48 protein-coding genes (1 of these 48 cut by a window edge) are annotated in these 50,084 nt (G+C 61.9%); 28 read left to right on the top strand and 20 right to left on the bottom strand.

What is annotated here, in order from left to right; translation table 11 throughout:
* Positions 1-261: 261 nt before the first annotated feature.
* Together AC07OT_RS21520 and aptA are read right to left on the bottom strand one after the other, a co-directional pair.
* On the bottom strand, positions 262-1,755 hold the full coding sequence (locus tag AC07OT_RS21520; protein WP_065940977.1) for a CoA-acylating methylmalonate-semialdehyde dehydrogenase: 1,494 nt from the start codon (positions 1,753-1,755) through the stop codon (positions 262-264).
* Positions 1,756-1,794: 39 nt separating this feature from the next.
* Positions 1,795-3,144 carry an omega-aminotransferase AptA gene (aptA, locus tag AC07OT_RS21515; protein WP_003188272.1) on the bottom strand — a complete coding sequence of 450 codons (1,350 nt, stop codon included), beginning with the start codon at positions 3,142-3,144 and terminating at the stop codon, positions 1,795-1,797.
* A gap of 126 nt (positions 3,145-3,270) precedes the next feature.
* Between aptA and AC07OT_RS21510 the strand changes: the two genes are divergently transcribed.
* From AC07OT_RS21510 to AC07OT_RS21485, 6 genes are all read left to right on the top strand, one after another.
* Positions 3,271-4,191, top strand: a complete 921-nt coding sequence (locus AC07OT_RS21510) for a LysR family transcriptional regulator (RefSeq protein WP_053134765.1) — start codon at positions 3,271-3,273, stop codon at positions 4,189-4,191.
* An 88-nt stretch (positions 4,192-4,279) separates the two neighbouring features.
* On the top strand, positions 4,280-5,674 hold the full coding sequence (locus tag AC07OT_RS21505; RefSeq protein WP_495108998.1) for a uracil-xanthine permease family protein: 1,395 nt from the start codon (positions 4,280-4,282) through the stop codon (positions 5,672-5,674).
* An 87-nt stretch (positions 5,675-5,761) separates the two neighbouring features.
* On the top strand, positions 5,762-6,421 hold the full coding sequence (locus AC07OT_RS21500; RefSeq protein WP_495102693.1) for a TetR/AcrR family transcriptional regulator: 660 nt from the start codon (positions 5,762-5,764) through the stop codon (positions 6,419-6,421).
* A gap of 12 nt (positions 6,422-6,433) precedes the next feature.
* On the top strand, positions 6,434-7,015 hold the full coding sequence (locus AC07OT_RS21495) for an IMPACT family protein (RefSeq protein ID WP_495102692.1): 582 nt from the start codon (positions 6,434-6,436) through the stop codon (positions 7,013-7,015).
* A 56-nt stretch (positions 7,016-7,071) separates the two neighbouring features.
* Positions 7,072-7,758, top strand: coding sequence for an SDR family oxidoreductase (locus tag AC07OT_RS21490; protein ID WP_495108997.1), 687 nt, complete (start codon positions 7,072-7,074; stop codon positions 7,756-7,758).
* Positions 7,759-7,904: 146 nt separating this feature from the next.
* Positions 7,905-9,263, top strand: coding sequence for an 8-oxoguanine deaminase (locus AC07OT_RS21485; RefSeq protein WP_495108996.1), 1,359 nt, complete (start codon positions 7,905-7,907; stop codon positions 9,261-9,263).
* Between the two features lie 58 nt (positions 9,264-9,321).
* Here AC07OT_RS21485 and AC07OT_RS21480 read toward each other — a convergent pair whose 3' ends face one another.
* Entirely contained in the window at positions 9,322-10,413 is a 1,092-nt protein-coding gene (locus AC07OT_RS21480) for a calcium:cation antiporter (RefSeq protein WP_146478243.1), read from the bottom strand.
* A gap of 194 nt (positions 10,414-10,607) precedes the next feature.
* Here AC07OT_RS21480 and AC07OT_RS21475 point away from each other — a divergent pair, with 194 nt between their 5' ends.
* Positions 10,608-11,561 (top strand): adenosine deaminase, encoded by a 954-nt coding sequence (locus AC07OT_RS21475; RefSeq protein WP_043051475.1) that lies wholly within the window; start codon positions 10,608-10,610, stop codon positions 11,559-11,561.
* A 73-nt stretch (positions 11,562-11,634) separates the two neighbouring features.
* Here the strand turns inward: AC07OT_RS21475 and AC07OT_RS21470 are convergent, their stop codons facing one another.
* Together AC07OT_RS21470 and vimR are read right to left on the bottom strand one after the other, a co-directional pair.
* Complete coding sequence (locus tag AC07OT_RS21470; RefSeq protein WP_495108995.1) at positions 11,635-12,330, bottom strand: ArsR/SmtB family transcription factor; 696 nt, start codon at positions 12,328-12,330, stop codon at positions 11,635-11,637.
* Positions 12,331-12,464: 134 nt separating this feature from the next.
* Positions 12,465-13,394: a transcription regulator VimR gene (gene vimR / locus AC07OT_RS21465; RefSeq protein WP_495108994.1), complete on the bottom strand. Its 930-nt coding sequence runs from the start codon at positions 13,392-13,394 to the stop codon at positions 12,465-12,467.
* A gap of 115 nt (positions 13,395-13,509) precedes the next feature.
* Here vimR and AC07OT_RS21460 point away from each other — a divergent pair, with 115 nt between their 5' ends.
* The 3 genes from AC07OT_RS21460 (at position 13,510) to AC07OT_RS21450 (ending at position 15,171) form a co-directional block, all read left to right on the top strand.
* Complete coding sequence (locus AC07OT_RS21460) at positions 13,510-13,803, top strand: putative quinol monooxygenase (RefSeq protein ID WP_065925529.1); 294 nt, start codon at positions 13,510-13,512, stop codon at positions 13,801-13,803.
* A gap of 24 nt (positions 13,804-13,827) precedes the next feature.
* Positions 13,828-14,841 carry a zinc-binding alcohol dehydrogenase family protein gene (locus AC07OT_RS21455; RefSeq protein WP_495108993.1) on the top strand — a complete coding sequence of 338 codons (1,014 nt, stop codon included), beginning with the start codon at positions 13,828-13,830 and terminating at the stop codon, positions 14,839-14,841.
* Positions 14,842-14,988: 147 nt separating this feature from the next.
* Positions 14,989-15,171: a hypothetical protein gene (locus AC07OT_RS21450; protein WP_065940968.1), complete on the top strand. Its 183-nt coding sequence runs from the start codon at positions 14,989-14,991 to the stop codon at positions 15,169-15,171.
* A gap of 8 nt (positions 15,172-15,179) precedes the next feature.
* On the opposite strand, the gene AC07OT_RS21445 is transcribed toward AC07OT_RS21450, so the two are convergent.
* Both AC07OT_RS21445 and AC07OT_RS21440 read right to left on the bottom strand, forming a co-directional pair.
* Complete coding sequence (locus AC07OT_RS21445) at positions 15,180-16,373, bottom strand: multidrug effflux MFS transporter (RefSeq protein WP_027607956.1); 1,194 nt, start codon at positions 16,371-16,373, stop codon at positions 15,180-15,182.
* An 85-nt stretch (positions 16,374-16,458) separates the two neighbouring features.
* Complete coding sequence (locus AC07OT_RS21440; protein ID WP_027607957.1) at positions 16,459-16,656, bottom strand: heavy-metal-associated domain-containing protein; 198 nt, start codon at positions 16,654-16,656, stop codon at positions 16,459-16,461.
* Positions 16,657-16,803: 147 nt separating this feature from the next.
* Between AC07OT_RS21440 and AC07OT_RS21435 the strand changes: the two genes are divergently transcribed.
* The 3 genes from AC07OT_RS21435 to cueR all read left to right on the top strand — a co-directional run bounded on the left by AC07OT_RS21435 (position 16,804) and on the right by cueR (position 19,849).
* On the top strand, positions 16,804-17,184 hold the full coding sequence (locus AC07OT_RS21435) for a hypothetical protein (RefSeq protein ID WP_027607958.1): 381 nt from the start codon (positions 16,804-16,806) through the stop codon (positions 17,182-17,184).
* A gap of 65 nt (positions 17,185-17,249) precedes the next feature.
* Positions 17,250-19,451: a heavy metal translocating P-type ATPase gene (locus AC07OT_RS21430; protein WP_495108992.1), complete on the top strand. Its 2,202-nt coding sequence runs from the start codon at positions 17,250-17,252 to the stop codon at positions 19,449-19,451.
* A complete protein-coding gene (gene cueR / locus AC07OT_RS21425) occupies positions 19,448-19,849 on the top strand; it encodes a Cu(I)-responsive transcriptional regulator (RefSeq protein ID WP_065925533.1) in 402 nt (133 codons plus the stop codon). The genes AC07OT_RS21430 and cueR overlap by 4 nt, the downstream gene beginning before the upstream one ends.
* Before the next feature lie 83 nt (positions 19,850-19,932).
* On the opposite strand, the gene AC07OT_RS21420 is transcribed toward cueR, so the two are convergent.
* Positions 19,933-20,832 carry a PA4780 family RIO1-like protein kinase gene (locus AC07OT_RS21420; protein WP_027607961.1) on the bottom strand — a complete coding sequence of 300 codons (900 nt, stop codon included), beginning with the start codon at positions 20,830-20,832 and terminating at the stop codon, positions 19,933-19,935.
* A gap of 133 nt (positions 20,833-20,965) precedes the next feature.
* Entirely contained in the window at positions 20,966-22,243 is a 1,278-nt protein-coding gene (locus AC07OT_RS21415; RefSeq protein WP_141605439.1) for an acetyl-CoA C-acetyltransferase, read from the bottom strand.
* 103 nt (positions 22,244-22,346) lie between these two features.
* On the opposite strand from AC07OT_RS21415, the gene AC07OT_RS21410 reads away from it, so the two are divergent.
* From AC07OT_RS21410 to AC07OT_RS21395, 4 genes are all read left to right on the top strand, one after another.
* Positions 22,347-23,690, top strand: coding sequence for a 3-oxoacyl-ACP reductase (locus tag AC07OT_RS21410; RefSeq protein ID WP_495108991.1), 1,344 nt, complete (start codon positions 22,347-22,349; stop codon positions 23,688-23,690).
* A gap of 2 nt (positions 23,691-23,692) precedes the next feature.
* On the top strand, positions 23,693-24,547 hold the full coding sequence (locus AC07OT_RS21405; protein WP_495108990.1) for a MaoC family dehydratase: 855 nt from the start codon (positions 23,693-23,695) through the stop codon (positions 24,545-24,547).
* A 301-nt stretch (positions 24,548-24,848) separates the two neighbouring features.
* Positions 24,849-26,420 carry a collagen-like triple helix repeat-containing protein gene (locus tag AC07OT_RS21400; RefSeq protein ID WP_495108989.1) on the top strand — a complete coding sequence of 524 codons (1,572 nt, stop codon included), beginning with the start codon at positions 24,849-24,851 and terminating at the stop codon, positions 26,418-26,420.
* A 184-nt stretch (positions 26,421-26,604) separates the two neighbouring features.
* Entirely contained in the window at positions 26,605-28,287 is a 1,683-nt protein-coding gene (locus AC07OT_RS21395) for a ShlB/FhaC/HecB family hemolysin secretion/activation protein (RefSeq protein ID WP_495108988.1), read from the top strand.
* Positions 28,288-28,320: 33 nt separating this feature from the next.
* Here the strand turns inward: AC07OT_RS21395 and AC07OT_RS21390 are convergent, their stop codons facing one another.
* Together AC07OT_RS21390 and AC07OT_RS21385 are read right to left on the bottom strand one after the other, a co-directional pair.
* The gene (locus AC07OT_RS21390; protein WP_065940961.1) at positions 28,321-28,725 is read right to left on the bottom strand and encodes a response regulator; all 405 of its coding nucleotides are present in this window, start codon (positions 28,723-28,725) and stop codon (positions 28,321-28,323) included.
* A gap of 54 nt (positions 28,726-28,779) precedes the next feature.
* Positions 28,780-28,971: a Flp family type IVb pilin gene (locus tag AC07OT_RS21385; protein WP_065940960.1), complete on the bottom strand. Its 192-nt coding sequence runs from the start codon at positions 28,969-28,971 to the stop codon at positions 28,780-28,782.
* Positions 28,972-29,288: 317 nt separating this feature from the next.
* Here AC07OT_RS21385 and cpaB point away from each other — a divergent pair, with 317 nt between their 5' ends.
* Genes cpaB through AC07OT_RS21345 form a run of 8 tightly spaced genes read left to right on the top strand, consistent with a single transcriptional unit; the run spans position 29,289 to position 36,724 of the window.
* Positions 29,289-30,233 carry a Flp pilus assembly protein CpaB gene (gene cpaB / locus AC07OT_RS21380; protein WP_495108987.1) on the top strand — a complete coding sequence of 315 codons (945 nt, stop codon included), beginning with the start codon at positions 29,289-29,291 and terminating at the stop codon, positions 30,231-30,233.
* Positions 30,234-30,253: 20 nt separating this feature from the next.
* Positions 30,254-31,468: a type II and III secretion system protein family protein gene (locus AC07OT_RS21375; protein WP_495108986.1), complete on the top strand. Its 1,215-nt coding sequence runs from the start codon at positions 30,254-30,256 to the stop codon at positions 31,466-31,468.
* Positions 31,465-32,652 carry a CpaE/TadZ family protein gene (locus AC07OT_RS21370; RefSeq protein ID WP_065940957.1) on the top strand — a complete coding sequence of 396 codons (1,188 nt, stop codon included), beginning with the start codon at positions 31,465-31,467 and terminating at the stop codon, positions 32,650-32,652. The genes AC07OT_RS21375 and AC07OT_RS21370 overlap by 4 nt, the downstream gene beginning before the upstream one ends.
* On the top strand, positions 32,649-33,920 hold the full coding sequence (locus tag AC07OT_RS21365) for a TadA family conjugal transfer-associated ATPase (RefSeq protein WP_495108985.1): 1,272 nt from the start codon (positions 32,649-32,651) through the stop codon (positions 33,918-33,920). The genes AC07OT_RS21370 and AC07OT_RS21365 overlap by 4 nt, the downstream gene beginning before the upstream one ends.
* A gap of 10 nt (positions 33,921-33,930) precedes the next feature.
* Complete coding sequence (locus tag AC07OT_RS21360) at positions 33,931-34,815, top strand: type II secretion system F family protein (protein WP_495108984.1); 885 nt, start codon at positions 33,931-33,933, stop codon at positions 34,813-34,815.
* A 1-nt stretch (position 34,816) separates the two neighbouring features.
* Positions 34,817-35,701 (top strand): type II secretion system F family protein, encoded by an 885-nt coding sequence (locus AC07OT_RS21355; RefSeq protein WP_065940954.1) that lies wholly within the window; start codon positions 34,817-34,819, stop codon positions 35,699-35,701.
* Between the two features lie 11 nt (positions 35,702-35,712).
* Positions 35,713-36,429, top strand: coding sequence for a tetratricopeptide repeat protein (locus tag AC07OT_RS21350; RefSeq protein WP_495108983.1), 717 nt, complete (start codon positions 35,713-35,715; stop codon positions 36,427-36,429).
* Positions 36,430-36,448: 19 nt separating this feature from the next.
* Positions 36,449-36,724, top strand: a complete 276-nt coding sequence (locus tag AC07OT_RS21345) for a DUF3613 domain-containing protein (protein ID WP_115486335.1) — start codon at positions 36,449-36,451, stop codon at positions 36,722-36,724.
* On the opposite strand, the gene AC07OT_RS21340 is transcribed toward AC07OT_RS21345, so the two are convergent.
* Both AC07OT_RS21340 and AC07OT_RS21335 read right to left on the bottom strand, forming a co-directional pair.
* On the bottom strand, positions 36,725-37,507 hold the full coding sequence (locus AC07OT_RS21340; RefSeq protein WP_141156650.1) for a response regulator transcription factor: 783 nt from the start codon (positions 37,505-37,507) through the stop codon (positions 36,725-36,727).
* Between the two features lie 128 nt (positions 37,508-37,635).
* Positions 37,636-38,109 (bottom strand): prepilin peptidase, encoded by a 474-nt coding sequence (locus AC07OT_RS21335; protein WP_115486336.1) that lies wholly within the window; start codon positions 38,107-38,109, stop codon positions 37,636-37,638.
* A gap of 72 nt (positions 38,110-38,181) precedes the next feature.
* On the opposite strand from AC07OT_RS21335, the gene AC07OT_RS21330 reads away from it, so the two are divergent.
* Positions 38,182-38,622, top strand: a complete 441-nt coding sequence (locus AC07OT_RS21330) for a TadE/TadG family type IV pilus assembly protein (protein WP_065940950.1) — start codon at positions 38,182-38,184, stop codon at positions 38,620-38,622.
* Between the two features lie 74 nt (positions 38,623-38,696).
* Entirely contained in the window at positions 38,697-41,360 is a 2,664-nt protein-coding gene (locus AC07OT_RS21325) for a PAS domain-containing sensor histidine kinase (RefSeq protein WP_495108982.1), read from the top strand.
* Here the strand turns inward: AC07OT_RS21325 and AC07OT_RS21320 are convergent.
* The 6 genes from AC07OT_RS21320 to pbpC form a co-directional block, all read right to left on the bottom strand.
* Positions 41,357-43,369 (bottom strand): pilus assembly protein TadG-related protein, encoded by a 2,013-nt coding sequence (locus AC07OT_RS21320; protein WP_495108981.1) that lies wholly within the window; start codon positions 43,367-43,369, stop codon positions 41,357-41,359. The genes AC07OT_RS21325 and AC07OT_RS21320 overlap by 4 nt on opposite strands.
* A gap of 143 nt (positions 43,370-43,512) precedes the next feature.
* On the bottom strand, positions 43,513-44,070 hold the full coding sequence (locus AC07OT_RS21315) for a DUF4136 domain-containing protein (protein ID WP_027607982.1): 558 nt from the start codon (positions 44,068-44,070) through the stop codon (positions 43,513-43,515).
* Positions 44,071-44,114: 44 nt separating this feature from the next.
* Positions 44,115-44,717, bottom strand: coding sequence for a DUF4136 domain-containing protein (locus AC07OT_RS21310; RefSeq protein ID WP_495108980.1), 603 nt, complete (start codon positions 44,715-44,717; stop codon positions 44,115-44,117).
* A 24-nt stretch (positions 44,718-44,741) separates the two neighbouring features.
* On the bottom strand, positions 44,742-45,491 hold the full coding sequence (locus AC07OT_RS21305) for a methyltransferase (RefSeq protein WP_027607984.1): 750 nt from the start codon (positions 45,489-45,491) through the stop codon (positions 44,742-44,744).
* Positions 45,484-45,792: a MazG-like family protein gene (locus AC07OT_RS21300; protein WP_115486342.1), complete on the bottom strand. Its 309-nt coding sequence runs from the start codon at positions 45,790-45,792 to the stop codon at positions 45,484-45,486. Before AC07OT_RS21300 ends, AC07OT_RS21305 begins: the two co-directional genes overlap by 8 nt.
* A 98-nt stretch (positions 45,793-45,890) precedes the next feature.
* Positions 45,891-48,221 (bottom strand): peptidoglycan glycosyltransferase PbpC, encoded by a 2,331-nt coding sequence (gene pbpC, locus AC07OT_RS21295; protein ID WP_495108979.1) that lies wholly within the window; start codon positions 48,219-48,221, stop codon positions 45,891-45,893.
* Between the two features lie 99 nt (positions 48,222-48,320).
* On the opposite strand from pbpC, the gene AC07OT_RS21290 reads away from it, so the two are divergent.
* The gene (locus AC07OT_RS21290) at positions 48,321-48,611 is read left to right on the top strand and encodes a hypothetical protein (RefSeq protein ID WP_115486344.1); all 291 of its coding nucleotides are present in this window, start codon (positions 48,321-48,323) and stop codon (positions 48,609-48,611) included.
* Between the two features lie 96 nt (positions 48,612-48,707).
* On the opposite strand, the gene AC07OT_RS21285 is transcribed toward AC07OT_RS21290, so the two are convergent.
* Positions 48,708-50,084: the 3' end of an alpha-2-macroglobulin gene (locus AC07OT_RS21285; protein ID WP_495108978.1), read on the bottom strand. 3,519 nt of this gene lie beyond the right edge of the window; the window shows 1,377 of its 4,896 coding nt (coding positions 3,520-4,896); the start codon falls outside the window, past its right edge; its stop codon occupies positions 48,708-48,710.

The raw sequence follows: 50,084 nt of genomic DNA, 5'->3' as shown, positions 1-50,084 counted from the left end.
TCGAATCGTTAATAGTGTCAAACAACACGACTCTACCAACTTCTTCTGGGCTTCGATGAACTGAAGCAATCCGCTGCTTTATTCTGCATAACTCATTGTTTATCAAGGAGTTTTACGTTTCGACTGCGCCGGAAGTGGGGCGAATTATAGACGTCCAGGATCTGCCGTCAACCTTCTTTTTCATCTTTCTGTCATATAAGTCAAAAAAGCCCAAAAACGCAAAAGCCGGCCCCAAGGGGCCGGCTTTCTGCTTGCTGAGCCTTACAGGCTAGGGAACGCGAATTGCGACGCTTCATGGCTGGCCCGCTGCGGCCAACGCTGGGTGATCGCCTTGCGACGGGTGTAGAAACGCACCCCATCCGGACCATAGGCGTGCAAGTCGCCGAACAGCGAGCGCTTCCAGCCACCAAAGCTGTGATAAGCCACTGGCACAGGCAATGGAACATTCACACCGACCATCCCCACTTCAATTTCGTCACAGAACAGACGCGCCGCTTCCCCGTCACGGGTGAAGATGCACGTACCGTTGCCATACTCGTGATCGTTGATCAGCTGCATCGCCGCTTCCAGGCTGCTCACCCGAACCACGCACAATACGGGCCCGAAGATCTCTTCCTTATAGATGCGCATTTCAGGCGTCACACGGTCAAACAGACTGCCCCCCAGGAAAAAGCCGTCTTCATTCCCGGCAATACTCAGTCCACGACCATCAACCACCAACTCCGCACCAGACGCAACACCGTCTTCTATATAGCCGCTGACCTTATCCCGCGCCTGGCCCGTCACCAGTGGCCCCATATCCAGCCCACAGGTAGTGCCCGCACCGATCTTCAGCGCCTTGATCTGCGGCACCAGCTTGGCGATCAACGCATCCGCCACCTGGTCACCGACACACACCGCCACCGAGATCGCCATGCAGCGTTCGCCGCAGGAACCATAGGCCGCGCCCATCAAAGCACTGACCGCGTTATCCAGGTCAGCATCCGGCATCAGCACCGCATGGTTCTTCGCCCCACCCAACGCCTGTACGCGCTTACCGCGCTTGGTCGCTTCGGAATAGATGTACTCGGCAATCGGCGTCGACCCCACAAAACTCAGGGCCTTGACTTCCGGCGCCTCGATCAACGCATCCACCGCGCCCTTGTCGCCGTGCACAACACTCAGCACACCTTTGGGAAGACCGGCTTCCTGTAGCAGTTGCGCGATCAGCAACGTCGAACTCGGATCACGCTCCGAAGGCTTGAGGATGAAACAGTTACCGCAAACAATCGCCAGCGGATACATCCACAGCGGCACCATCGCCGGGAAGTTGAATGGGGTAATACCCGCCACCACGCCCAACGGCTGGAAGTCCGACCAGGCATCGATATTCGGCCCAACATTACGGCTGTACTCGCCCTTGAGAATCTCCGGCGCCGAGCACGCATACTCCACGTTCTCGATCCCGCGCTTGAGTTCGCCGGCGGCGTCTTCCAGCGTCTTGCCGTGCTCTTCACTGATCAGCTGCGAGATGCGCGCTTCGTTCTGCTCCAGCAATTGCTTGAACCGGAACATGACCTGGGCGCGCTTGGCCGCCGGTGTGTTACGCCAAGCCGGAAAGGCCGCCTTGGCCGAGTCGATAGCATGTTGAATGGTTTCGCGGCTGGCCAGTGGCACTTGGTGAATCACCTGGCCGGTGGACGGGTTATACACATCGGCAGTACGGCCGGACTCACTGACCAACTCACCGTTGATCAAATGCTGGATAAGGCTCATGCAGGGCTCCTGAAAAGTTGTTCTATATAGAAGGAGAAATCAGTCGATCTTGTTCAGCACTTCGCCGACCGCATCGAACAGACGATCCAGGTCCTGCGGTTTGCTGTTGAAGGTTGGCCCGAACTGCAGCGTGTCACCACCAAAGCGCACATAGAAGCCGGCTTTCCACAGAGCCATGCCGGCCTCGAATGGACGCACGATGGCATCACCGTCACGTGGGGCGATCTGGATCGCACCGGCCAGGCCGTAGTTACGGATGTCGATCACATTCTTGCTGCCCTTCAAGCCGTGCAGCGCATTCTCAAAGTGCGGCGCGACTTCGGCCACGCTCTGCACCAGGTTTTCCTTCTGCAGCAGGTCCAACGCCGCCAGGCCGGCCGCGCAGGCAACCGGGTGCGCCGAGTAGGTGTAGCCGTGGGGGAATTCCACAGCGTACTCAGGCGTCGCCTGATTCATGAAGGTCTGATAGATCTCGCTGCTGGCAATCACCGCCCCCATGGGGATCGCACCGTTGGTGACTTGCTTGGCGATGCACATCAGGTCCGGGGTCACGCCGAAGCTGTCAGCGCCGAACATCGAACCGGTACGACCAAAGCCCGTGATCACTTCGTCGAACACCAACAGAATGTTGTGCTGGTCGCAGATCTCACGCAGGCGCTTGAGGTAACCCTGTGGCGGCACCAGCACGCCAGCGGAGCCGGCCATTGGCTCGACAAACACCGCGGCGATGTTCGACGCGTCGTGCAGTTCGATCAGTTTGAGCAACTCATCGGCCAAGGCGATACCGCCCTGCTCCGGCATGCCCCGGGAGAACGCATTGCTCGCCAGCAGGGTATGCGGAAGATGATCAACATCCATCATCGCCTGACCAAACAGCTTACGGTTGCCATTGACGCCGCCCAGGCTGGTACCGGCGATGTTCACACCGTGATAACCACGGGCGCGGCCAATCATCTTGGTCTTGGTGGCCTGGCCCTTCAGGCGCCAGTAGGCACGCACCATCTTCACCGCGGTATCGGCGCACTCGGAACCGGAGTCGGTGAAGAACACGTGGTTGAGGTTGCCGGGGGTCAGATCGGTGATCTTTTCCGCCAGCTGGAAGGACAGTGGATGGCCGTACTGGAAGCCTGGAGAGTAATCCAGCGTGCCCAGTTGCTTGGCGACCGCCTCCTGGATTTCCTTGCGCGTATGCCCGGCGCCACAGGTCCACAGGCCCGACAACGAGTCGTAGACCTTGCGCCCCTTGTCATCGGTCAACCAGCTGCCTTCGGCGGCCACGATCAGGCGCGGGTCACGCTGAAAGTTACGGTTGGCGGTGTAAGGCATCCAGTGCGCGTCCAACTTCAGTTGGCTGGCCAGGGACGATGGGGCGTTTTCGGGCATGTTCATCAGCAAAACCTCGCAGGGCAACAGGCAGCGTCGGGATTGAAAAAGCGTTGTTGCAGCTAAATTGCCACGGGGATAAAGTCGGTGAAATCCAACTCTTCTAACCTTCAGTCAGGCCTTCACTAAACTATGAGCAGCCGTCGACCCGATCCCCTGGCCCAAGTCAGCGACTTCGATATTCGCCTGCTGCGCATCTTTCGCAGCGTCGTGGAGTGCGGCGGCTTCTCGGCGGCGGAAACCGTGCTCGGCATCGGCCGTTCCGCCATCAGCCAGCAAATGAGCGACCTTGAGCAGCGGCTCGGATTAAGACTTTGCCAACGCGGCCGTGCCGGTTTCTCGCTGACCGAAGAAGGCCGCGAGGTCTACCAATCGGCCCTGCAACTATTAAGCGCCCTGGAAAGTTTCCGCACCGAGGTCAACGGCCTGCACCAGCACTTGCGCGGCGAGTTGATCATCGGCCTCACCGACAACCTGGTCACGCTGCCCCACATGCGCATCACCCACGCCCTGGCACAGTTGAAGGAACGCGGACCGGACGTACAAATCCAGATCCGCATGATCGCGCCCAACGAAGTGGAACAGGGCGTACTCGACGGCCGCCTGCATGTCGGTGTGGTGCCCCAGGCCAGCGCGCTCTCTGGCCTGGAATACCAGCCGCTGTACAGCGAACGTTCGCTGCTCTATTGCGCGGTCGGCCACCCACTGTTTTACGCCGACGACAAGCAGTTGGACGACGAGCGCATCGACAGCCAGGACGCCATCGCCCCCACCTTCCGTTTGCCCGCCGATATCCAGGCCCATTACCAGGCCCTCAACTGCACAGCCAGCGCCTCCGACCGCGAAGGCATGGCATTCCTGATCCTCACCGGCCGCTATATCGGCTACCTACCCGACCATTACGCCAGCCTCTGGGTGCAACAAGGCCGACTGCGTGCGCTGAAACCGGCTACGCGTTTTTACGATTTAAGCCTCGCATCGGTCACGCGCAAAGGCCGTCGCCCTCATTTGGTGCTGGAAAGCTTTCTCGACAGCCTGGCGACAACGCGCTAACTCGGGCCTTACGCCAAAAGCTGAGCAGATGGACAGCTTTTTGCAAGAACCCCAGGACCTTGAACCGTCCGCCTTGAGTTAACCCGCCATGCCACCAGAATCCTCCAGCCCCAGCGACCTGATCTACGGTCTCAATGACCGCCCCAAACCCGCCCCTGCCTTGCTCGCTGCACTGCAACATGTGCTGGCCGCCTTTGTCGGCATCATCACGCCACCGCTGATCATCGGCTCCACCTTGGGCCTGACCGCACACTTGCCCTACCTGATCAGCATGGCGTTGATGGTGTCCGGTGTCGGCACATTCATTCAGGCCCGTAGGCCATTTGGGATCGGCGCCGGGATGATCTGCCTGCAAGGCACCAGCTTTGCGTTTCTCGGCGCGGTGCTGTCGGCTGGCTTTCTGGTCAAGCAACGCGGCGGCAGCCCGGAAGACATCATGGCGATGATCTTCGGCGTGTGCTTTTTCGGCGCTGCCGTGCAGATCATTCTCAGCCGCTTTATTGGTCAGCTGCGCCGAGTGATCACCCCGCTGGTGACCGGGATTGTCATTACCCTGATCGGCATCAGCCTGATCAAGGTCGGTATCACCGACCTGGGCGGCGGTTTCAACGCACCGGACTTCGGCGCACCGGCCAACCTTGCGTTGGGCCTGTTCGTGGTGCTGACCATCATCTTGCTCAATCGCTCCAACACACCCTGGGTGCGCCTCTCGGCGATCATCATCGGCCTGGCCCTCGGCAGCCTCGCCGCCTGGTTCAGCGGCAAGCTGGTGCCCCAGGCCCTAGGCGACTTGCCTTTGGTCAGCCTGCCGATCCCGTTTCGATTCGGTTTCAACTTCGACTGGAGCGCCTTCCTGCCGATCGCGCTGATTTATCTGATCAGCAGCATTGAAACCGTCGGCGATCTCACCGCCAACTGCATGATCGCGCGCCAGCCCATCAGCGGCCCTTCTTATATAAGCCGGCTCAAAGGCGGCGTCCTCGGCGATGGCGTCAGTTGCATGATCGCCGCCACGTTCAGCGCCTTTCCCAACACCACCTTTGCCCAGAACAACGGCGTGATCCAACTGACCGGTGTGGCCAGCCGTTACGTCGGTCTGTACATCGGCGTCGTGCTGTTCTTCCTGGGTTTGTTCCCGCTGATCGGTGCCGTGCTGCAACAAATCCCCAAGCCCGTATTGGGCGGCGCAACCCTGGTGATGTTCGGCAGTGTGGCCGCCGCCGGCGTACGCATCCTCGCCCAGGCACCACTGGACCGTCGCAGCATGCTGATCATCGCCACCTCGTTCGGCGTCGGCCTGGGCATCGCCGCTCAACCGAACCTGCTGCACCTGATGCCGACCCTGGTGCAGAACCTGTTCGACTCGGCCATCACCAGCGGCGGCCTGACCGCCATCGTGTTGTGCCTGTTGCTGCCGGAATCCAAGGTGCCCGCTCCTGCCGCAAACCACGCGCAGGAAAGCGACACCCTGGAACCGCTTTGACGGTTTTATTGCATCGGGACTTGTCTGAGGCTTGAGGGTGGGTTATCTGTGCACACGTCGTCTCTATCGATCAGCACGGAAACCTCCATGAGCCTCGAAGTTCCTGCCCACAGCAACCACGCCGGTAAGCCCGCCAGCCGCATTCGGCAAAAGAACGAACAAGCGATTCTCCAGGCTGCTGAAGATGAGTTCGCGCGCCATGGCTACAAGGGCACCAGCATGAACACCATCGCTGCCAGCGCCGGGCTGCCCAAGGCCAACTTGCACTACTACTTCACCAACAAGCTGGGCCTGTATATCGCGGTGCTCAGCAATATCCTCGAACTGTGGGACAGCACCTTCAACACGCTGACCGCCGAGGACGACCCGGCCGTGGCCCTCTCCCGCTACATCCGCACCAAGATGGAGTTTTCGCGGCGCCAGCCCCAGGCCTCGCGGATCTTCGCCATGGAGATCATCAGCGGCGGCGAATGCCTGACCGAATATTTCAGCCAGGATTACCGAGCCTGGTTCAGTGGACGGGCGGCGGTGTTCCAGGCCTGGATCGACGCCGGCAAGATGGACCCCGTCGACCCCGTGCACCTGATCTTCCTGTTGTGGGGCAGCACTCAGCATTACGCCGACTTCGCCACCCAGATCTGCCGCGTCACCGGTCGCACCAAGCTGACCAAGCAGGATATGGAAGACGCCGGCACCAACCTGATCCACATCATTCTCAAGGGCTGCGGCATCAAGCCGGCCCTCTAGACGAAGCCACTTATGTCTTTCACGCTCACCGGCCTTTGCGAGTTCCGCGAAGAAATTCGCAAAAGCCGCTTCATTACCCTGGCCGCACCGATCACCAGCCCGCAAGAAGCCCAGGCATTTTTCGAGCAGCACAGCGACCTTAACGCCACACACAACTGCTGGGCCTGGAAGCTGGCCGATCAATACCGCAGCAGTGACGACGGCGAACCCGGCGGCACCGCAGGGCGGCCCATCCTGGCGGCCATCGAGGCCCAAGGCTTCGATCAGGTCGCGGTGCTGGTGATTCGCTGGTATGGCGGCATACAACTCGGTACCGGCGGCCTGGCCCGCGCCTATGGCGGCGGTGCGAACAAGTGCCTGCAAAATGCCGACCGCATCGAACTGATCAGCCGCGTGCCGCTGAGTTGCGCCTGCGGATTCTCCGAGCTGAACCTGGTCAAATTGCGCGTCGCCGAGTTGGGCGGGCTGGTGCTGGAAGAAACCTTCACCGCCAATGGCGTGGAGTTACAACTGGCCCTGGGCGAAGCCCACATCGACACCCTGCAAACCCAGCTCGCCGACCTGAGCCGTGGGCGCATCCTGCTGCAACGCTGAAACTGCTAATGTTGTTCGCTGAACACCCTGAACCGCGACTTTTAAAGGAAGCCTTCATGTCTACGCCAAAAACCGCACTGATCATCGGCGCCTCACGCGGCCTGGGCCTCGGCCTGGTCAAGCAATTGCTCCAGGACGGCTGGGACGTGACCGCCACCGTGCGTGACCCGAACAAGGCCGATGCCCTGAAAGCCGTGGGCCCGGTGCAGATCGAGAAACTCGACATGGACGATCAGCAAGCCGTGATCGCCCTGAACCAGCGCCTCAAGGACCGCACCTTCGACCTGTTGTTCGTCAACGCAGGCGTCAAGGGCCCCGCCAATCAAGAACCTGGCCATGCCACCCTGGCGGAAGTCGGCCAGCTGTTCTTCACCAACGCCGTGGCGCCGATCAACCTGGCCCAGCGCTTCGTCGGGCAGATCCGCAAGGACAGCGGCGTGCTGGCGTTCATGAGTTCAGTACTGGGCAGCGTGACCACTCCCGACGGCTCGGACCTGGCGTTGTACAAGGCCAGCAAGGCCGCACTCAACTCCATGACCAACAGCTTCATTACCCAACTGGGCGATCACAAACTTACCGTGCTGTCGCTGCACCCGGGCTGGGTGAAGACCGACATGGGCGGCGAAAACGCGCACATCGATGTCGACACCAGCGTGCGCGGCCTGGTAGACCAGGTGAACGCCTACACCGGCAAGGGCGGCCATCACTTCGTGGACTACAAAGGCGACACCATCGCCTGGTAAGCCGCACAGGGTCGTTATCGAGCGATTGCCGTCGATAACGATCCGCGCGTAGACTGCCCACCTCGCCCTCCCCGGCGACCCTGGATCAGCAGACAGGGCATCACTGAGCTGGCAAACCTGAACCCATCATTCAGAGGAGCCGGCCAATGCCTGCGACCCGTATCTGGTTAAAAAACCCCCTCGCGATTTTCACCGCCAACGGCCTCGACGCCCGTGGCGGCCTGGTGCTGCAAGACGGTGTGATCGCCGAAGTGCTGGCACAGGGTCAGGAACCCGCACAGCCCTGCGCCCAAGTGTTCGATGCGCGTGAGCATGTTGTCCTGCCCGGGCTGATCAACACCCACCATCACTTCTATCAGACCCTGACCCGCGCCTGGGCGCCGGTGGTCAATCAGCCCTTGTTTCCCTGGCTGAAAACCCTGTACCCGGTCTGGGCACGACTGACTCCGGAAAAACTCGCCCTGGCGTCGAAGGTGGCACTCGCGGAGTTACTGCTCTCGGGCTGCACCACGGCGGCAGACCATCACTATCTGTTCCCCGACGGCCTGGAAAACGCCATCGATGTGCAAGTCGACAGCGTGCGCGAACTGGGCATGCGCGCCATGCTCACCCGCGGCTCCATGAGCCTGGGCGAAGCCGACGGCGGCCTGCCACCGCAACAGACCGTGCAACAGGGCGAGGTCATCCTCGACGACAGCCAGCGCCTGATCCGCGAATACCATCAACGCGGCGACGGCGCGTACATCCAGATTGCCCTGGCGCCCTGCTCACCGTTTTCCGTCACCCCGCAAATCATGCAAGCCAGCGCCGAACTGGCCAACAGCCTGGATGTGCGCCTGCACACCCACCTGGCCGAAACCCTCGACGAAGAAGATTTCTGCCTGCAGCGCTTCGGCCTGCGCACGGTGGATTACCTGGACAGCGTCGGCTGGCTCGGCCCGCGCACCTGGCTGGCCCATGGCATTCACTTCAACCCGGATGAAATTGCCCGCCTTGGCGCCGCCGGTACGGGCATCTGCCATTGCCCAAGCTCAAATATGCGCCTGGCCTCCGGCATCTGCCCGACCCTGGACCTGATCGCTGCCGGCGCGCCCATCGGCCTGGGTGTGGACGGCTCTGCCTCCAACGATGCGTCGAACATGATCCTCGAAACCCGCCAGGCCCTGTACATCCAGCGCCTGCGTTACGGCGCCGAAAAGATCACCCCCGAAGGCGTGCTGGGTTGGGCGACCAAGGGGTCGGCGCAGCTACTGGGGCGTACGGATATCGGTGAACTGGCCGTAGGCAAACAGGCCGACCTGGCGCTGTTCAAACTGGATGAGCTGCGTTTTTCCGGCAGCCACGATCCGATCTCCGCACTGCTGCTGTGCGGCGCGGATCGGGCGGACCGGGTGATGATCGGCGGCAAATGGCGGGTTATCGACGGACAGGTGGAAGGCCTGGACCTGAAAGGCTTGATCGCCGATCACAGCCAGGCGGCACGGCGGCTAATCGCCGGAACCTAAACCAGACACCGCTCGACATGTGGGAGGGCAAGCGCCCTCCCACTTGGAGTGCACGTGCTTACAAGCCCAACAGCGACAACATGATAAAGGTCGCAAACAACACAAAATGGGTCATCCCTTCGATGGCATTGGTTTCGCCATCGTTGAGGTTGATCGCACTGACGATCAGCGTGATAAACACCATCACCGTTTGCACCGGCGTCATCGCCATCTGGAACGGCTGGCCGGTATAGAGTGCCATGGCCTCCATCACCGGCACCGTCAGGATCACCGTCGACAACGACGCGCCCAGCGCGATGTTCACCACCGACTGCATGCGGTTGGCCAATGCGGCGCGCAAGGCCGTCAAAATCTCCGGTGCCGCCGAAATAGCCGCCACCACAATCGCCGTGATCACCGGCGGTGCGCCCGTGCCTTCCAGGCCCAGGTCGAGGGTCTTGGACATCACCTCGGCCAGCGCACCGATCACAATCACGCCAAACACCAGGGTACCGATGGAGAACGCCAGGTTCACCGGCGGCGACTCTTGTTCCTCCGGCAGCTTCTTGCGGCGCTTTTCCGGGTAGCTGTAGCTGAAGAAATAACTGTGGGGCCCTACCTGCATGCGCAGGAACAAGGTGTAGAGCACCACCATCGCGCCGATGGTGAAGGCCGAGTAAATTTTCCAGTCGGCTTCGGGGATAAATTCCGGCACCACCATCGACACGCCCATGGCGGTCAGGATCATTACACTGTAGGTCCGCGCCGAATCATCATTGTAGGACTGTTCGCCATGCTTGATGCCGCCCATCAACGCTGCCAAACCGAGGATGCCGTTGATATCGAGCATCACCGCCGAATAGATGGTGTCGCGCACCAGAGTGGGTGACGGCTCATTGCTCATCATGATCGCCAGGATCACCACCTCCACCAGCACTGCGGCGAGGGTCAGGATCATGGTGCCGTAGGGATCGCCGACTTTTTCCGCCAGTTGCTCGGCGTGGTGGGCCACGCGCATCGACGCCACGACGATAAAACCGATCAACACCACGCCGGCCAACAGTGCCACCATTTGCCCGCTGTGCAGCATCCAGTGCTCCAGCGGGTAGGCGGCGATGGCGGCAATCAGCGCCAGCAGCATGAATTTTTCTTGCTTGAGGGATGTGAGCATTCCGGGCCTTTTAGTGCGGCAAATCAGTCATTGATGGGGTACAGACTGCGCCAAGCCGCTAACGTTTCGTTACACCTTAGTTCACACAGCCCTTGCGTGAACAAATCGAATACTCTCCTGCTGGTCAGGTTTTGCCGATTATTTCAGCCATGGCCTGTAGAATGCCGCCATTGCACCTGATGAGAATTTAGAAAATGTACGATTGGCTCAACGCCCTGCCCAAGGCTGAATTGCACCTGCACCTGGAGGGCTCGCTGGAGCCTGAGCTGCTGTTCGCCCTGGCCGAGCGCAACAAGATCGCGCTGCCGTGGAACGACGTGGAAACCCTGCGCAAGGCCTATGCCTTCAACAACCTGCAAGAGTTTCTCGACCTGTATTACAAGGGCGCCGACGTGCTGCGCACCTCCCAGGATTTCTACGACTTGACCTGGGCTTACCTGCTGCGCTGCAAAGCCCAGAACGTGATCCACACCGAGCCCTTCTTCGACCCGCAAACCCACACCGACCGTGGCGTGCCGTTCGAAGTGGTGCTCAACGGCATCGCCGCGGCGCTCAAAGACGGCGAACAGCAACTGGGCATCACCAGCGGTTTGATCCTCAGTTTCCTGCGCCACCTGAGCGAAGCAGAAGCCGAGAAAACCCTCGACCAGGCGCTGCCGTTCCGCGATGCGTTTGTGGCCGTGGGCCTGGACAGTTCGGAAATGGGTCATCCGCCGAGCAAGTTCCAGCGTGTGTTCGACCGCGCCCGCCACGAAGGCTTCCTCACCGTCGCCCACGCCGGTGAAGAAGGCCCGCCCGAGTACATCTGGGAAGCGATCGACCTGCTGAAAATCCAGCGTATCGACCATGGCGTACGCGCCATCGAAGACGAGCGCCTGATGCAGCGCATCATCGACGAGCAGATCCCGTTGACCGTCTGCCCGCTGTCCAACACCAAGCTCTGTGTGTTCGACGACATGGCCCAGCACAACATCCTCGACATGCTCGAGCGTGGCGTGAAGGTCACGGTGAACTCGGATGACCCGGCGTACTTCGGCGGCTATGTCACCGAGAACTTCCACGCGTTGTACACCTCGCTGGGCATGACCCAGGACCAGGCCAAACGCCTGGCGCAGAACAGCCTGGATGCGCGCCTGGTAAAACCCTGACTGGACGGAAAGTCATCATCGCCCGGCCCATGGAATCAAAAAGGGCCAGGGCGAGGATGGCAAACCCTCAAAGCTAAGGTTGTTCGGACATGGCCAATCGGGTGATTTCTGCCAGCCCGTTGTCGTTGAGCTGCACCGCCTGGGACTCGTTGACCAGGCTGATCCAGTTCGATTGCAGGAACAACTGCAACAGCCCCGCACCCAGCGCGCCGCCCAGGTGCGGTCGCCGCTGGCTCCAATCGAAGCAGTCGCACACCAGTGGTGACGCCAGCGCCTGGGTGTAAATACCCAGGCCCGCCAGGTGCTGCGCGCCCTTGATCGTCACTTCAATGCGTTGTTCATGACGCTCGATCCACCCCGCCACCAACATCCGCTCATGCAGATCCGCCGCCACTTCGCCGCCGAGGTGGCCCTGGCACAGCCGCGCATGTCGCAACAATGGCGGCGCCACCAACACCGGCGATGAAGCATGCGGCGCACTACGTGTGGCGCTGGCCAGGGTCGTACTGGCCAAGGCATCGATGGCGACGCTGACATCGGCCGCCGCCATGCGAAACAGCCGCTTGCCACGCCGGCCCTCGGTACGCAGCAAGCCACTCCCCGTCAGCCGTGCCAAATGGGCATTCGCCGAGGCGGGTGACAACCCGGCAAGCAGCGCCAGCTCCTCCGAGGACTTGGCCGAGCCGTCCATCAGGGACCAGAGCATGGCGGTGCGTTTGGGTTCGGCGAGCAAGCTGGCGATCTGACTGATGCATGGTGCTTCTTCCATCGATTCACTCCCTGTCGAATTATTTTTCTGCTGTGGTGGGCGCCAAAGTATAGGTGCGTAAACCAGCGGTTCCGCGGCGTCTGACAGCATGAATAGGGACATGAGCTGAGTGAAATTTCCTTGTGTGATGGAGGCTAATACGTCGTACCCAATCGCTCCGGCAATTGAGCGGTCAATGTCGCACAGCGCGACACGAGCATTTCCCGCAGCAGGTTGATGGGTTTGCTCAACTGGGCCCGATGGGCGCACAGCAAGTTGAGCGGTGTGCGCTCGCCACGCAATTCAGGCAAGACCAGGCGCAAGCGCCCGGCCAGCACATCGGTGCTCACATCCAGCCAGGATTTGTAGGCAATGCCCACGCCCGCCACCGCCCAGCGGCGCACCACATCGGCATCGTCGCTGAAGCGATCACCACTGACCGTGAGGCTGATTTCGCGTTTGCCATCGTGGAAGGTCCAGTGGTCATGCACTCGGCTGCCAAGCATGTAAAGCAAGCAATTGTGCTGGGCCAACTGCTCCAGCTGTCGCGGCTCGCCATAACGCGCGAGATAGCTGGGGGCTGCGCACAACACCCGAACATTGTGCGGCGCGACGGGCAGGGCGATCAGGCTGGAGTCTTCGGGCTCGCCATAGCGCAGGGCAATATCCACCGGCTGGCGGAACAGGTCGGCAATCCGATCGCCCAGCAGCAGGCGCACGGTAAGTTGCGGGTACTCGTGCTGAAATTCGTCCAGCCAGGGCAGTAATTGGTTGCGGCCGAAATCCGAGGGGGCGGAGAGTTGCAACACCCCGCTGACATGGTCCTGGCCACTGGCCAATAAGCGCCGTCCTTCGTCCAGGGCGCTCAATGCAGTTCGGGCATATTCCAGGAAACCCTCACCTTCGGCGGTCAGGCGCAGGCTGCGGGTGGAGCGCGCCAGCAAACGCGTGCCCAGCTGCTGTTCGATACGCTTGAGCGCCGCGCTGGCCACGGCGGGCGACAGGTCCATCACCCGCGCCGCCGCCGACAAACTGCCCAGGTCCGCGGCGCGTACAAACAACTGCAAATCATCAAAACGCAGCATTCAACCACCAATTATCAAAATATTATTGAAACAGAGTGCTGTTTTAGCCGCTTTTATCTTGCATGGAAATGGCCAATCATCTGCCCATCCCGTTATCACGTGTCTGGAGTTGAATATGTCCACAGCCTTTAACGTCATCGCCACGCTGATCGCCAAACCGGGCCAACAGGCCACCTTGGAGCCGCTGCTGCGTGACCTGCTGGAACCCACCCGTCTTGAAGCCGGCTGCGAGCAATACGACCTGCACCAGGACCTGCAACACCCTGAGACCTTCTACATGCTCGAACGCTGGAGCGATGATGCCGCACTCGCCGACCACGACCAGAGCGCGCATATCCAACATTTTCGCGCTAAAGCCGCTGATGTTATCGAACACTTCGAACTCAAGCGCCTGAAGTTTCTCGCCTGATCACCGCCTTTTTCCGGAGCCCCCATGAAAGCCATTGCCTACTACGCATCACTGCCGATCAACGATGAAAAATCCCTGCAAGACATCCAACTGCCGGAGCCCGTCGCCGGCCCCCGTGACCTGCTGGTAGAAGTCAAAGCCATCTCGGTCAACCCGGTGGACACCAAGGTGCGCCAGAACGTCGCCCCTGAGAACGGCGCGGCCAAAGTGCTGGGCTGGGACGTGGCCGGTGTGGTCAAGGCCGTCGGCAGTGAAGTGAGCCTGTTCAACGTCGGCGACAAGGTGTTCTACGCCGGTTCCCTGGTCCGCCCGGGCGCTAACAGCGAACTGCATACCGTGGATGAACGCATCGTCGGCCATATGCCCAAGAGCCTGGGCTTTGCCGAAGCCGCCGCGCTGCCGCTGACCGCCATCACCGCCTGGGAGCTGCTATTCGAACGCCTGCAAGTGCGTGAAGGTAAAGAGGCTGAAGGCCAGAGCCTGCTCATCGTCGGTGCCGCCGGAGGTGTGGGTTCGATCCTGACCCAACTGGCCAGCCGGCTCACCGCCTTGACGGTGATCGGCACCGCGTCGCGCCCGGAAACCCAGGAATGGGCCAAGGCACTCGGCGCCGACCTGGTGATCGACCACAGCCAACCGCTGAGCGAAGCGCTGAAACAAGCCGGCCACCCGCAGGTGACCCACGTCGCCAGCCTGACCCAGACCGAGCATCACCTGGACCAACTGGTCGAAGCGCTGCAACCCCAAGGCAAGCTTGCGCTGATCGACGACCCCAAGGCGCTGGACGTGAGCAAACTCAAGCGCAAGAGCCTGTCACTGCATTGGGAGTTCATGTACACGCGCTCGATGTTCGAGACCCCGGACATGATCGAGCAGCACAACCTGCTCAATCGCGTGGCCGAACTGATCGACGCCGGCACCTTGAAAACGACGGTGGGCGAGCACTTCGGTGTGATCAATGCGGCGAACCTGCGCCGTGCCCATGCCCTGCTGGAAAGCGGCAAGGCCAAGGGCAAGATCGTGCTTGAAGGGTTCTGAAGATAACGTCTGTCAGTGTCGTCCGTTATTCGTGTGAGTGAGGGACGACACCGCTAGTCAGAGAGTTGATCTTTGTCATATTTGTGAGCGTATTCGGGTTTATATTGGCCGCCTTTGCCACGATTCTTTTACGTGAGGAAGTCAGCAATGAAAATCCTGATAAAAGCGTTAGCAAAATCCCCAGGCAATAAATGGCAGGTTCGCCTCGACGGCGATGCGTTCACCTTCCGCAGCGAGGCCGAGGCCCGCGCCTTTGCCGAGACCCTGCAAGCCCGCATCCAGGCGCCCCACCGCTTCCCGCTCAGCCAGCAACGTTCCGCCGCTGGCTGACCTGCATTTCAGCCCTGCGCCTGCGTGGCCCTTGCCCGTTGCAGGCGCTGGGTCGACATCGCAATCGTCACCGCCAACACCCCGCACAAGCTGATGACCATCGCCATCGGCATCGCCGTGCCGTCGTGCAGCACGCCCACCAACGAAGCCGCCCCTGCCGCCACGCCAAACTGAATGCAACCGAGCAAGGCCGACGCGCTGCCGGCCCGGGCGCCCTGCCCGCTCATGGCGCAGGCCGAGGTGTTGGGCAGAATGCAGCCCAGGCTGGCGATACAGATGAACAGCGGTACCAGCAACGGCCATAACGCTTCGGTGCGCAAGGCCGCGATGCCCAACAGCGACAGCGCCGCCAGCAGATAGACCCACACCGTGCGCGACAGCAGAAACGCCGGGCCACGCTTGGCCAGCAGCCGCGCATTAACCTGTGCAACCAGGATGAACCCGGCGGCGTTGGAGCCGAACAGCCAGCCGTAATGCTCGGCGGGCACGCCATAGAGTTTGATAAATACGAACGGGGAGCCGGCGATGTAGGCAAACATCCCGGCAATCGAAATGCCCCCGGTCAGGGCGTAACCGAGGTAGACCCGGTCAGACAACAGCGCGCCATAGCGGCGCAGCGACCCGGACAAGGGTTGACGCGGCTGGTGCGCCGGAAAGGTTTCCGGCAAACCGACCGCCACGGCAATCGCCGCCATCACGCTGAAGATCGACAGTGCGAGGAAAATCGACTGCCAGCCCCATAACCCGACCATCACCCCGCCTGCCAACGGCGCAAGGATCGGCGCCAGGCCGGTCACCAGCATCAGTTGCGAATACACCTTGGCCGAGCCCACCGCATCACATTTGTCACTGACCACGGCGCGGGAAATCACCATGCCCGCACAACCGCCGAGGGCCTGCACGAAGCGTGCACCAATCAGCCATTCCAGGGACGGCGCGTATGCGCAAGCAAAGGACGCCAGGGTAAACAGGGTCACGCCGCTGAGCAGCGGGCCGCGTCGACCAAAGCGGTCTGCCAGTGGGCCGTAGATCAGTTGGCCGATGGCCAGGCCGGCGAAATACACCGCCAGGGTCAGCTGGATATGTTTTTCGTCGGTCCCGAAGGCCGTCGCCATGGCAGGAAAGCCAGGCAGGTAGAAATCGATCGCCAGCGGCGCGAAGGCGCTCAAGGCGCCCAGAATCAGGATTATGCGAAGGTTCATCAGGCACCCAAGTGTGTCGGCAGCCCGACAGTTTAGCCGCGCTTGGGTGCATTGAATACGATAGCTCGCTAACTATTTGAATGGGTCAGGCGAGCTTGGCGCTGTAGCCCTCTTCGCTGATCAGGCTGATCACTTCCTCGGCAGACAGGCGGCTTTCGACGCCCACCTCTTTCGCCGCCAGGTCGACCTTCACGCTGGCCGCCGGATCCTGGCTCTGCACCGCCTGGGTGACCGCCCGAACGCAATGGCCACAGGTCATTCCTTCAACGCTGAATATTTGCATGACATGACTCCTTTGATGAGGTTGAACCCAGTCTTGACCTTGCCACGATGGCAAGGTCAAGTTCTGAAACTTTCGGCCGGGCTGGTATTACACCGCGGCGTCGGCCAAGCTTCACCCATCTTCGATTCAAACCACGGAGCATTCGCCATGCGCTGGTCGTTTTTTGGCCTTGTCGGCCTGATGAGCTTGTCTGCCGCTGCGCCCCAGGCCCTCGCCGCAGAAGACTATGCGGTGCTGATCATTTCCCGCGAACGCCTGGAAGTACCGACCAATTGCGAGATCGGCCTGTACATCCAGGACCAGTTGGCCGGGCGCCTGTTCCAGGAACAGTCCACCTCGTTCAACCTGCCCGCCGGCAATGTGTCGCTGCGCCTGAAACTGCTGCCGGGCCAGTCACCGGGTTGCTTGCCGGGCCTGCTCGCGCCGCCGGCGCAGAACATCACGCTCAAGGCCGGTGACGTACGCAAGTTGCGCATTGCCCAGGGCCCGGAAGGCATGTACCTCAAACCCGCCGCACTGGAATACTGAAGACGCTTGACCTTCCCCACAGGTCAAGGTTGATCCTAGGGGCAACTTCTCTGGAGGACTGCCCCATGAATGGATCCACCACCTTTGACCTGCCCATCGGCGGCATGACCTGCGCCAGTTGCGCCGGGCGTGTCGAGCGCGCGCTGGGCAAAGTGCCGGGGGTGCAAAGCGTCAGCGTCAACCTGGCCAACGAGCGCGCCCACGTCGAAGTGCTGGGCCAGATCGACCCGGCCGTGCTGATCGCCGCCGTCGACAAAGCCGGCTACACCGCCAGCCTGCCGCAAAGCGAAACCAGGACCGAGGCCGATCAGGCCCAACGCCTGCACCGCGAGCGCTGGTCGCTGCTGCTGGCGATTGTGCTGGCATTGCCCCTGGTTCTGCCGATGCTGGTGCAGCCCTTCGGCCTGCACTGGATGCTGCCGGCCTGGGTGCAGTTCCTCCTGGCGACCCCGGTGCAATTCATCTTCGGTGCACGCTTCTATATCGCAGCCTGGAAGGCCGTGCGGGCCGGCGCCGGCAATATGGACCTGCTGGTGGCCATCGGCACCAGCGCCGGTTACGGCCTGAGCCTCTATGAATGGCTGACCGCGCCCGCGGGCACCATGCCCCATCTGTACTTCGAAGCGTCGGCCGTGGTGATCGCCCTGGTGCTGCTCGGTAAATACCTGGAGAGCCGCGCCAAACGCCAGACCGCCAGCGCCATCCGCGCCCTGGAAGCCCTGCGCCCTGAACGCGCGATGCGCGTACAGGCTGGCCGCGAGGAGGATGTGGCCATCAGCGCGCTCAAACTCGATGACCTGGTGCTGGTCAAACCCGGCGAGCGCTTCCCGGTGGACGGTGAAGTGGTAGAAGGCCAGAGCCATGCCGATGAGGCACTGATCAGCGGCGAAAGCCTGCCGGTGCCGAAACAGCCCGGCGACGCCGTCACCGGCGGTGCCATCAATGGTGAAGGTCGCCTGCTGGTGCGCACCACCGCGCTCGGTGCCGAAAGCGTACTGGCGCGCATCATCCGCCTGGTGGAAGACGCCCAGGCCGCCAAGGCACCGATTCAGAAGCTGGTGGATAAAGTCAGCCAGGTATTCGTGCCGACCGTGCTGGTGCTGGCGTTGATCACGTTGGTGGGCTGGTGGCTGTACGGTGCGCCGCTGGAGACCGCGATCATCAACGCCGTGGCGGTGCTGGTGATCGCCTGCCCGTGCGCCCTCGGGCTGGCCACACCGACCGCCATCATGGCCGGCACCGGCGTGGCCGCACGCTATGGCATCCTGATCAAGGACGCCGAAGCGCTGGAGCGTGCCCATGAAGTGAGCACCGTGGTGTTCGACAAAACCGGCACTCTAACTTCCGGCACCCCGAAAATTGCCCATTTGGCGGCAGTGGATGGCGATGAAGCCACATTGCTGCAACAGGCCGGTGCGCTGCAACGCGGCAGCGAACACCCGCTAGCCAATGCCGTGCTGGATGCATGCAGCGAGCAAGGGCTGACGGTGGCGGACGTAAGCACCAGCCAATCCCTGACCGGACGTGGCATTGCCGGCACCCTCGACGGGCGCCAACTCGCGTTGGGAAATCGGCGACTGCTGGAAGAAAATGGCCTGGACGCGGGTGGGCTGGCCGACTCTGCCACGGCCTGGGAGGCCGAGGGCCGTACCTTGTCCTGGCTGATCGAGCAAGGCGCACAACCCCGTGTGCTCGGGCTGTTTGCCTTTGGTGACACGCTCAAGCCTGGCGCGCTGGAAGCGGTGGCACAACTCAAGGCCCGGCACATCAGCAGCCATTTGCTCACCGGCGACAATCGCGGCAGCGCCCGTGTCGTCGCCGAAGCGCTGGGCATCGATGACGTACACGCCGAAGTCCTGCCCGCCGATAAAGCCGCCACCGTCGCCGAACTGAAAAAAACCGGCGTGGTGGCCATGGTCGGCGACGGCATCAACGACGCCCCGGCCCTGGCTGCCGCCGATATTGGCATCGCCATGGGCGGCGGCACCGACGTGGCCATGCATGCCGCCGGTATTACCCTGATGCGCGGCGACCCACGCCTGGTCCCGGCCGCCCTGGAGATCAGCCGCAAGACCTACGCCAAAATCCGCCAGAACCTGTTCTGGGCCTTTGTGTATAACTTGATCGGCATTCCCCTGGCCGCATTCGGCCTGCTCAATCCGGTGCTCGCGGGCGCGGCCATGGCCTTGTCCAGCGTCAGTGTCGTGAGCAATGCCTTGCTGTTGAAAACGTGGAAACCCAAGGAATTGGAGGATCAACGCCCATGAACATCGGCCAAGCCGCCCGGCAAAGCGGGCTGAGCGCGAAGATGATTCGCTACTACGAATCCATCGGTCTGTTGAAAGCCGCCCATCGCACCGACAGCGGCTACCGCATCTACGGTACCGACGACCTGCACACCCTGGCGTTTATCAAACGCTCGCGGGACCTGGGGTTTTCATTGGAAGAGGTGGGCAAACTGCTGACCCTGTGGCAGGACCGGCAACGGGCCAGCGCCGATGTGAAAGCCCTGGCGCGCCAACATATCGATGAGTTGAACCAGAAGATCCTGGAGTTGGGGCAATTGCGCGATACGTTGCAGGACCTGGTGGAGCACTGCCAGGGAGATCACCGGCCGGATTGTCCGATTCTCAAGGAGTTGGCGTCGGGAAGCTGCTGCGCGTGACGGAATCTATCTGAATACATGCAAAACCAAATGTGGGAGGGGGCTTGCTCCCTCCCACATTTTGATCTTCATGTACCCGAAGATCACTGCATCCAGGGCGGCGGCGGTGGTTCTTCCGACGCCTTGCTCGGTGGCGCATCATCCGCCGCCCGAATGGCCTGGCGCCGTTCTTCGTCCAGCCTTGCCGCTTCGATCTCGCGGATCACACCGCCCACGTCCGCCAGCTCTTCCGGCTCGTCGAACTCGCCGGTCAAGACGCTGGCCGGGTGCAAGGTGCCGGCCTCGTAGAGCGCCCACATTTCCTTGGCGTACTTGGTCTTCTTCAACTCCGGGGCAAAACGCCCGAAGTAGGAAGCCATGTTGCCCACATCCCGCTCCAGCATGTTGAACGCGTGGTTGTTGCCCGCCGCATCCACCGCCTGGGGCAGGTCGATGATGACCGGACCGGTCGGCGTGAGCAGCACGTTGAACTCGGACAGGTCACCGTGCACCAGGCCGGTACACAGCATCAGCACGATCTGGGAAATCAGGAAGGCGTGGTATTCACGCGCCTGGTCCGGCTCCAACGTCACGTCATTCAGGCGTGGCGCGGCATCGCCGTACTCGTCGGCCACCAGTTCCATCAACAACACGCCTTCGAGGAAGTCGTACGGCTTGGGCACGCGAACGCCCGCACCGGCCAGGCGGAACAACGCCGCCACTTCGGCGTTCTGCCAGGCATCTTCGGTTTCTTTCTTGCCGAATTTCGAGCCCTTGGCCATGGCCCGGGCCTGCCGGCTGTTACGGACCTTACGGCCTTCCTGGTATTCGGACGCTTGACGAAAACTTCGTTTGTTCGCCTCCTTGTAAACCTTGGCGCAACGCAATTCATTGCCGCAGCGCACCACATAAACAGCTGCTTCTTTACCACTCATGAGTGGGCGCAGCACTTCGTCGACCAGACCGTCTTCGATCAGGGGTTCAATGCGTTTAGGAGTCTTCATCAGCTTTTATTGTGGGTCCTTTATTACCAAATACGCGTATGGCACTCGTTATACGGCAATCGGCTCGCCGGTGGGAGGGGCTACCGACCTCTGACCACTCAAGAATGCATCCAATATGCCAATTTCGACGAATTCACCGTTCGATGATCGCCGTCACGCCCTGGCCGCCGGCAGCGCAGATCGAAATCAGCCCGCGCCCCTTGCCCGCCGCGTCGAGCAACTTGGCCAGGTTGGCGACGATGCGCCCACCGGTGGCGGCAAACGGATGCCCGGCCGCCAGGGAACTGCCCTTGACGTTCAGGCGGCTGCGATCGATGGCCCCTAACGGGGCGTCCAGCCCGAGACGGGTCCTACAGTAGTCCGCATCTTCCCAGGCCTTGAGCGTGCACAACACCTGGGCCGCGAAGGCTTCGTGAATCTCGTAGTAATCAAAGTCCTGCAGCGTCAGGCCGTTGCGCGCCAGCAAGCGGGGCACCGCATACACCGGCGCCATCAGCAGGCCTTCGGCGCCGTTGACGAAATCCACCGCCGCCGCTTCGCCATCGCGCAGGTACGCCAGGATCGGCAAACCACGCGCCTGGGCCCACGCCTCGCTGCCCAACAGCACCAGGGATGCACCGTCGGTGAGCGGTGTGGAATTGCCGGCCGTGAGCGTGCCTTTTTCGCTGCGTTCGAACGCGGGCTTGAGTGCGGCGAGTTTCTCCAGGCTCAGGTCGGGGCGCAGGTTGTTGTCGCGGGTCAGGCCAAGAAACGGCGTGAGCAGATCGTTATGCCAGCCTTCGGCATAGGCAGCGGCCATTTTCTGGTGGCTCTCTAGGGCGAGCTGGTCCTGCTCGGCGCGGGGAATCTGCCAGGTCTGTGCCATCAATTCGCAATGCTGGCCCATGGACAAACCGGTGCGCGGCTCGCCATTACGCGGCAGCTCAGGCTTGAGGTGCTGGGGACGAAGTTGTAACAGGACTTTTAATTTATCCGCCATGGACTTGCTGCGATTGGCTTGCAGCAGGATCTTGCGCAGCCCTTCATTCACGCCGATAGGTGCATCGGACGTGGTATCCACCCCTCCGGCAATCCCGCATTCAATCTGGCCCAGGGCGATCTTGTTGGCCACCAGCAATGCCGCCTCGAGCCCAGTACCGCACGCCTGCTGAATGTCATAGGCCGGGGTTTGCGGCGACAGGCGTGAACCCAGCACGCATTCACGGGTGAGGTTGAAGTCGCGGGAATGCTTGAGCACCGCGCCGGCGGCCACCTCGCCCATGCGCAGGCCGTGCAGGTTGTAGCGTTCGATCAGACCCTCCAGGGCCGCGGTCAGCATCGCCTGGTTGCTCGCCGTGGCGTAAGGGCCATTGGAGCGGGCGAAAGGAATGCGGTTACCGCCAATGATCGCTACACGGCGCAATTGAGTCATGGAAAGCTCCCTGTCGGTTGTGGTCTGGATAACTGAGCCTAGTCGAACGACTGCTACCCTGGGATGGTCAACCCTTTGAACCCCAGCCTTCGGAGAGCGTTCCATGTCTGACCGTTATATCGACTTCGCCAACTCAAGCCTCGGCCATCGCCTGGTCGCCGCCCTTGGCCTGCCGTCACCGGTACGCCTGGAACGCTGGCAAGCCGGGCGCCTGCGTCCGGTGGAAGGTGCGCTGTTACTGGGTGGTGGCGCGCTGGCAACGAACGTGAAAGCGTTTGCCAACCGGCTCACCGACGCCATTTACACCTACGGCGCCGACACTTCGACCTGGATTCCCGGCCACAGCCCCAAGCTCAAGGCCGTGGTGTTCGATGCCAGCGACCTGCAACACACCGACCAGCTCAAGCAACTGCGTGAGTTTTTCCAACCGTTGCTGAAAAACCTGGATCACAGTGCACACCTGGTGATCCTCGGCCGCGCGCCGGAAAGCCTCAGCGACCCGTTCGCCGCCAGCGCCCAGCGCGCCCTCGAAGGTTTCAGCCGGTCACTGGCCAAGGAACTGCGCAACGGCGGCGTGCTGCAATTGCTCTACGTCGGCGACGGTGCCGAAGACCAACTGGAAGGCGCACTGCGCTTCTTCCTCTCACCGAAAAGCGCCTATATCTCCGGCCAGGTGATTCGCCTCAAGGCCTGTGCCACGCCCGTCGAAGACTGGACTCGCCCCCTCGCCGGGCGCAAGGCATTGGTCACCGGCGCAGCCCGTGGCATTGGCGCGTCCATCGCCGAAACCCTGGCCCGCGACGGCGCCGAAGTGATCCTGCTCGACGTGCCCCAGGCCAAGGCCGACCTCGAGGCCCTGGCCGCGCGCCTGGGTGCACGCACCGTGGTGCTGGATATCTGCGCCGAAGACGCCGCCGGCCAGTTGATCGAACACCTGCCCGACGGCCTCGACATCCTGGTGCATAACGCCGGGATCACCCGTGACAAGACGCTGGCCAACATGACCCCGGAATACTGGGACGCGGTGCTGGCGGTCAACCTCAATGCCCCGCAAGTGCTGACCAAGGCACTGCTGGACAGCGGCACCCTGCGCGACAACGCCCGCGTGGTGGTGCTGGCCTCCATCAGCGGCATCGCCGGCAACCGCGGGCAAACCAACTATGCCGCGAGCAAGGCCGGATTGATCGGCCTGGTACAGGCGTGGGCGCCGTTGCTGGAGGAACGCGGGATCAGCATCAACGCCGTCGCCCCCGGCTTCATCGAAACCCAGATGACCGCGCATATTCCGTTCGCCCTGCGTGAAGCCGGGCGGCGCATGAGCTCCCTGGGTCAGGGCGGTTTGCCGCAGGACGTCGCCGAAGCCGTGGCCTGGCTGGGCCAACCGGGGTCCGGGGCGGTCAGCGGGCAAGCGCTGCGGGTATGTGGGCAAAGTCTATTGGGAGCGTAAGCATGGATTGGCAAACCTTAGGCAATACGCCGTTTCTGCCACCGCTGTATTGGCGGGCAGCGCTCAAGCGCAAGATCACCGGCAACACACTGCCTGAGCAAGGGCTGCGCTGCCGGGTCGGCGTCAACCCCAGGGACGTAGCGGCCTATCGCAAGGTCTGCGGTTTTGTCGAGAGCCCCATCCTGCCGGCGACTTATCCACACATCCTGGCGTTCGGCTTGCAGATGCATTTACTCACCGCCAAGGCCTTTCCCTTTCCGCTGCTGGGGCTGATTCACCTGAGCAATCGCATCCGCATCCATAGGCCCCTGGGCAACATCAACGAAATGTTTATCGCCGTACACGCGCAAAACCTCCAGCCCCACGCCAAGGGCGCAACGTTTGACGTGGTGACCTGCGCCGAGGATTCTCTGGGCGTGTTGTGGGAAGCCGAGAGCCGGATGCTCTGTCGCGGCGTGAAACTCGACGGCGACGCGGCGGATGACACGCCCCCTGCACCTGTACCTGTACAGGTCAGCGAGCTGACGCGCTGGGCAGCCCCCGCCGATATCGGCCGCCGCTACGCGCGGGTATCCGGCGACTACAATCCCATCCACCTGAGTGCGCTGACCGCCAAAGGGTTTGGCTTTCCCCAGGCGATCGCCCATGGGTTGTGGAACAAGGCACGCACGCTGGCGGCCCTCGGTGAGCACCTGCCCGCCGCGAATGTGGAAATAGAGGTGGTGTTCAAGAAACCGGTGCGCCTGCCCAGCGAAGTGATACTGCACAGCAGCGCTGCCGGTTCCAGTGGCGAATTGCGTTTGACAGGGGCGGGTGACATTGAACATATGGCCGGTAAGTGGCGGCCAATCGGGTAAAAACCCTGATTAATTGTATATATATGCCCTAAGTAATAGCGGACGTGTTCACGTCCGCTATTTTTATTCAACCCGTTGAATCAAAACATATATATATCCTGATACACCCTCTCCCTACACCCTTCTCATTAATCACTAAGCGGATGTTTCGACCCTTCTATATAAATCGTTAATACCAACTTGAGCATTGAGAGAACGCCAACCTGGGTCTGTGATGAACACACGGACAAACGCATCGCTATCCAAGAAATAACGAGCGTTTGATGACAACCAAGGTTGTACAGGTGCAGGGAACTCAATCATGAAAACTCAAGTAGTGTTTTGGAGAGCAAGTACCGCGCTGGCCCTGGCAATAGCAATGACGCTGGGCGGCTGCAGCAGCGGTGGCGGCGGGCATCACAGCAGCGGCTCTGCGTCCTCGGACCCTGCTGCCACGGGTGGCACGGACGGCGGGACCGGTGGAGGAACAGGTGGCACTGGCGGCGGCACAGGCGGAACCGGTGGAGGAACCGGCGGCACGGGCGGCGGCACAGGCGGAACCGGTGGAGGAACCGGCGGCACGGGTGGCGGCACAGGCGGAACCGGCAGCACGCTGGTCACCGCAGACGTGGTCGACACCGTCGGCAGCACCGTAACCGATCTCGGCGGCACCGTCAGCAGCCTGGGCACCACCCTAGGCAGCCTGCCGATCGTAGGCGCAACCGCCGACGGCCTGGTGACCGCGACCGGCACCGCCGTGGGCAGTATCGGTGATGGCCTGTCGGAAGGCCTGGGCTCGCTGGGTACCGACAGCAACGCTTTGGGCACAACCCTCGCCGGCGTGGGCAACGGCGTTTCTGACCTGGGCGATGGGGTAAGCGTCACAGGGGACAACGTCGCCACCTTGCTCGGGAGAGTGCCGGTGGTGAGAACCGCCGCCCCAGCAGTGGGCGGCGTGGTCAATAAAGTCGGCAATGCCGTGACCATGCTCGGCGATACATTAAGCACTGCCAGCACTACCGGCCCGTTGGGTTCGGTCACGGATACCGTTGGCGCACGAGTCCTGGTACCCGTGGTGTCCCTGTTGGAAAACACCACCGGCAAAGTCGGCAGCACGACCGGCCTGGGCAGCCCGGTCGGCGGCCTGCTGCAAAAAGTCGGCGGTACTGTCGACGGCCTTGGCGATAAAGTCGCCAGTACCGGCAACAATCCTGTGACTGACGTAGTAGGCAACGTGCTCAATGGCGTGGGCACCACGGTTGGCACGGCCAGCGGTTATGTCGCCTCGAACGGCGGCGGGACGGGTGGCAGCCCTAACCCACTGGGCCTGGCGGAACTGGTCGGCGGCGTGATCGCAGGCGCCAGCAGCGGCCTGAATGCGGGCAGTACCAATGGAGTGGTGAGCGCTACCGGCGTCACAGGCGTCAAGGCCGGCGGCACCGTGGCATCCCTGGGTACCCTGCTCGGCGGCAATGGCGTACCGAACGCAACGGCCGGTGCGGCGGTTGCCCCGATCACCAACACCCTCGGCGTCGCACTCAACCCTGTCACCAGCGGTGTACAGAACCTCACCCAAACCGTCGGTGGGGCCACGGGCCTGGGTGCGCCGGTCAACGGGCTGGTCACCAACGTGGGCGGCGCGGTCGGCAGCCTGGGCGGACAAATCAGCGCCACCAACGCCAACCCGGTCACCAACGCCTTGGGCGGCACCGTGAGCGCAGTGGGTGGCACCGTGGCGTCGGTCGGCGGCCTTGTGACCGGCGGCACAAGCAGTGGTGGAGGCCTGCTCGGCGGTGGTCTCGGCGTGGGCGCCAACACAACGACCAGCGCAGGCGCCACGGCAAACGGTGGTGTACTGGGCGGGATTCTCGGTGGCCTGACCGGCACAAAATAGAATTGCACCTGGCCGATTAGACGGCCTCATCTACAGCGCCTACGCTTGGTTGAGACGAGAGATCCCATCCATCTCTCGTCTTTTTTATGGGCCATGAGAGGCCTATGAAAAACACCCGAACCGCGCCCCAGAGCCCGGCGGGCGTCTGCAAAACGCCGCTGCAGTTTTGACCATGGAGTGTCCTATGCGCGCTTTGACACCGTTGTTATTGCTCACCCTCAGTGCTTATGCACACGCCGATACTCTTCCCAGCTTCCTCAACAGTAACGACACCATCCGCAACCTGCCCGTACCCAACCTGCCCGCCGATGCCTACCGTCCGGCTCCCACGCAGACCCAATTGCCGGTGCCCGCCGACACAGCGGCGCAGCCCTTGCGGATGGACACCAACGTGACCATCCGCAAACTGCAGATCGACGGCGGCACGGTCTATCCGCTCAAGGACGTGGCCCAGGTCTTCGAGCCCTTGATTGGCCACGAAACCAACCTAGCGCAACTGATCGAGGCCACGCGCCGCATCACCCTGCGCTACCAGAAGGATGGCTACCTGTTGTCCTACGCCTTCCTGCCGGAGCAACGCTTCGAAAACGGCCTGGTGCGCGTGGTGCTGGTGGAGGGTTATATCCGCGATTACAACGTGCAGGGCGATATCGGTTCGGTGTCGTCCTACGTCGACAAGCTGGCACAAAAGCTCAAGGCCGAACGCCCGCTTACCCGCAAGACCTTCGAGCGCTATACCACCCTGATGAGCACCATCCCCGGGGTGACGTTGCAGGCTCAGGTACCACCGCCCGGCACCACCGATGGCGGCACCCACATGCAAATCAGCGCCAGCCGCAAACCCTTCACCACCAGCATGAGCCTGAACGAGAACAGCCGAGGCGGTACCCAGGCGCTCCTGACGGCCACCAGCAACGCGTGGACATCCATGGGCGAACAATTGAGCGTCAGTGGCCTGTTCCCACCGGGAGACGATAGAGAACATTACTACCGTGCCGCCTACAGCCAGTTCATCAATGCCGAAGGCACCCAGTGGGTGCTGTCGGGTGAACGCTACCGCGCCGATCCACGTACCCGCCTGCAACTGGGCGGCGGCTTCGAACTCAAGCCACACCAGGCAATTGACCGTTACTCCATTGGCCTCAGCCACCCGTTGATCGCCTCGCCCAATGAGTCTCTGAACCTCGGCGCGCGCTATTACGCCGTCGACCAGACCACGCGCTACCAACTGGTGGGGTTCCCGCAACGCCTGGCGCTGCAAACTGACCTGCGCGCCCTGGCCGTCGAGGGCGACTGGCGCAAGGCCGACACCACCCAACTGCGCATCCTCAGCGCCGGGCTCTACCAAGGCACCCACGCGATGGGAGCCAAGGCCCGCAGCGACTTCGGCGGCCTCAAGCCCGACCTCGACTTCTTCCGCCTGCGCCTGTCCGGCGTGCAAAGCAACACGCTGTTCGGTAACTGGCAAGGCGTGGTTTCCGGCGCCCTCTACTGGAGCGACGACACCTTGCCCGACAGCGAGCGCGCCACCTTTGGCGGGCAGAACTTCGGCCGTGGCTACCCCGATGATCAAGGCTCCGGCGACAAGGGCTGGGGCATGGCCTACGAGATCAACTACAGCTACAACCGCGCCGGCGACTGGGTGCGCATCCTGCAACCCTACGTGGTGCTCGACCGCGCCCGGACCTGGTTCAACGACTTGCCGATCAAGCACAACGACATGTCATCGGCCGCTGTGGGAATGCGCTTTGGCGACGCCAAGTACTACAACATCGCCCTCGAAGCGGCCAAGCCGATGTCAGACGTGGCACTCGACAACTTCAATCGCAAGCCGCGCTATATGTTGAGTTTCAGCTATCAGCTGTGACGCAGGCGCCTGTAGGAGCGAACGTGTTCGCTCCTACAGATAGCGTTTGGTTATGGGAAACAGACTGTTCAACGTATCGATCAACCGCACCAGGTAGATCGGCTTGCGAAACAGGTCCAGCACCTGCAGGCGCAGCATATCGCTGACGTCATCCATCTCGGCATGACCCGACATCACAATGACCGGCAGGTGCGAGCGTGAGGTGTGTTCGCGCAGGCGCTTGATCAAGGAGATACCACTTTCCTCGGGCATGCGCAGGTCGGTGATGACCAGGGCGATATCAGGGTTGAGGGTGAGTTCCTGCAGAGCCTCGGTGACGGAGCTGGCCGTGAAACAGACGAACCCTTCATTCTCGAGGGATTCGGCGAGCTCGATAAGGGCGTCCTCTTCATCGTCCACTAACAGGATTTGTTGCCGGGTCGGCGAAGAGGAACTCATGGGAAAAGTCCTGACACTGGTAATGCACTCAGGGTAGTCACACCACAGTATTGATCAAGTGCCGATGCCTGTCTGGATCGAAGTAAAAATAGCCTTAACTTTGGTACTGATGGGCGTCATGAACAGCCCGATCACCGCCGCACACATCGCCGCGACAATTGCATATTCGATACCGGAAGCCCCTTCTCTTTCATAGGAAAAAATCTGGATTTTGATAAACACCTTGCGAATGACATCAAGGAACATATGACTTCTCCTGCGCGCTCAAAGCGCCGATATAGAGGGCCTACGACATGATTCCGCCTTGCTGTTAGAGCATTGTCGGCAAATGCACTCCCAACAACTGTAATAAGCGACTAATCACAAAGTATTAGCCAACTCCATGGCGCCAAATCCGGGCTGTTTCCAACTGAAGTACAGAATATTTCCCAGGGGGTAATGGCATTTCGTCCTAGCTGAACTACCTTCAAATAGCGAAATAGTTAGATGTTCAGCGTGAACTCATTGCGCAGTGACTGGATGGACCAGCCGGCAGGTTCTGCAGTAGGAAAGGGAGAGCCTTTATGAGCAGTCGCATCAGTATGATTCTGGCCGGATTACTGTTGGTGGGTGCGCTGATTGCAGGCTATTGGGGCCTCGTGCTGAGCCGTCCGGAACCGGCAACCGCCGTCGTCACCCAACCGCTTGCCAGCGCCACTGCGGTCGCGCCCGCCGAAGACCCCACACGTCAAGCCGTGGTGGTGCTGGTCCATGACGTGCCGCCCTTCGTAGCCCTCACGGCTGCCGACCTGGCCCTGGAAAAGCTGCGTACGGCCCCGGCAGGCAGCCTCACCACACTGGAACAAGCCATCGGCCGCGTGCCCTGGCGCAGCCTTGAGGCCGGCACGTGGTTGACCGAACAGAGCTTCGACGCCGGCGGGAGCCTCGCCCGCATGATCCGCCCCAACGAGCGCGCCCTGGCCGTTGCCGTGGATGAAGTCACCGGTGCCGGCGGGCAATTGAACCCCGGCGACTATGTCGACGTGATGCTGTACCTGCGCCAGGAAAACGGTAACCCGCAACCTTCGGCACAAACCGTAATCCCTGCACTTCGCCTGCTGGGTGTGGGCGACCAACTGGGGCTGACCAATGACGGCAAACCCGGCTCCCCCGTGGCAACCACGGCGCAAGACAAAGCCAGGCAACAACAGAACCGCGCCAGCGCACGCACGGTGTTGCTCGCGGTTCCAGAGCAATTGATGACTCGGCTGGTGCTGGCGACCCAGGCAGGCGCATTGCGCCTGGCCGTACGCAGCGCCGACGAACAACGCTTGAGCCTCTACTGGGCGGGCGACAATGACTCCCTGGTAAACCTCGACAATGCCAAGCGCGATCTCTACCAGTTCAATCAGTTGGCCTTTACATCCACCCCCACCAACAACGTCAGTCCATCGGCGGCCAACGGCACGCCACGTCGCTCGAGTATCGAGGTGATACGCGGCAACCAGGTTACTCAACAAACGCCCTGATAGCGCTAAGGATGCCTTGAATGAGCAGTCGTTCCGTGCGGTTTTTTTCACGCGCTTTCTGGGCCCTCGTCATCCTGCTGGGGATCGGCAGCGCACAGGCGGCAACCGGCAACTGCAGCAGCCTGGGCCAATTGCCCGCTACGCTTGAAGTCGGTGAGGGCATGCAACAAGCCCTGCAATCTCCGGTGGCCATTACCCGGCTGGCCGTTGGTGATCCAAAAATCGCCGACGTTCAAGTCAACGGTAACCAGGCGTTCCTCCTTACCGGCGTCTCCCAGGGGGCCACCAGCCTGATGATCTGGACGGCATGTTCGAGCAGCCCACGCCAGAGCATGGTGTTCGTCAAAGGCAAAGCCACCTCGGCGCTGACCAGTCTGTCGCTGTCGCCCTCGGAAGATCCCTCGTTGCCCAGCCAGGTGCAGACCGACATCCGTTTTGTCGAAGTCAGCCGCTCCAAGCTCAAGGAAGCGAGTACCTCGATCCTGGGGATCGGCAAGAACTTCCTCATCGGCAGCCCCAACCTGACCGTGCCCAGTGCCGGCACGCTGGCCCTGCCAGTGAGCGCGTCCAACTTCAATATCGGTTTCGGCGGCGGGCGAGTCTCGGCCATGATCAACGCCCTGGAAAGCAGCGGCTTTGCCTATACCCTGGCGCGCCCCAGCCTGGTCGCCCTGAGCGGGCAAAGTGCAACCTTCCTGGCCGGTGGTGAGGTGCCGATTCCGGTGCCCAGCGCGGGCAGCGACACGATCTCCATCGAATACAAAGAGTTCGGTATTCGTTTGACCCTCACCCCCACGGTGGTCGACCGAAACCGCATCACCCTCAAGGTGGCCCCTGAAGTCAGCGAGCTGGACTACAGCAACGCGGTGCAGATCCAGGGCATCCAGGTCCCCGCCCTGACCGTGCGGCGTACCGACACCAGCGTGTCGCTGGCCGATGGTGAAAGCTTTGTCATCAGTGGCCTGATCAGCACCAACAACCGCTCCACCATCAACAAGTTTCCCGGGCTGGGCGATATCCCGGTGCTGGGGGCATTCTTCCGTGACGCCAACATCAGCCGCGAAGAAAAAGAGCTGCTGATGATCGTCACCCCGCACCTTGTGCAACCCCTGGCCGCCGACGCGCAGTTGCCCTCCCTGCCCGGCGAAAAACTGCGCAGCTACGACCCGAACTGGTACCGCCTGTTCTTCCTCGAAAATGGCAACTTCGACCGGCGCACGGGGCTTTCCCAATGAGCGAGAGCCTGAGCCAGACATTCCTGGCCATCACGCGCAACAGCACAGACCTCGAATGGCTTCAGGGCGCTCTTGCACCGCTGGGCCAAGTGGTCAGCGCAGGCGGCAGCCTCGACGAGTTGCTGGCGCTGGTCGACGTGACCTTCGCCAACCTGGTCTTCATCGGCCTGGACCGAGAAAACGTCACCACACAGTGCGCCCTGATCGAAGGGGCACTGGAAGCCAAGCCCATGCTGGCCATCGTTGCGTTGGGCGACGGCATGGACAATCAACTCGTCCTCAATGCCATGCGCGCCGGCGCACGTGACTTTGTCGCCTATGGCTCGCGCTCCAGCGAAGTCGCGGGCCTGGTGCGACGCCTGAGCAAACGCCTGCCGGCGGTCACCCATACCACCCACCTGGGCGGTCTCACGGTGCTGTATGGCACTCAATGCGGTACCGACGGCGCATTGCTCGCTCTCCACCTGGCTCAGGTGGTGCAAAAAAGCGGGCAGCAAACTCTGGTGCTGGACCTGGGCCTGCCCCGGGGCGACAGCCTGGCGTTGCTGGGCCTGGAAAGCTCGTTTCACTTCGGGGATGCCCTGCGCCACTTGCGGCGCCTGGATGCGACCCTGATCAACAGCGCCTTCACCTCAACCGAAGCCGGCCTGCGCATCCTGGCCTACACCGACGGCGACGAAGCACTGGAGCAAACCAGCGCCGCCGAGCTGTATATGCTGCTCAGCGCACTGCGCCAACACTTTCAGCACATTGTGGTGAACCTTGCCGGGCAACCGGACAGCGAAGCGCTGCGCACCTTTGTCAGCCACTGCGACAAGCTGCTGTGGTGCACCGATCAAAGCGTGCTCGACTGCCGGCGCAACCTCGCGGTGCTCAATCGATGGCGCGAAAAAGGCATGAAACTGGAGCACGGACGCCTGCTGGTCGACCGCTATATCAAAGGCGCCGCTCCGGAGGCCGAAGCGCTGGGCAAAACCTTCGGCCTGGAGGTGATTGCCGTACTGCCCCTGAGCGCAGAAATCCGCCTGAATGCCAAAAACCAAGGCCAGACCTTGTTTTCCCTGTCGCCACGGGAGCCGTTGACCCAAGGCCTGCGCACCCTCGGCGAGCGTCTGGCCAAACATTCCGAGGGCCTTGAGAAACCACCAGCCAACTGGTTCACCCGGCTCTGGAGCACAAAATGAGCAGCGAGAAACTGTTCGGCGTGCCGTTACGTGGCGCGCCAGGCACCACCGATCACGACGGCCTCAAGCTGGTCCTGCACCGCTACATCATCGATGCCATCGAGGAGTCGGGAAAAAACCTGCTGGAAGGCACCCGCCAAACCCTGGCGCAATTTGTGACGGATAAGGTCGCCGAGTACATCACCCGCATGCACCTGGCGGTCTCCCGCTACGAAATGGAGCGTCTTGCAGAAGAGCTTGTCGATGAACTCACCGGGTTCGGGCCGCTGGAGGTGCTGCTGCGCGACGCGTCCGTCACCGAAATCCTGGTCAACGGCCCCCATCGCGTGTTCATCGAACGCGATGGCCTGTTACACCAGAGCGACCTGCGCTTTATCGACGACCACCACGTGGAGCGGGTCATACAGCGCATCCTGGCGCCGCTGGGGCGACGCCTGGACGAGTCGTCGCCGATGGTCGATGCGCGGTTGCCGGACGGCAGCCGGGTCAATGCGATCATTCCGCCGATTGCCCTGGACGGCCCCTGCCTGTCGATCCGCAAATTTCGCAAGGACATGCTCAAAAGCACCGACCTGATGGCCATGCAGACGATCGACCAGGCGATTTTCGAGTTCTTCCAGGAGTCCGTCGGCAAGCGCTGCAACATTTTGATCAGCGGCGGTACCGGCACGGGAAAAACCACGCTGCTGAACATCCTGAGCCAACTGATCAACCCCCATGAGCGGCTCGTCACCATCGAAGACGTGGCCGAACTGCAACTGGGCCACCCCCACGTGGTGCGCCTGGAAACCCGTCCGCCGAATGCCGAGGGGCACGGTGAAGTGAAGGCCAGCGACCTGATTCGCAACGCCCTGCGGATGCGCCCGGATCGCATCATTCTGGGTGAGATTCGTGGCGTGGAAGTGCTCGACGTCCTCACGGCGATGAATACCGGCCACGACGGTTCGATGAGCACCGTGCACGCCAACAACGCACAGGATGCGTTGCTGCGCCTGGAGACGCTGGTGGGTCTCACCGGTCGCGTGATCGCGGAAAAAACCCTGCGCCAGATGGTCTGCGCGGCACTGGATGTGGTGATTCAACTGACTCGCCTGCCCGACGGCCGCCGTTGCGTCAGTGAAGTGGTGGAAGTGGTGGGAGTGCGTGATGACGTGTATGTCACCAACACGCTGTTCCGCCATGACAAACGCACCGGATTCGGGTTCCTGCGCGATGCCGTCAACCCCGCCGGCGACAAACTGCGCCGCGAAATCCCCATGCCCCTGTAGGAGACGCCTGATGATCGGTCCGATCCTGCTCGCGTTGATCTCCCTGGGCATGCTGTTGCTGGCCACGCGCCTGATGCGCAGTGGCTTGCGCCAGGCCCGGACCGATCGTGTGATGGAGCGTCTCGGCCAGGGCCAGCCCCAGGCGTTGAATGACAAGACCGTGGTGACCAGCCTTGAGCGCATGTTCATTCGCGCCGGCTTGGGCAAACCCACCGAACGCCTGGGGCTATGGCTCTCACTATGGGGCTTGGGCGTGGTGCTGGGTGTGCTCGCCGCTCAATGGCTGGGCCTGCTGGCGATGCTTTTGCTGCCGCCGCTGATCCTGCGGTTCTACCTCGCCCTGCGCTACCAACGCCGTTTGCGTCGGATGATCGAGCAATTGCCGCAACTGCTGGACCATGCCGTGCGCAGCCTCAAATCCGGACGCACGCTGGCGGATGCCGTACTGGGTGGCATAGAGGCCAGTGACGACCCGCTGAAGAGGTCCATGGGGCGTATCAAGCGCAACGTCATCCTCGGGGTCAGCCTGCCGGAAGCCGTGCACGACTTTGCCGAGTTTTATGAACAGGATGAACTGCGCCTGTTTGCCCTCGGCCTGAAGGTCAATCATCGCTACGGCGGCAACGCCAGCGAACTGCTGGAAAACCTGATCAAGCTGATCCGCGAACGGGACCAGGGCGCCCGTCAACTGCGGGCGATGACCGGGGAAACCCGGGTGACAGCGGTGGTGCTGGCGCTGCTGCCGGTCAGCGTTGCCGGCTACTTCCTGCTGACCAACCCGACGTATCTGGTGGGGATGTGGACGGATGACAGTGGCCGCTGGATGCTGGTCGGTGCGTTCCTCATGCAGGTCTTCGGTTGCGTCGCGCTCTGGCGCATGCTGAGGAGCGTCTGACATGGCCCTGCTGCTCAGCGCATTATTATTTTTTGCCGCGCTGTTGCTGGTGGTCGGCAATATCCTGGCGCAACGTCGCCAGCAGCGCCTGGTCACCTCCCGATTGCAGGGCGAAACCACGCGTGAAGACAAGATAAGCCAGTGGTTGCGCCAGTTGGGCAACACCCGGATTGGCCAACGCACCATCAGCCTCGATAACGAAACCCAAACTCTGCTCAACCGACTCGGCTGGCGCAGGGCCGGTCAGCGCTCGATGTTTGCTGCCTGCCAAGTGGCGACGCCGCTGTTGCTGCTGGGCCTGACACTGTTGATACAGGGCGTGTTTTTCGCGGAGGCCGACCCCGTATGGCTCGCGCCGTTCCTGGGGCTGGCCACGGGTTACTTGCTGCCCAAGCGCGTGCTCGCGGCGCTGGCCAAACGTCGCCAGGAACAGATTGCCCAAGAGGTCTCGACCTTTATTCCGCTGCTGAGGATCCTGTTTGAATCAGGCATGGCCGTTGAGCAGACCCTGCGGGTGATGGCCCATGAAGCGCAAAAACTGCTGCCGGTGCTCACCTCGGAATTACGCATTGTGCTGGCCCGGGTGGACTCGGGCCTGGAGCTTGGCGAAGAGTTGAGCAAGGCCAGCCTGATGCTCGGCGTCGATGAATTCAGCGATACCTGTTCGATTCTGCAACAGCTTCTGTACCAGGGTGGCGGCGCCATGAAATCGTTGCAGGCGCTCAAGCAACTGCTGGACGACCGTCGCCTGACGCGCATGCAGGAATTCATCTCCAAGATGTCGGCGAAGATGTCCGTGGTGATGATGGTTTTTCTGTTTCCGGCGTTGCTGATTGTATTGGCCGGCCCCGGTTTTATCGCCATATCGAAGGCCATGGGGCCTTGAAAGGACACACGATGAAAGCACTGATTGCTGCATGCGGCTTGTTGCTGTTGGGCGGTTGCGCAAACCTGGGCCAGACGCCCTGGGCGGGGTTCACCGCTCACGGCAGTTGTTCCAAGCCCAGCGCCGACCAGGAACTTTCGCTGAACCTTGCCGACGACATGGCCAACGACGGCAAGCTGCACGCCAGCCTGGCCAATCTGCAAAACATGTCGGACAGCCTGCCCCAGGTACGCCTGCGCAAGGCCAAGGTCTACCGCCTGCTGGGGCGTAACGAGGCAGAGCCGCTGTACAAAACCCTGCTGGGCACATGCTTGTCGGCGGAAGGCGAACACGGCCTCGGGCAATTGGCCGTCGCCAGGGGTGACAACGCTCAAGCCATGGCGCATCTGCAACAGGCCGCCAGGCTGTCGCCCACCGATGAAAAGATCCGCAATGACCTGGGAGTGGTCTACCTCAACCAGCTGCGCATGAACGATGCACGTTTCGAATTCCTCACCGCCATGGAACTCAACCAAGGCAATCAGTTGGCCGCCGTCAACCTGGTGACCCTGCTGATTTACCAGGACAACTGGGGCCAGGCGGCACAAGTGGCCGGACGCATGGGGTTGAGTCCTGATCAAGTCACCCAGGCCCAGGCCCGGGCGCAGCAGCTCAAACGTTCACCGGTATCGCCATCCAAGGCTCAGATGGCGACGGTCAGCAAGGCCTTGCCGGCGCCTATCCAATAAGTCATCAGGGAGTGCCCCTATGAAACTCACACTGCTCGCCAACCTGCTGCTGGCAACGCTGCCCCTGGCCGCCCAGGCCATCGAGCCCGGCCCCTCCTCACCGCAGCAGCAACAGACCGAACACTGGCTACAGCTGCAGCTCAGCGGCCAAATGGCCTCCTCCACGCCGCAGAAGGCCACCCCCGCTGAGCGCGAGAACGCCATGCAGCGCCTGATGGACAGCTACAAACACGCGATTCCCGAGTATTACGAGCAGAAACAAGGCGGCAACTCAGCGGGCGGTGGTAGCAAATAGTCAGTGGGCGCTCACCCGTTGGCGTATCGAAGCACCACTGGGTGACAGCGCCAACGCCAGTTGCGTGCGGTTATGCATGTGCGTCAGGCGCAGCACCTGGGACACATAGAGCTTCACGGTGTTTTCCGTGATGCCCAGCTCACAGGCAATCTGGTAGTTGGTCTGCCCCTTGCCCACCAGCCTGGCGACATCCAGTTGGCGCGGTGACAGTTGTTTGAAAATCACCGGAATCTCGACGTCGGCGGCTTCGCCGTCCTCAACGCTCGAGACAGCCAAGGGCTGAGGGCTGCTGCGTACTTTGTCGAGATCGTGATACAGATCATCGATAGACGCCGAGAGGTACTGCAGTTTCTGGTTCAACTGCCCCAGTTCCAGGTTTTTGTGCTGCTCTTGCAGCACCGCCTCCTGGCGCTGCAAACCTTCGAGCAGTTCATTGAGGTTGATCGGTTTCTGATAGTAGTCCGCAATTCCCGCGCGCAACGCCTTGATGACATCCTGCTTGTCGGCGCGCCCCGTCAGCATGATCGCTTCGAACACGCGCTGCTTGCCGGCCAGGCGCTGCAACTCCTGCACCAACTCGATACCGTCCATGTCCGGCATATGCAGGTCGCACAGCACCAGGCCGATTCCGGCGTCTTCGCGAAAACGCTCGACCGCATCAAGGCTTGAGTGACAAGGGGTGCAACGATAACCGCTACTTTCCAGAAACTCGCAGAGTTCTTCCACAATCAGAGGCTGATCATCGACAACCAGCACTTTCACTTCAGAGGTAAGCTTGTTCACGCGCAACTCCATGCCTGGGCAAGCCAAAGACCAACCGATCCATTGCTCCGCTTAATTTTTCCGAACAACGTAACTACAAACGTAGACGTACTTTCTGACTATGTACATAGCACCAGCCTACGTCACGACTAATGGATCCAAACCCATGCCAGGGCGAATCCCACAAACAGAAAAGGCGCAAAGGGCTGCTTGTTTGACGCCTGCGGCTGAAGGGACTGCAAAGCGTTTCTAACCCCCTGATTCATCAGCGGCCACGCCCTCGGCGCCAATAACAGCCACGCCACACTTGCCGCCCCCGCACCGACAAAAGTGCCCAGCAAGTAGTCGCTATTGGTCGCCACCCCCAGAGCCGCCAGTAATTTCACATCCGCCGCCCCTAACCGGCCCAAGGCATAGCCGGGCAGGCTCAACAGCAGCGCCAAGCCAAACGCCCACCCACCCTCGGCAGCCGAAGCGCCAAGCCAGGTAGTACCGCTCCAGAGCACGTAGAGCCAAGCCAGCAGCAACCCACCCAGGGTCAGGCGGTTGGCGATCTGACGTTGACGGACATCCTGCACCGCACACAACGCCAGCCAAACAAACAGCAACAGGCTCTGAATCACGTAAAAAAAATCCCTTTCCGCTGAATGATTCTATGCTGACATCAGGTAGTGGTTGTCAGGGTAGACGCAGTCATGAAAAAAGGCCTCCCTCGAAAACAGAAAGGTGCCGCCGCGCTTGAGTTCGCGATGGTATTCATGATTTTTTTTGCCGTGTTTTACGGTTTGCTCAGTTACAGCCTGCCACTGCTGCTGTTGCAGTCATTCAACCAGGCAACGGCGGAAGGCGTGAGGCGCGGCGTGGCCCTGGACCCCACCACCCCAGGCTACGCCGATGCCCTGAAAAACCGCGCAATCGCCGCCGCCCAGGCACAACTGCAATGGCTGCCCCCCGCCTTCAAATTCGTGCCCGCGTATGTCACAGCCACCTATTCGGGCACCGGCATGCTGACCGTACAAATCAACTACCCCTCCGACAACCTTAAAAGCGTCTTGCCCTTTCTGGTCCTGCCAGGCCTCGGCACCGTGCCCAACTTGCCTGCGACACTCTCCGCCCAAGCGAGCCTGCAGTTTTGACCGCCGGGGAAAGGTTTTTCGATCGACTCCTGGGCCGCCCTCCTGGCCTCCATGCCTCGTCGGCCCAGCCACCCATGCATGTCGGCCTGCACATCCAGCTGGACAACCTCGGTCGGGTGGTGCAAACCCACGGAACGCTACGTCATCGTTTGGCAAAGACGCCTGACCCGCAACACCCGGTGCCGCTGCTGGACTATGTGCAAGACCACAGCGCCGTCGTGATCGAGGGCAACCCCGGCGACTGGCAGGGGCAGAGCCTGGACCTGGATTTCAAGGGGTACGGCGGGCGGCCCGTGCAAACCCGAGGTTGGATTGAGCCTCAAGGTGATGGGTGGCTGCTGCAGCTGTTGGACATCGGCGACTTGATCGCCCACCGGCATTTGGCTGAAGGCATCGAACAGAATCAGTACCTGAGTGAGCAGATCAGCGAGCGACTGCGGGTTTGCAGCCTGACGCGCTTGCCCGAGGTGCTGCAGGACAACCTGCAGAATATCGCCCAGCACTGGCAGATTCCTTGTGTCGCCATTGCCCTGCTCGACGAGCACGACCAGGGCTGGCTGGTTCATAGCCATTATCGCGCCCACGATGCACCGCCACTGTGGCACGACGGGCAATCCCTGGGAACGGCCCTGGATAGCCTGGACGGTAAGACCCCCTTGAGCCTGACCCTGAACCAGGGCCTCAGCGAACATCCACGCCTGCAAGGGGTTTTCGCCAATGCCGAGGGCTTCCTGGTGCCCTACCGTGACGAGCATGGTGTTGCCGCCTGGCTGCTCTGCGGTTTTTATCGTGACGAAGAACAAGCCAGTGAGCGCGCCTGGCTACAGCTGACTGCGGCCCTCGCCGCACCTCTGCTCAGCCGCCTTCGCGAGCAGCGTCATCAGCAGCAATTGGAGCGGCTCGAAGCCCTGCAAGGTTTACTGGGCACCGGCTGGTGGGAGCTGCCGGCAGACACTGAAGACATACAGCTGGCCCCACAGTTGCTGCAGCACCTGAGCCCCCACCACAGCACCCCACGTATGGCCCTGACAGACTGGCTGATGCTGATCCACCCCGCTGATCGTCAGGAGCTCGCCAGCCGCCTGCTGGACTTGCAGACCCTGAGCAAGCCGGTGTCTGCCAGCGTGCGCCTGCATCGCCTGGACTCGGCCCAAAGCCCCATCTGGTATCGCGTTCAAGGCCTGGCATTGGGCGCAGGAAACAGCCGTCGAGTGATCGGCTTCATGCTCGACATCAGCGACATAAAAAACCAGCAGCAACAGGCCGCCGCCGCCCACGCACGGCTGGATAACCTGATCGCCAGCTCCCCGGCAATCATCTACGTGCAACGGTATGTAGAAGGCACCCTGCAGCCGCTGTTTTTCAGTGACAGCCTGCTGCCTCTGCTCGGCCGCACCCTCGCCGAGTGCACGCCGGCCACCCTCATCGAATGGATCCATCCCGAGGACCGCGACCTGTACTTCGAACGCACCCGCCAACTGCTGCGTGAAGGCAATGTGCGCAGCCGCTACCGCGTGTGTGACAAACAGGGTCATTACCATTGGCTGCTCGACGAAGCCAAGCTGCTGCGCGATGACCTCGGTTTACCGGTCGAAGCCGTCGGCCTTTGGCTGGACGTCACCGACGCGACCCTGGCCGCCGAGCACATCAAGCAAAGCGAAGAACGCTACCGCATCCTGGTGGAAGACTCGCCGGCGATGATCTGCCGCTACCGCCCGGACCTGACACTGACCTTCGGCAACACGCCACTGGCCAACTACCTGGAATGCCTGCCCACACAACTGCCGGGGATGAACCTTGGGCATTGGCTGTCGGAGGAACAGCGCCAGGCCTTTGTGCAACGCATCCGCCAGCTGACCCCGGAATTCCCGGTCAGCACTGCTGAAATCAGCCTTGAACTGCCTGGGCGCGAGCATGCCTGGTGGGTGTGGTCGGACCGCGGCGTGTTTGATGAGCATGGCGCGCTGGTGGAAGTACAAGCGGTGGGTCGCGACAACACGGAAGTGCGCCGTTCCCAGCAACAGCTGACCCAAAGCGCCAAGATGGCCACCCTCGGCGAAATGGCCACGGGCCTGGCCCACGAGATCAACCAGCCGCTGAACGTGATGCGCATGGCCATCGTCAATGTGCTCAAGCGCCTTGGCGACGGCAACGCCGGGGTCGATTACCTCACCGAAAAACTCCAGCGCATCGATGCCCAGGTGCAACGCGCAGCGCGGGTGGTGGACCATATGCGGGTATTCGGCCGGCGCTCGGAAATGGAGCAACAGCCCTTCGACCCCACGCAGGCTGTCGAGGGCACGCTGTCACTGCTCAACGAAGGCTTGCGTGGCAAGGGGGTGGATGTGCGTGTCACCCTGTCGGACACACGGGTGCAGGTCAAAGGCTATGTCGATCAGTTGGAACAAGTGCTGATCAACCTGATGGTCAACGCCCGCGATGCCCTGTTGAGCCAGCGCGAAACAAACCCGGCGCTGCGCCCCTGGATCGCGCTGCGTTGCGAGCAGGACACGCGGCATGTGCGGATCTGGGTAGAGGACAACGGCGGCGGTATCGACCCACGCCTGCTGGAGCGAATTTTCGAACCGTTTTTCACCACCAAGCCCATTGGCGTGGGGACAGGACTGGGCTTATCAGTGAGCTACGGAATTGTGGAAAACATGGGCGGCCGCTTGAGTGTCGTCAATGGCGAAGCAGGCGCCAGGTTTTGTGTGGAGTTACCCATCGTGGACGCTTAAATCACCAGTGCCGCCTGCCCGTGGGGTTTGCAACTGAGGTTGGCACCGACTTCCACCTGGTTCAGGTTGATGCCCAGCGTGGACAGCAAGCCATTTACCAGCGGGTCGACAATCGGGCTGAGCACCGTACCGATAACGTTGCCCAGGGTGGTATTCACGTCGTTGAGCAGCGTGGCACTGGTTGTCAATAACCCGCCGAGCAGGTTGAAGCCTGTGGGTTTGTAAACCTGGAACTTCAACCGTCCTTGCAACGCCTGCCCGAGGGACGCCACCAAACTAGCGGTCGAGAGCCCATGGTAGAGCGGTGGCTGCTTGATCTCCGGTGGCTGGTTGTAGGTGTAGGCGCTACCAGCGGCGGTGATCGGTCCCAAGTCCGGGTCGATAAGCATCCCAATCCCACCGCCATAAAACGCCTTGCGGTTAGGGTAATCGCAGGTGGTCGGGCCAAGCCCCAACAACGGCTTGAGGCAGGTCACCGCACCGATGTCGATCACCGGCAGCGGTGGCACCGTCGCCAGCGGCGGACTGGTACCCAACGAATTGATCAGGGTGGGGCTCTGGCCGATTTTGATATTCACTACCGAGGCGTTGGTTTGGGTGGTCAGCGTTTTAGTCGCGTCACTCGCACAGGTGAAGCCGGTGACATAGCTTTCGGCACTGCCCAGTTCCAGAATCACATCGACACTGGAGACCGGTGGGTTCGTCGCGGAAGACAGCAGCCTCAAGTCGGTGGTCTGGCAAGGAACGCCGCCCACCGCACAGAGGAGCGAGCTGACGGTCCCCGCCAGGTTCAGGCTGAGCAGATTGTTCAACACGTCCGAAAGCGGGCTGACCAACCCGTTCAAGACCAGATTCACCGCAGGTGTGTTAAGCAGCGGAAGCGCCACCGTCAGCCCCAGGCTGACCTGGGCCGTGCGCACGTAAATCCGCGTGCTCGCGTCGGTTTTATTCTTGGCGTAAGTGGGATCGCCTATCGCCGACAGTTGTGGCGGCTCGATCACTTTGAGCTTGACGCTCGCATTGACCAGGCCCGGGATAGTCACCGGCACTTCAGCGACCACCCCGTTTTTCTTGTTGGCCAGTTGCACAAAAGCTTCAGCCAGTTGGAACACATTCAACGTGGTGTTGAGCCCGGCGGCCACCGCCCCCGTCTGCAACTGCAGCACGTTGCCCAACGTGACGTCGAGGTTGCCCACCAACGCATTGATCTGCGCAAGCCCTGAGGCGGCCACCGTGGCGGTGCCGGTGCCGGCCTGCAAGACGGTGACCGCCGCATCGATCAGTTGACCGAGCTTGAGGTTCTTAGCCAGCAACTCGTCGTAATTACCCGCCTGTACCCCCACGTTCACAGCCAACTGGTTCAAATAACCGAGCAGGTTGATGTTGTTGTCGACCAGGCCCTTCCAGCTGGCAACATCCAGCGACAGGTTACCCCCCAACAGTTTGCCGAACAGCAGGTTCAACGCCGCGGAATCGTTGGAATTGACCGACACCAGGGTGGACTTGATGGTCAATTGCGCCTGGGGCGGCAGAATCTTCGGCGCGGCCACAGCCCTGGTCGTCAACAGCGTATTCAGGCTGTAGGCACCGCCATTGAACAGCGACCACACGCCACCGGCGACACTGGTCAACACCGGGCGCGAAGCGATCACCTGAATGGCATCGCGCTGGGTGGCGTCTGCGGAGAATACCCGTAAATTCGAGGCCGCCGTGGTCAACGAGCCGCAGCGAACATCCAGTGCATTGGCAGGCGGGATGATGTAGCCATTGCGCGCAGCACTGGCGCCAGCAAAGGTGCTGGCGGTGTTGTTGCTCGCCGCCAGGCAATCGCCGTTGCGCTGCACCGCTTCCAGTGCGGCCATGTCGGCAATGCCTTGCAGTTTGCGTTTTTCAAGATAAAGCCGGCCGCTGTCGACCACCAGCAGCAGGAAAACCAGCGCCAAACCCAGCGTCAAGGCCGCCATCAAGCCAATCGCACCACGCTGCCTGCAACGAAGTCGGGGAGACATCGAGCACTCCTTCGCGCTTACTCTCCGTAGATGCTGTGGAGTGTAGACAAGGCTTCATAGGAGCGCCGGCAAGTCGCCACAAATCAACCTGATGGCAAACAGGCGGAGTCGGACGGACGCAAGCACAGCGCTCCGGCAGAGGGTCAATGCGGGGGATAGCTGGAGAGGATGCGGGTCACCGTCGTGCGAATCGCGTTATTACGATCCTGGGGGTTGGGCGTGCTGCTCATCATCTGTTCATCACTGCCGCGCCACACCAACTTGCCGTCCTTGCCGTCGAGCAAGTCGATCTGGATGGTCGCCACCTTGTAGGTGATGTTGCGTGTTTCGTTGTACATCGGCCCGCCCCAATAGCCGTTCCACGGGCCGCCCCAGGCGCCGCCATAGTTGGTGGTGACTTGTTGCTGGCGGTCTTCGACGATCAGGTAGGCCTGCACGTTCAGGTCAGCCCGGGTGCCTGCGGCTGCCGGGCGCAGGCCGCGCTGGTCAAGCTGTTCACCCACGGCCTGGCGGATGCGTTGTTCGGTGAGGTCGCTCTTGATCCGCGGATCATCAGGGCGGTATTGCAGCGCCGGGTCTTTCCAGGCCCAGTTGCGGTAGGCGCCGAAGTCGCGGCTGGCATCAAAATCGTGGTTGACCTGGCTGGTCTGGCAACCGCCCAGCAGCACAACAAAAGCTAGCGTAGCGATACGACGAAACATGGTTGATCTCCAACAAGGGACCGGGCTTTAGATGAGAATAGCGGTTAACTCGGAGGATAGGCGGTCATCGCCTTTTGCACGGCCTGGCGCAACGCATCCGAACGCTCGCTGAGGCTGCCCTGGCTGCCGGTTTCCGCGCTGGCACTCCACACCGGCTGGCCGCTGCGGGCGTCGAACAGGTTGACGCGCACCACCACCACTTGAACCTCATAGGTGCGCACAATCGGCACCGAGTTGTACATGCCGTAGCCCGGGCCGTAGCGGTTATAGCCGCCGTATCCGTAGCCGTAATCGTCCTGGACCTGCTTGAGACGCTTCTCCAGGCGCACATCGGCGCTCACCAGCAGGTCCGCCGGGCGGTTGTCGTGCAAGGGCCGCAGGCCGCGCTGGTCAAGGGCGCCGCTGACCGCTTCGGCGATCTGCGCCGAGTCCGCCCAGGCCGTGCCGGCCGGGAGCTGGCCGTTGCGCCAGGCCCAATTGCGGTAGGCGCCATAGTCGCGCACCGGCGCCGGGTAGGCGCTGGCATCAAAGGTCGTGGCCGCCTGCGCGGGCGCAGGTGGCATCGGCGCAGAAGCCGCCACATAAGGGTTGGGGCTGGAGCAGGCGCCCAGCCCGAGGGATAACAGGATCAAACAGAGACGACGCATTTCGACCTCCGCAGACTGGGCCGCTTATACCGGACGGCAGATCCAGTGCAAATAACGCCCAAGTCCGGCAAAGCTTGGGTGACGACGGTGAGCGAGTTCCATCTCTACAAGGTCCTTCAAGTCGGCGCGGGCCTGGAATTCCACCGGCATATAGTCGTGAAATACCCGCACGCCACTTTGGCTTTCGACCTGCCAAAGCCCTTCGAGTTGCGCCGCCAATTCCCGCGGGTCGAGGGGCTGTTGCGGGGTCAGGCTCTGCTTTTCGCCGGCCATGTCATTCTTGCGCATCTTGCGGAAATGGCCTTTGAGCAGGTTGCGATAAATCAGCGCATCGCGGTTGTAGAACGCCAGCGACAGCCAGCCCCCGGGCAGCGTCAGCTGATGCAGCACCGGCAGGATCCCGTGGGGTTCGGCCAGCCATTCCAGCACCGCATGGCACAGCACCAGGTCGTAGGGCTCCGTGAGCTGGCCTAGCAGGTCTTGCCACGGCGCGTGGATAAAGGTGGCGTCCTGTCCGGCCTCGGCGAAGCGCTGGCGCGCGCCCTCGAGCATCGGCTCGGCGGGTTCGGCCAGGGTCACCTGATGGCCACGCTCGGCCAGCCACAGCGACATATGCCCCAGGCCCGCGCCGATATCCAGCACGCGTAACGGGCGCTCCGGCAGGGCCTCAGCCAGGTCGGCCTGGAGCACTGCCAGGCGAATCGCGCCTTTTGCACCGCCGTAGATTTTCTCGGCGAAGCGCGTGGCCAACTGGTCGAAATGCCGGTCACTCATGGGTAAACCGCCGCTCGCTGTCGGCCAGTTTGGCGCGCACCACCTCGTTCATGTCCAGGCCCAGCTCGCTGCACAGCAACAGCAGGTACAGCACGATATCGCCCACTTCCTGGCCGGCGTGGGCGAGTTTGTCGGCGGGTAACCGGCGGGACTGGTCTTCGGTGAGCCACTGGAAGATTTCCACCAGTTCGGCCATTTCCACGCTGGCGGCCATGGCCAGGTTCTTCGGGCTGTGGAATGGCTTCCAGTCGTTGGTATCGCGGATGCGGTGCAGGCGTTCGGTGAGGTGTTCGAGGTTCATGGGGGGGGGCTCCTGAATGGGTATAGCTTCAGGGGGATGGAGAGTGAAGGCAAGTGAATAGCGGTGGTGCGACGATTCGACTTGCCGCCGATGAGGCCCTAATCCACCACGCTGAATTCGAGCCGGGCGGTCTGGCCGGCTTCGTCGAGGACGCTGAGTTGGTAACGGCCCAAGCGCTCGAAACTGGCATTGATGCTGTCCTGGTTGGCGCTGTCGCCCATAGGGGCGCCGTTGAGAAACCACCAGCGCCGGCCGCTGCCGCCCAGGGCGGAAAGCTTGAGGCGCAGGGTTTGCTGGCTGGCGGCGGGCAGGCGCAGTTGGTCGCCTTCGCGCACGCCGACAATCGACAGCGGCGAAGACGCCGCCAGCGCCGGTGGCGGGCAATCGGGGTCGGCGGCGGGAATCCGCGCTTCACGGCGCTCGATCCTGGGCAACCATGGCTCCAGCGGTGCGGGCCACAAGGCGATATTTTTAGACACCGCGCCAGGGCAATGGGCATCCACCCTCAAGCCCTTGGCGTTGACCCAGACACTTTCCATCAAGCCGACGCTCAATGGCTGATCCAGCGCCTGCAAGGTCGGCGGCGTGGTGTTGTCCAGGGTCCAGGCAAAGCGCTGGCGGCGGCAATTCGGATCGCTGCGGTTCATGGGCTGGCCCAGCGGCCAACAAATCGCCGCCACGCCGACATTGGTCGGTACCGCCACCACCTGCGCGCTGATACCGCGCTGGCTGTCGCGATTGGTCAGCACATCATGCACCTGCAACATCAGCGGCGCCGCCGAGGCCAAACCGAACTGCCCCGGCACCGGCGTGCCGTCCGGGCGACCGATCCACACACCGATCAAATAGCGCGGCCCCACGCCAATCGCCCAGGCATCGCGAAAACCGTAGCTGGTCCCGGTTTTCCAGGCCAGGACCGGGCGCTGCACCAGTTCGGCACGCGGGTCGCGATCAGGCCGCGCCTGGCCACTGAGGATGCGCCGAACAATCCAGGCGGACCCTGGCGACAGCAAGGGCCGTTCTCTCAGCGTATCGTCCGGCTGTAATCGAAGGGTGGCGCTCCTGCCGTTGCGGGCGAAGGCGCTGTAGCCACTGACCAGATCCTCCAGGCGGCTGCCCGCGCCGCCGAGGATCAGCGCCAGGTTGGGCTCGGCCAACGCCGGCAGGGCCAATGGCACGCCGCCGATGCGCATCTGCGCGGCAAACCGCTTGGGCCCGTAGGCTTCCAGCAACTGCACCGCCGGCAGGTTCAGCGAACTGGACAGCGCCGTGCTCGCCGGCACTGCGCCGGTAAAGCCCATGGAAAAGTTGCCCGGGCGATAATCGCCATAACGCCGGGGCACATCCTGCAGCAGCGATTCGGAGTGAATCAGGCCCTCGTCCAGGGCCATGCCATACAGGAACGGCTTCAAGGTAGAGCCCGGCGAACGCAGCGCGCTGATCATGTCCACATGGCCAAAGCGCTTGGCGTCGTTGATGTCCACTGACCCCAGGTAAGCGCGCACGGCCATGTTTTCTTCTTCCACCACCAGGATTGCGGCCGAGGTGTATTCCGGCAACCGCGCACGCCAGCCCAGCAACAGGTCTTCAAGACGGCGTTGCAGGGTGGCATCCAGCGTGGTGCGAATCAGCGGCGGGCTGTCCGGACGGTTCAGGCGGCGGGCAAGCAGCGGCGCCAGGCTCGGCTCCAGGCGCGGGGCGAGCAGCAACGGCTCTTCCAGCGCTTCGTCGACGGCCGCTTGTGGCCACACCTGGAACTCGGCGAGGCGGCGCAGTACTTTGTCGCGGGCCTCCTGGGCGCGCTGCGGGTGGCGATCCGGGCGCAGGCGGCTCGGCGCCTGGGGCAATACCGCGAGCAAAGCGGCTTCGGCGTGGGTCAGTTGCGCCGGGGACTTGCCCAGGTACGCCCAGCTGGCGGCCGCCACGCCCTGCAACGTGCCGCCGAACGGCGCGCGGTTCAGGTACAGGTTGAGAATCTGTTCCTTGGACAGGTGCCACTCCAACTGCGCCGTGCGCCACAGTTGGCGCAACTTGCCGTGGAAGGTCCGCGAGTGAGGATCCAGCAGACGCGCCACCTGCATCGACAACGTACTGCCACCCGACACCACCCGCGCGCCCGTCAGGTTCTGCCACGTCGCCCGCACCAGCGCCAACGGGTTAACACCGGGATGCTGATAGAACCAGCGGTCTTCGTAGGTGAGCAGTGCATCCAGGTAATAGGGCGACACTTCGCTGGTTTGCACCGGATAACGCCACACGCCGTTGGCATCGGCAAACCGCCATAACGGCGTGCCATCCTCGGCCAGCACCACCCGCGCCAGGTCGTCCTTGGGCAACGGCAACGGCCAGATACGATCGGCCAGCCACAACAGGGCAATCATCAAGACCAGGCTCGCCAGGGTCCAACGGAGAAGTAAACGCAAATTCAAACGGCGAAACCTCTATGCTTCACAGGAACTCGCCTGGTTGATAAACAACCAAAGGCTCAGTGCAGGCAATTTCGTCCACTCTTTCATCGAGACACACCTATGCAAGTAGACTTTTTCGGATGGTTGGGTCACACACTCGGTCTGATCATCCACTACATCGTCGAATTCTTCAGCGGGCTGTTCAATATGCTCTCCAACGCTGGCGGCGACTTTGTCGGTGGCATGTCCCGAGCATTGGGCATGGACACCTCGATCATCAGCATCCTCACCCTGATCGTCGGCCTGCTGTTTCTGTATTCGGCCGTACGCGCGTTCATGCGTGCCTCAATCATCATCGGGGTGATCTGGCTGATGCTTGGGCTGTGGCTGCTCAGTTGGGTTGTGCACTGAACCCATCTCCTCATCCGTAGATACCGTCTTATCCAACACCGCACAAATCCGTAGGGTTTGCGCGGTGCGGATAAGACGGTATCTGCCAGCGCCGTCTCAGCGTCCTTTGATCACCAGATCCGCCGGCGTTTCCCCCACCGCCTGCCAGTTCGGCCGGTACATCGACTCCACCTGTGGCGGCGGCACGCGGTAAGTGCCCGGTGTCACGGCACGGGCCAGGTACAGCAAGTGCGTGGTGCCATCGCCGTCGAGGTTGATGGCCGCCACGTAACGGTCATCACGAAACTCCTGATGCTTGAGCGCCGCGTTCTGCATCGACTCGCGCCATTCCTTCACCTGGCTGCTGGCGTTTTCCAGGCTGGCCGCGCTTTGTGCAAGGTTCTGGTTTTCCAGCTCCAGGCCCGACGGCAGCAGGTCTACCACCAAGGCATCCGGCACGCGCTGCCTGGCGCTCACCGCCAGATGCACCAGCACCAGGTCGCCGCTATTGAGGTTGCGCAGGTTCAGCGGTTGGCCATTCATGCCCAGGTATTCCCGGCGGATGCTCAGGTTGTCGCCACCCGGTGCCGGTGGCACCTGGGGATAACCCGAGATCGTCAGTTGCTGGTAGACCGGCACATCGCCCTGATTGGTCAGGTTCAGATCGCCAGAAAGCAGCTTGCCTTCCAGGTCCAGCGTCGACTGTTGATTGTTCAGCTCGTGAGCCCCACCGCTGCCATTGAGCAGGACCTTCCAGGCAGACTCGGGCTGGGCGAACCCCAGGCGCCCGGCCAGGAACAGCGAATTGCGCTCCTGGGTCGACAGGTACGGGCTGGCCGCCAATTGGTCCGACAGGGTAAACAAGCGCTCCTCACGCTTGCCCTTGGCCAAGTCGTTTTCTTCCAGCAATGCCAGGATCATCGCCTGATCGCGCAGCGGGCTGCCGTAGTCAGCCAGCCATTCCTTGGCGCTACGTTGCGCCGCCAGGCCGGCCAGCAAGGCTTGATCCGCGCGGGGCTGGTCACCCATCTTTTGTAATGCGATGGACAACTGCACCAACGGCAACCCGGAACGCGCGTCGCTGCGCCGCTCGAAAATACTGCGCAGCGCCCCCAACGGCGCCTGCTGACTGCGCGCCAATACCATGCCGGCGTAGGCCTGCACGGCAAAGCGCGTGTGGTCAGCGTTGTCGCTGTAGTCGACTTCGATCAGGTTGCGCTCCTGCACATAGCGCAGCAGGCGCTCGCTGGCTTTCTTCAGCGCTTCGGGCGGTACCGCAAAGCCCTGGTCACGGGCACGCAACAGGAAGTCGGTGACATAAGCCGTCAGCCAATATTCCTCTTCGCCATCGGCGCCCCACAAACCGAAGCTGCCGTTGTAGCGCTGCATGCCCAGCAGGCGCTCGATGCCCAGCTCGATCTTGCGTTTGCGCTCGGCATCCGGCTCGCCCTTGATGCTCAAGCGTTTGAGCAGCGCGTCGTCGGCGTACAGCGA

It is taken from the genome of Pseudomonas sp. GW821-FHT09C10 (genome assembly GCF_059418085.1).
Note: the sequence above shows the minus strand (reverse complement) of the source record. Positions and strands in the feature narration are given on the sequence as shown.

Bases quoted from the DNA above. Each gene is read 5' to 3' on its own strand.
- AC07OT_RS21485 (WP_495108996.1), top strand. From the start codon at position 7,905: ATGCCTGCGACCCGTATCTGGTTAAAAAACCCCCTCGCGATTTTCACC.
- AC07OT_RS21290 (WP_115486344.1), top strand. From the start codon at position 48,321: ATGCAAGTAGACTTTTTCGGATGGTTGGGTCACACACTCGGTCTGATC.
- AC07OT_RS21520 (WP_065940977.1), bottom strand. From the start codon at position 1,755: ATGAGCCTTATCCAGCATTTGATCAACGGTGAGTTGGTCAGTGAGTCC.
- AC07OT_RS21355 (WP_065940954.1), top strand. From the start codon at position 34,817: ATGGCCCTGCTGCTCAGCGCATTATTATTTTTTGCCGCGCTGTTGCTG.
- AC07OT_RS21470 (WP_495108995.1), bottom strand. From the start codon at position 12,330: ATGGAAGAAGCACCATGCATCAGTCAGATCGCCAGCTTGCTCGCCGAA.
- AC07OT_RS21445 (WP_027607956.1), bottom strand. From the start codon at position 16,373: ATGAACCTTCGCATAATCCTGATTCTGGGCGCCTTGAGCGCCTTCGCG.
- AC07OT_RS21420 (WP_027607961.1), bottom strand. From the start codon at position 20,832: ATGAAGACTCCTAAACGCATTGAACCCCTGATCGAAGACGGTCTGGTC.
- AC07OT_RS21500 (WP_495102693.1), top strand. From the start codon at position 5,762: ATGAGCCTCGAAGTTCCTGCCCACAGCAACCACGCCGGTAAGCCCGCC.
- AC07OT_RS21440 (WP_027607957.1), bottom strand. From the start codon at position 16,656: ATGCAAATATTCAGCGTTGAAGGAATGACCTGTGGCCATTGCGTTCGG.
- AC07OT_RS21365 (WP_495108985.1), top strand. From the start codon at position 32,649: ATGAGCAGCGAGAAACTGTTCGGCGTGCCGTTACGTGGCGCGCCAGGC.
- AC07OT_RS21325 (WP_495108982.1), top strand. From the start codon at position 38,697: ATGCATGTCGGCCTGCACATCCAGCTGGACAACCTCGGTCGGGTGGTG.
- AC07OT_RS21400 (WP_495108989.1), top strand. From the start codon at position 24,849: ATGAAAACTCAAGTAGTGTTTTGGAGAGCAAGTACCGCGCTGGCCCTG.
- AC07OT_RS21370 (WP_065940957.1), top strand. From the start codon at position 31,465: ATGAGCGAGAGCCTGAGCCAGACATTCCTGGCCATCACGCGCAACAGC.
- cueR (WP_065925533.1), top strand. From the start codon at position 19,448: ATGAACATCGGCCAAGCCGCCCGGCAAAGCGGGCTGAGCGCGAAGATG.
- AC07OT_RS21375 (WP_495108986.1), top strand. From the start codon at position 30,254: ATGAGCAGTCGTTCCGTGCGGTTTTTTTCACGCGCTTTCTGGGCCCTC.
- AC07OT_RS21415 (WP_141605439.1), bottom strand. From the start codon at position 22,243: ATGACTCAATTGCGCCGTGTAGCGATCATTGGCGGTAACCGCATTCCT.
- AC07OT_RS21320 (WP_495108981.1), bottom strand. From the start codon at position 43,369: ATGTCTCCCCGACTTCGTTGCAGGCAGCGTGGTGCGATTGGCTTGATG.
- AC07OT_RS21460 (WP_065925529.1), top strand. From the start codon at position 13,510: ATGTCCACAGCCTTTAACGTCATCGCCACGCTGATCGCCAAACCGGGC.
- AC07OT_RS21490 (WP_495108997.1), top strand. From the start codon at position 7,072: ATGTCTACGCCAAAAACCGCACTGATCATCGGCGCCTCACGCGGCCTG.
- AC07OT_RS21315 (WP_027607982.1), bottom strand. From the start codon at position 44,070: ATGTTTCGTCGTATCGCTACGCTAGCTTTTGTTGTGCTGCTGGGCGGT.
- AC07OT_RS21310 (WP_495108980.1), bottom strand. From the start codon at position 44,717: ATGCGTCGTCTCTGTTTGATCCTGTTATCCCTCGGGCTGGGCGCCTGC.
- AC07OT_RS21395 (WP_495108988.1), top strand. From the start codon at position 26,605: ATGCGCGCTTTGACACCGTTGTTATTGCTCACCCTCAGTGCTTATGCA.
- AC07OT_RS21405 (WP_495108990.1), top strand. From the start codon at position 23,693: ATGGATTGGCAAACCTTAGGCAATACGCCGTTTCTGCCACCGCTGTAT.
- AC07OT_RS21410 (WP_495108991.1), top strand. From the start codon at position 22,347: ATGTCTGACCGTTATATCGACTTCGCCAACTCAAGCCTCGGCCATCGC.
- vimR (WP_495108994.1), bottom strand. From the start codon at position 13,394: ATGCTGCGTTTTGATGATTTGCAGTTGTTTGTACGCGCCGCGGACCTG.
- AC07OT_RS21350 (WP_495108983.1), top strand. From the start codon at position 35,713: ATGAAAGCACTGATTGCTGCATGCGGCTTGTTGCTGTTGGGCGGTTGC.
- AC07OT_RS21505 (WP_495108998.1), top strand. From the start codon at position 4,280: ATGCCACCAGAATCCTCCAGCCCCAGCGACCTGATCTACGGTCTCAAT.
- aptA (WP_003188272.1), bottom strand. From the start codon at position 3,144: ATGAACATGCCCGAAAACGCCCCATCGTCCCTGGCCAGCCAACTGAAG.
- AC07OT_RS21435 (WP_027607958.1), top strand. From the start codon at position 16,804: ATGCGCTGGTCGTTTTTTGGCCTTGTCGGCCTGATGAGCTTGTCTGCC.
- AC07OT_RS21430 (WP_495108992.1), top strand. From the start codon at position 17,250: ATGAATGGATCCACCACCTTTGACCTGCCCATCGGCGGCATGACCTGC.
- AC07OT_RS21330 (WP_065940950.1), top strand. From the start codon at position 38,182: ATGAAAAAAGGCCTCCCTCGAAAACAGAAAGGTGCCGCCGCGCTTGAG.
- AC07OT_RS21385 (WP_065940960.1), bottom strand. From the start codon at position 28,971: ATGTTCCTTGATGTCATTCGCAAGGTGTTTATCAAAATCCAGATTTTT.
- AC07OT_RS21475 (WP_043051475.1), top strand. From the start codon at position 10,608: ATGTACGATTGGCTCAACGCCCTGCCCAAGGCTGAATTGCACCTGCAC.
- cpaB (WP_495108987.1), top strand. From the start codon at position 29,289: ATGAGCAGTCGCATCAGTATGATTCTGGCCGGATTACTGTTGGTGGGT.
- AC07OT_RS21360 (WP_495108984.1), top strand. From the start codon at position 33,931: ATGATCGGTCCGATCCTGCTCGCGTTGATCTCCCTGGGCATGCTGTTG.
- AC07OT_RS21480 (WP_146478243.1), bottom strand. From the start codon at position 10,413: ATGCTCACATCCCTCAAGCAAGAAAAATTCATGCTGCTGGCGCTGATT.
- AC07OT_RS21305 (WP_027607984.1), bottom strand. From the start codon at position 45,491: ATGAGTGACCGGCATTTCGACCAGTTGGCCACGCGCTTCGCCGAGAAA.
- AC07OT_RS21495 (WP_495102692.1), top strand. From the start codon at position 6,434: ATGTCTTTCACGCTCACCGGCCTTTGCGAGTTCCGCGAAGAAATTCGC.
- AC07OT_RS21510 (WP_053134765.1), top strand. From the start codon at position 3,271: ATGAGCAGCCGTCGACCCGATCCCCTGGCCCAAGTCAGCGACTTCGAT.
- AC07OT_RS21390 (WP_065940961.1), bottom strand. From the start codon at position 28,725: ATGAGTTCCTCTTCGCCGACCCGGCAACAAATCCTGTTAGTGGACGAT.
- AC07OT_RS21300 (WP_115486342.1), bottom strand. From the start codon at position 45,792: ATGAACCTCGAACACCTCACCGAACGCCTGCACCGCATCCGCGATACC.
- AC07OT_RS21450 (WP_065940968.1), top strand. From the start codon at position 14,989: ATGAAAATCCTGATAAAAGCGTTAGCAAAATCCCCAGGCAATAAATGG.
- AC07OT_RS21455 (WP_495108993.1), top strand. From the start codon at position 13,828: ATGAAAGCCATTGCCTACTACGCATCACTGCCGATCAACGATGAAAAA.
- AC07OT_RS21345 (WP_115486335.1), top strand. From the start codon at position 36,449: ATGAAACTCACACTGCTCGCCAACCTGCTGCTGGCAACGCTGCCCCTG.